The sequence below is a fragment of the Pseudoxanthomonas sp. LjRoot143 genome, assembly GCF_964252945.1.
Taxonomy (GTDB): domain Bacteria; phylum Pseudomonadota; class Gammaproteobacteria; order Xanthomonadales; family Xanthomonadaceae; genus Pseudoxanthomonas_A.
Map to the genome: position 1 here is coordinate 2,808,799 of NZ_CAXUPM020000001.1, position 53,872 is coordinate 2,862,670.

General features: G+C 67.5%; 60 protein-coding genes and 1 pseudogene (2 of these 61 running past the window's edge). 26 read left to right on the forward strand and 35 right to left on the reverse strand.

Features of this window, described 5'->3' with window-relative positions; genetic code table 11:
- The 4 genes in view from ACSQ1W_RS13670 to ACSQ1W_RS13685 are tightly spaced (at most 53 nt apart) and all read right to left on the reverse strand, a layout consistent with a single transcriptional unit that may run on beyond the window.
- On the reverse strand, positions 1–12 hold the 5' end (the start) of the coding sequence (locus ACSQ1W_RS13670) for a glycosyltransferase family 2 protein (RefSeq protein WP_436044198.1). It extends 1,830 nt beyond the left edge of the window; the window shows 12 of its 1,842 coding nt (coding positions 1–12); it begins with the start codon at positions 10–12; the stop codon falls past the left edge of the window.
- A 53-nt stretch (positions 13–65) separates the two neighbouring features.
- Positions 66–1,196 (reverse strand): ABC transporter ATP-binding protein, encoded by a 1,131-nt coding sequence (locus ACSQ1W_RS13675; protein WP_436044200.1) that lies wholly within the window; start codon positions 1,194–1,196, stop codon positions 66–68.
- 11 nt (positions 1,197–1,207) lie between these two features.
- Complete coding sequence (locus ACSQ1W_RS13680; protein WP_436044201.1) at positions 1,208–2,002, reverse strand: ABC transporter permease; 795 nt, start codon at positions 2,000–2,002, stop codon at positions 1,208–1,210.
- An 18-nt stretch (positions 2,003–2,020) separates the two neighbouring features.
- Entirely contained in the window at positions 2,021–4,327 is a 2,307-nt protein-coding gene (locus ACSQ1W_RS13685; RefSeq protein WP_436044203.1) for a glycosyltransferase family 2 protein, read from the reverse strand.
- A 220-nt stretch (positions 4,328–4,547) separates the two neighbouring features.
- On the opposite strand from ACSQ1W_RS13685, the gene ACSQ1W_RS13690 reads away from it, so the two are divergent.
- A complete protein-coding gene (locus ACSQ1W_RS13690; RefSeq protein ID WP_436044205.1) occupies positions 4,548–5,102 on the forward strand; it encodes an NUDIX hydrolase in 555 nt (184 codons plus the stop codon).
- A gap of 4 nt (positions 5,103–5,106) precedes the next feature.
- On the opposite strand, the gene ACSQ1W_RS13695 is transcribed toward ACSQ1W_RS13690, so the two are convergent.
- The 4 genes from ACSQ1W_RS13695 to prmC all read right to left on the reverse strand — a co-directional run bounded on the left by ACSQ1W_RS13695 (position 5,107) and on the right by prmC (position 8,427).
- On the reverse strand, positions 5,107–5,517 hold the full coding sequence (locus tag ACSQ1W_RS13695; RefSeq protein WP_436044207.1) for a DUF4019 domain-containing protein: 411 nt from the start codon (positions 5,515–5,517) through the stop codon (positions 5,107–5,109).
- Positions 5,518–5,646: 129 nt separating this feature from the next.
- On the reverse strand, positions 5,647–6,546 hold the full coding sequence (locus ACSQ1W_RS13700) for a dienelactone hydrolase family protein (protein WP_436044209.1): 900 nt from the start codon (positions 6,544–6,546) through the stop codon (positions 5,647–5,649).
- Positions 6,547–6,582: 36 nt separating this feature from the next.
- Positions 6,583–7,524 (reverse strand): prolyl aminopeptidase, encoded by a 942-nt coding sequence (gene pip / locus ACSQ1W_RS13705; protein WP_436044211.1) that lies wholly within the window; start codon positions 7,522–7,524, stop codon positions 6,583–6,585.
- Between the two features lie 30 nt (positions 7,525–7,554).
- Positions 7,555–8,427 (reverse strand): peptide chain release factor N(5)-glutamine methyltransferase, encoded by an 873-nt coding sequence (gene prmC, locus ACSQ1W_RS13710; RefSeq protein WP_436044213.1) that lies wholly within the window; start codon positions 8,425–8,427, stop codon positions 7,555–7,557.
- A 385-nt stretch (positions 8,428–8,812) separates the two neighbouring features.
- Here prmC and ahpC point away from each other — a divergent pair, with 385 nt between their 5' ends.
- The 6 genes from ahpC (at position 8,813) to ACSQ1W_RS13740 (ending at position 14,513) form a co-directional block, all read left to right on the forward strand.
- Entirely contained in the window at positions 8,813–9,376 is a 564-nt protein-coding gene (gene ahpC, locus ACSQ1W_RS13715; RefSeq protein ID WP_436044215.1) for an alkyl hydroperoxide reductase subunit C, read from the forward strand.
- A gap of 229 nt (positions 9,377–9,605) precedes the next feature.
- A complete protein-coding gene (ahpF, locus tag ACSQ1W_RS13720) occupies positions 9,606–11,192 on the forward strand; it encodes an alkyl hydroperoxide reductase subunit F (protein WP_436044217.1) in 1,587 nt (528 codons plus the stop codon).
- Positions 11,193–11,262: 70 nt separating this feature from the next.
- Positions 11,263–12,222, forward strand: a complete 960-nt coding sequence (gene oxyR / locus ACSQ1W_RS13725) for a DNA-binding transcriptional regulator OxyR (protein WP_436044219.1) — start codon at positions 11,263–11,265, stop codon at positions 12,220–12,222.
- Positions 12,223–12,333: 111 nt separating this feature from the next.
- Complete coding sequence (gene rnk, locus ACSQ1W_RS13730) at positions 12,334–12,774, forward strand: nucleoside diphosphate kinase regulator (protein ID WP_436044221.1); 441 nt, start codon at positions 12,334–12,336, stop codon at positions 12,772–12,774.
- A 110-nt stretch (positions 12,775–12,884) separates the two neighbouring features.
- On the forward strand, positions 12,885–13,850 hold the full coding sequence (locus ACSQ1W_RS13735; protein ID WP_436044223.1) for a transaldolase: 966 nt from the start codon (positions 12,885–12,887) through the stop codon (positions 13,848–13,850).
- A 21-nt stretch (positions 13,851–13,871) separates the two neighbouring features.
- A complete protein-coding gene (locus ACSQ1W_RS13740; protein ID WP_436044224.1) occupies positions 13,872–14,513 on the forward strand; it encodes a hypothetical protein in 642 nt (213 codons plus the stop codon).
- Between the two features lie 94 nt (positions 14,514–14,607).
- Here ACSQ1W_RS13740 and msrA read toward each other — a convergent pair whose 3' ends face one another.
- The 3 genes from msrA to ACSQ1W_RS13755 are packed head-to-tail and all read right to left on the reverse strand — an operon-like array spanning position 14,608 to position 16,264.
- Positions 14,608–15,258 (reverse strand): peptide-methionine (S)-S-oxide reductase MsrA, encoded by a 651-nt coding sequence (gene msrA / locus ACSQ1W_RS13745; protein ID WP_436044226.1) that lies wholly within the window; start codon positions 15,256–15,258, stop codon positions 14,608–14,610.
- A gap of 29 nt (positions 15,259–15,287) precedes the next feature.
- The gene (locus ACSQ1W_RS13750; RefSeq protein WP_436044227.1) at positions 15,288–15,557 is read right to left on the reverse strand and encodes a DUF2007 domain-containing protein; all 270 of its coding nucleotides are present in this window, start codon (positions 15,555–15,557) and stop codon (positions 15,288–15,290) included.
- 38 nt (positions 15,558–15,595) lie between these two features.
- A complete protein-coding gene (locus tag ACSQ1W_RS13755; protein WP_436044228.1) occupies positions 15,596–16,264 on the reverse strand; it encodes a glutathione S-transferase family protein in 669 nt (222 codons plus the stop codon).
- Positions 16,265–16,357: 93 nt separating this feature from the next.
- Between ACSQ1W_RS13755 and ACSQ1W_RS13760 the strand changes: the two genes are divergently transcribed.
- From ACSQ1W_RS13760 to ACSQ1W_RS13785, 6 genes are all read left to right on the forward strand, one after another.
- Positions 16,358–18,100, forward strand: coding sequence for a glutamine--tRNA ligase/YqeY domain fusion protein (locus ACSQ1W_RS13760; protein WP_436044229.1), 1,743 nt, complete (start codon positions 16,358–16,360; stop codon positions 18,098–18,100).
- A 75-nt stretch (positions 18,101–18,175) separates the two neighbouring features.
- Positions 18,176–18,595 carry a hypothetical protein gene (locus tag ACSQ1W_RS13765; protein WP_436044230.1) on the forward strand — a complete coding sequence of 140 codons (420 nt, stop codon included), beginning with the start codon at positions 18,176–18,178 and terminating at the stop codon, positions 18,593–18,595.
- A complete protein-coding gene (locus ACSQ1W_RS13770) occupies positions 18,595–19,155 on the forward strand; it encodes a nucleoside deaminase (protein WP_436044231.1) in 561 nt (186 codons plus the stop codon). The genes ACSQ1W_RS13765 and ACSQ1W_RS13770 overlap by 1 nt, the downstream gene beginning before the upstream one ends.
- 87 nt (positions 19,156–19,242) lie before the next feature.
- Positions 19,243–20,295: a 23S rRNA (cytidine(2498)-2'-O)-methyltransferase RlmM gene (gene rlmM / locus ACSQ1W_RS13775; protein ID WP_436044232.1), complete on the forward strand. Its 1,053-nt coding sequence runs from the start codon at positions 19,243–19,245 to the stop codon at positions 20,293–20,295.
- A 40-nt stretch (positions 20,296–20,335) separates the two neighbouring features.
- Positions 20,336–21,289: an SMP-30/gluconolactonase/LRE family protein gene (locus ACSQ1W_RS13780; RefSeq protein ID WP_436044233.1), complete on the forward strand. Its 954-nt coding sequence runs from the start codon at positions 20,336–20,338 to the stop codon at positions 21,287–21,289.
- A 72-nt stretch (positions 21,290–21,361) separates the two neighbouring features.
- Positions 21,362–22,084 carry a hypothetical protein gene (locus tag ACSQ1W_RS13785; protein WP_436044235.1) on the forward strand — a complete coding sequence of 241 codons (723 nt, stop codon included), beginning with the start codon at positions 21,362–21,364 and terminating at the stop codon, positions 22,082–22,084.
- 6 nt (positions 22,085–22,090) lie between these two features.
- On the opposite strand, the gene ACSQ1W_RS13790 is transcribed toward ACSQ1W_RS13785, so the two are convergent.
- From ACSQ1W_RS13790 to ubiH, 3 genes are read right to left on the reverse strand one after another with little or no spacing between them, the layout of a single operon-like run.
- The gene (locus ACSQ1W_RS13790; protein WP_436044236.1) at positions 22,091–23,215 is read right to left on the reverse strand and encodes a Gfo/Idh/MocA family protein; all 1,125 of its coding nucleotides are present in this window, start codon (positions 23,213–23,215) and stop codon (positions 22,091–22,093) included.
- Positions 23,216–23,269: 54 nt separating this feature from the next.
- Positions 23,270–24,457 carry a UbiH/UbiF family hydroxylase gene (locus ACSQ1W_RS13795; protein WP_436044237.1) on the reverse strand — a complete coding sequence of 396 codons (1,188 nt, stop codon included), beginning with the start codon at positions 24,455–24,457 and terminating at the stop codon, positions 23,270–23,272.
- Positions 24,454–25,662: a 2-octaprenyl-6-methoxyphenyl hydroxylase gene (gene ubiH, locus ACSQ1W_RS13800; RefSeq protein ID WP_436044238.1), complete on the reverse strand. Its 1,209-nt coding sequence runs from the start codon at positions 25,660–25,662 to the stop codon at positions 24,454–24,456. The genes ACSQ1W_RS13795 and ubiH overlap by 4 nt, the downstream gene beginning before the upstream one ends.
- 98 nt (positions 25,663–25,760) lie before the next feature.
- On the opposite strand from ubiH, the gene ACSQ1W_RS13805 reads away from it, so the two are divergent.
- From ACSQ1W_RS13805 to ACSQ1W_RS13850, 10 genes and pseudogenes are all read left to right on the forward strand, one after another.
- The gene (locus ACSQ1W_RS13805; RefSeq protein WP_436044239.1) at positions 25,761–26,363 is read left to right on the forward strand and encodes a hypothetical protein; all 603 of its coding nucleotides are present in this window, start codon (positions 25,761–25,763) and stop codon (positions 26,361–26,363) included.
- An 8-nt stretch (positions 26,364–26,371) separates the two neighbouring features.
- On the forward strand, positions 26,372–26,929 hold the full coding sequence (locus ACSQ1W_RS13810) for a cob(I)yrinic acid a,c-diamide adenosyltransferase (protein ID WP_436044240.1): 558 nt from the start codon (positions 26,372–26,374) through the stop codon (positions 26,927–26,929).
- A gap of 114 nt (positions 26,930–27,043) precedes the next feature.
- A complete protein-coding gene (locus ACSQ1W_RS13815; RefSeq protein WP_436044241.1) occupies positions 27,044–27,952 on the forward strand; it encodes a histone deacetylase family protein in 909 nt (302 codons plus the stop codon).
- 125 nt (positions 27,953–28,077) lie between these two features.
- Positions 28,078–30,543: an LPS assembly protein LptD gene (lptD, locus tag ACSQ1W_RS13820; protein WP_436044242.1), complete on the forward strand. Its 2,466-nt coding sequence runs from the start codon at positions 28,078–28,080 to the stop codon at positions 30,541–30,543.
- Positions 30,540–31,868 carry a peptidylprolyl isomerase gene (locus tag ACSQ1W_RS13825; protein ID WP_436044243.1) on the forward strand — a complete coding sequence of 443 codons (1,329 nt, stop codon included), beginning with the start codon at positions 30,540–30,542 and terminating at the stop codon, positions 31,866–31,868. Before lptD ends, ACSQ1W_RS13825 begins: the two co-directional genes overlap by 4 nt.
- A 1-nt stretch (position 31,869) precedes the next feature.
- The gene (pdxA, locus tag ACSQ1W_RS13830) at positions 31,870–32,844 is read left to right on the forward strand and encodes a 4-hydroxythreonine-4-phosphate dehydrogenase PdxA (RefSeq protein ID WP_436044244.1); all 975 of its coding nucleotides are present in this window, start codon (positions 31,870–31,872) and stop codon (positions 32,842–32,844) included.
- A 45-nt stretch (positions 32,845–32,889) separates the two neighbouring features.
- Positions 32,890–33,678 (forward strand): 16S rRNA (adenine(1518)-N(6)/adenine(1519)-N(6))-dimethyltransferase RsmA, encoded by a 789-nt coding sequence (gene rsmA, locus ACSQ1W_RS13835; protein ID WP_192272623.1) that lies wholly within the window; start codon positions 32,890–32,892, stop codon positions 33,676–33,678.
- Between the two features lie 58 nt (positions 33,679–33,736).
- On the forward strand, positions 33,737–34,117 hold the full coding sequence (gene apaG, locus ACSQ1W_RS13840; RefSeq protein ID WP_436044245.1) for a Co2+/Mg2+ efflux protein ApaG: 381 nt from the start codon (positions 33,737–33,739) through the stop codon (positions 34,115–34,117).
- A 12-nt stretch (positions 34,118–34,129) separates the two neighbouring features.
- Positions 34,130–34,975: pseudogene (locus ACSQ1W_RS13845) on the forward strand (symmetrical bis(5'-nucleosyl)-tetraphosphatase); the annotation flags it as partial.
- A gap of 11 nt (positions 34,976–34,986) precedes the next feature.
- Complete coding sequence (locus ACSQ1W_RS13850; RefSeq protein ID WP_436044247.1) at positions 34,987–35,625, forward strand: DUF1287 domain-containing protein; 639 nt, start codon at positions 34,987–34,989, stop codon at positions 35,623–35,625.
- On the opposite strand, the gene ACSQ1W_RS13855 is transcribed toward ACSQ1W_RS13850, so the two are convergent.
- From ACSQ1W_RS13855 to ACSQ1W_RS13890, 8 genes are all read right to left on the reverse strand, one after another.
- The gene (locus ACSQ1W_RS13855) at positions 35,622–36,119 is read right to left on the reverse strand and encodes a dihydrofolate reductase (protein ID WP_436044248.1); all 498 of its coding nucleotides are present in this window, start codon (positions 36,117–36,119) and stop codon (positions 35,622–35,624) included. The genes ACSQ1W_RS13850 and ACSQ1W_RS13855 overlap by 4 nt on opposite strands.
- Before the next feature lie 6 nt (positions 36,120–36,125).
- Positions 36,126–36,920: a thymidylate synthase gene (locus tag ACSQ1W_RS13860; RefSeq protein WP_192272633.1), complete on the reverse strand. Its 795-nt coding sequence runs from the start codon at positions 36,918–36,920 to the stop codon at positions 36,126–36,128.
- Positions 36,921–36,942: 22 nt separating this feature from the next.
- A complete protein-coding gene (gene lgt / locus ACSQ1W_RS13865) occupies positions 36,943–37,830 on the reverse strand; it encodes a prolipoprotein diacylglyceryl transferase (protein WP_436044249.1) in 888 nt (295 codons plus the stop codon).
- 83 nt (positions 37,831–37,913) lie between these two features.
- Positions 37,914–38,405 (reverse strand): TPM domain-containing protein, encoded by a 492-nt coding sequence (locus ACSQ1W_RS13870; RefSeq protein ID WP_436044251.1) that lies wholly within the window; start codon positions 38,403–38,405, stop codon positions 37,914–37,916.
- On the reverse strand, positions 38,405–39,298 hold the full coding sequence (locus ACSQ1W_RS13875) for a TPM domain-containing protein (RefSeq protein ID WP_436044252.1): 894 nt from the start codon (positions 39,296–39,298) through the stop codon (positions 38,405–38,407). Before ACSQ1W_RS13875 ends, ACSQ1W_RS13870 begins: the two co-directional genes overlap by 1 nt.
- A 19-nt stretch (positions 39,299–39,317) precedes the next feature.
- Positions 39,318–39,965, reverse strand: coding sequence for a LemA family protein (locus tag ACSQ1W_RS13880; protein ID WP_436044253.1), 648 nt, complete (start codon positions 39,963–39,965; stop codon positions 39,318–39,320).
- Between the two features lie 151 nt (positions 39,966–40,116).
- A complete protein-coding gene (locus ACSQ1W_RS13885; protein WP_225589504.1) occupies positions 40,117–40,848 on the reverse strand; it encodes a TerC family protein in 732 nt (243 codons plus the stop codon).
- A 32-nt stretch (positions 40,849–40,880) separates the two neighbouring features.
- Positions 40,881–41,261, reverse strand: coding sequence for a diacylglycerol kinase (locus ACSQ1W_RS13890; protein WP_436044254.1), 381 nt, complete (start codon positions 41,259–41,261; stop codon positions 40,881–40,883).
- 233 nt (positions 41,262–41,494) lie between these two features.
- Here ACSQ1W_RS13890 and ACSQ1W_RS13895 point away from each other — a divergent pair, with 233 nt between their 5' ends.
- On the forward strand, positions 41,495–42,199 hold the full coding sequence (locus ACSQ1W_RS13895) for an SGNH/GDSL hydrolase family protein (protein ID WP_436046190.1): 705 nt from the start codon (positions 41,495–41,497) through the stop codon (positions 42,197–42,199).
- Between the two features lie 21 nt (positions 42,200–42,220).
- Here ACSQ1W_RS13895 and ACSQ1W_RS13900 read toward each other — a convergent pair whose 3' ends face one another.
- From ACSQ1W_RS13900 to ACSQ1W_RS13935, 8 genes are all read right to left on the reverse strand, one after another.
- Complete coding sequence (locus ACSQ1W_RS13900; protein ID WP_436044255.1) at positions 42,221–42,598, reverse strand: VOC family protein; 378 nt, start codon at positions 42,596–42,598, stop codon at positions 42,221–42,223.
- A complete protein-coding gene (locus tag ACSQ1W_RS13905; protein WP_436044256.1) occupies positions 42,577–43,293 on the reverse strand; it encodes an RNA polymerase sigma factor in 717 nt (238 codons plus the stop codon). Before ACSQ1W_RS13905 ends, ACSQ1W_RS13900 begins: the two co-directional genes overlap by 22 nt.
- A complete protein-coding gene (locus ACSQ1W_RS13910; protein WP_436044257.1) occupies positions 43,294–44,250 on the reverse strand; it encodes an isoaspartyl peptidase/L-asparaginase family protein in 957 nt (318 codons plus the stop codon).
- A gap of 77 nt (positions 44,251–44,327) precedes the next feature.
- Positions 44,328–45,569 carry an ABC transporter permease gene (locus ACSQ1W_RS13915; protein ID WP_192272653.1) on the reverse strand — a complete coding sequence of 414 codons (1,242 nt, stop codon included), beginning with the start codon at positions 45,567–45,569 and terminating at the stop codon, positions 44,328–44,330.
- The gene (locus ACSQ1W_RS13920) at positions 45,566–46,297 is read right to left on the reverse strand and encodes an ABC transporter ATP-binding protein (RefSeq protein WP_436044258.1); all 732 of its coding nucleotides are present in this window, start codon (positions 46,295–46,297) and stop codon (positions 45,566–45,568) included. Before ACSQ1W_RS13920 ends, ACSQ1W_RS13915 begins: the two co-directional genes overlap by 4 nt.
- Positions 46,294–47,832: an efflux RND transporter periplasmic adaptor subunit gene (locus ACSQ1W_RS13925; RefSeq protein ID WP_436044259.1), complete on the reverse strand. Its 1,539-nt coding sequence runs from the start codon at positions 47,830–47,832 to the stop codon at positions 46,294–46,296. The genes ACSQ1W_RS13920 and ACSQ1W_RS13925 overlap by 4 nt, the downstream gene beginning before the upstream one ends.
- Before the next feature lie 96 nt (positions 47,833–47,928).
- On the reverse strand, positions 47,929–49,203 hold the full coding sequence (locus ACSQ1W_RS13930; RefSeq protein ID WP_192272659.1) for a sensor histidine kinase: 1,275 nt from the start codon (positions 49,201–49,203) through the stop codon (positions 47,929–47,931).
- A gap of 49 nt (positions 49,204–49,252) precedes the next feature.
- Positions 49,253–49,954: a response regulator transcription factor gene (locus ACSQ1W_RS13935; protein WP_056879702.1), complete on the reverse strand. Its 702-nt coding sequence runs from the start codon at positions 49,952–49,954 to the stop codon at positions 49,253–49,255.
- Between the two features lie 128 nt (positions 49,955–50,082).
- Between ACSQ1W_RS13935 and ACSQ1W_RS13940 the strand changes: the two genes are divergently transcribed.
- On the forward strand, positions 50,083–50,421 hold the full coding sequence (locus ACSQ1W_RS13940) for a DMT family protein (protein ID WP_436044261.1): 339 nt from the start codon (positions 50,083–50,085) through the stop codon (positions 50,419–50,421).
- A 9-nt stretch (positions 50,422–50,430) separates the two neighbouring features.
- On the opposite strand, the gene ACSQ1W_RS13945 is transcribed toward ACSQ1W_RS13940, so the two are convergent.
- From ACSQ1W_RS13945 to nudE, 5 genes are all read right to left on the reverse strand, one after another.
- The gene (locus ACSQ1W_RS13945) at positions 50,431–50,733 is read right to left on the reverse strand and encodes an Mpo1-like protein (RefSeq protein ID WP_436044262.1); all 303 of its coding nucleotides are present in this window, start codon (positions 50,731–50,733) and stop codon (positions 50,431–50,433) included.
- A gap of 16 nt (positions 50,734–50,749) precedes the next feature.
- On the reverse strand, positions 50,750–51,073 hold the full coding sequence (locus tag ACSQ1W_RS13950) for a YnfA family protein (RefSeq protein WP_436044263.1): 324 nt from the start codon (positions 51,071–51,073) through the stop codon (positions 50,750–50,752).
- A gap of 116 nt (positions 51,074–51,189) precedes the next feature.
- The gene (gene mazG, locus ACSQ1W_RS13955) at positions 51,190–52,005 is read right to left on the reverse strand and encodes a nucleoside triphosphate pyrophosphohydrolase (protein ID WP_436044264.1); all 816 of its coding nucleotides are present in this window, start codon (positions 52,003–52,005) and stop codon (positions 51,190–51,192) included.
- A complete protein-coding gene (gene cysQ, locus ACSQ1W_RS13960; RefSeq protein WP_436044265.1) occupies positions 51,989–52,825 on the reverse strand; it encodes a 3'(2'),5'-bisphosphate nucleotidase CysQ in 837 nt (278 codons plus the stop codon). Before cysQ ends, mazG begins: the two co-directional genes overlap by 17 nt.
- Positions 52,822–53,370 (reverse strand): ADP compounds hydrolase NudE, encoded by a 549-nt coding sequence (gene nudE / locus ACSQ1W_RS13965; RefSeq protein ID WP_436044267.1) that lies wholly within the window; start codon positions 53,368–53,370, stop codon positions 52,822–52,824. Before nudE ends, cysQ begins: the two co-directional genes overlap by 4 nt.
- Before the next feature lie 74 nt (positions 53,371–53,444).
- On the opposite strand from nudE, the gene bioA reads away from it, so the two are divergent.
- Positions 53,445–53,872, forward strand: the 5' end (the start) of a protein-coding gene (gene bioA, locus ACSQ1W_RS13970) for an adenosylmethionine--8-amino-7-oxononanoate transaminase (protein ID WP_436044269.1). 973 nt of this gene lie beyond the right edge of the window; the window shows 428 of its 1,401 coding nt (coding positions 1–428); it begins with the start codon at positions 53,445–53,447; the stop codon falls past the right edge of the window.

Sequence of the window (53,872 nt, forward strand, 5' to 3'; positions counted from 1 at the left end):
TGGATTTTTCATGACGATCTGTAGCACTCCGTTGGCTGGCAATGGCGACTGTGGCGCCGCTTGGCTTATTCGGTTTCGACGATACTGGCTCGGACCAGCGATAGCGGTGTGCCCAGGCGGGACACATTACGCCCCACGCTCACGCGAAGCTCTTCGACAAGCTCACGCGCAGCGACTGGCTGCTCCAGTGCCAGGGCGAGCCGGAATCCGTACTTGCCTCCTCGCTTGCCGAGATAGTCGTTGACGTCGTCTCGTTGCACACGCTCGAAGGACTCGAGCAGGTGCTTCTGGCCGGCGAACTCCAGGCACACAACTGCCGCTTCACGCCCTTGATCGTCCATCGCCCACCCGACCACCTCCAGGCTGTCCGAGGTGGCGCGGACGCGCTCCACGACACCCTGCGTGCTTCCGAACAGCACGGGATCGGATTTCATGGCTGCATCGCGCTCCTCCGAGGAGGCCTGCGAGACGATGTCACGGTAAGCCTCAAGGGCATCCGCCGTGGCGCCGAAGAAATGCATACGCCCCTTATCCAACACGAGCGCCTTGTTGCAGGTGTCGCGCAGGAGACTGGTGCTGTGGCTTGCGAGGACCACAATGCGGCTACCCTCGAAGCGATCCTTCATGCGCTTACGTGCACGCGCGACGAACGCAGCATCACCCGTGGACAGCCATTCGTCCATCAGCAGAATATCGGGCTGCACGGCGGTGGTGATGGCAAAGCCCAAGCGCATGCGCTGACCGCTGGACAGCGTATACAGCGGGTACTCGGCGCGATCGGTCAGTCCTGCGAACTCCAGAATGTCAGACGCGATGGCCTTCAACTGACGATAGCGAAGCCCCATCGCGGTGCCACGAAGGAATATGTTCTCGGCTACCGAAGCGTACTCCGCAAAACCGAGCAAAGGGTTGAGCAGCGACTGCCTGGCACCTTCAGTGCGCACTACGCCTGCGGTGGGCGTATAGGCGCCGTTGAGCACTCTGAGCAGCGTCGTCTTGCCGGCGCCATTCAAGCCCATGATGCCGATGCGATCGCCGTCGACAGCTTCGAAATTGATGCCGGATAGGATCGTAGTCCTGTAGCGCACGGAGCCCGACAAGGTGGCGAGAAGGTCGCTGTAGCCTTTGCGTCCGGTCTTATGGACCTCGGTTGGCAACTCGAGCGATACGTTGTAGGCACGCAACATTGCAGTCATGACAGTCTCCCTCACAGCCAGGCCGGCATGCGCTTGGCCAGCCGCCCGTAAACCACCATAGCCGCAACAACTCCAACCAAGGTCATCGCGCCCAGATAGGCATACGTCATGGGCTCAATGGCCTCTCCCAGCACCGGACCACGCACGACCGCGAGCATGTGGTGGAAGGGATTGGCCCGCATCAGCATGCCGTGGGCTGTATCGTCGGGAGCGTCCTTGGCATACCAGACGATCGGCGTGATAAGGAACAACGCCAGCATTACGCTGCTGAAGAACTGGTTGATATCGGGAAACCGTGCGCCGATGAATGCGAGCAGCACTCCGTAAACAAACAAATTGACCAGCACAACGATGAATCCGAGCAGCGCGCCGAGCATGCCGAGCGGCATCACAGGGGCATCACCGACCAGGACGATCACAAGCAACGGAACGGCAAACAAGAAATAGATGACCGCGCGCGCGAGCGGACGGAGGATGTAGTCGGTCAGCCTTAGATGCCCCTCATAGATGTAGGGCAAATAGGCGTTGAAGTTCGAGCCCGCTTCCATGATCACGGTGGACATCAGCCTGAACAAAATGAAGCCGAAACCCATATGCGCCAGAAATCCGGTCTCCTCGGGCGTCGTCCCCCGGATCGCACGAAAGAAGAGACCCAGACCCCAGATGTAAACGATCGGCGGAAAGAAGATCCAGAACAGTCCTAGCGCGTTCTTGCGGTACTTGGTGATCACGTCCAACCAACTGGCGTACAGCCAATGGTCGGGCTTGCGGAAACTCTCGGCGAGATGCCGGAAAAGAAGACTCATCGTGCGGTACCTGGAACTTCAGTGTCGGAGAGATACGCCGGCGACGCGCAGCTTGGGCGAGCGTGGCGGGAAGGCCAGGCCGTAGTCGCCCTGGTCCAGCGTGAGGTTGGGGTTGTAGGCGGCGTCGTCGTGCAGCTGGTCGCCCCAGCGCCATTTCATGGCATGCACTTCCGCGGCAAAGCGTGCCTGCTTCTCGGGCGAGTCCTCGCTGCCGCGGCTCGCCGATTCGTGATGGTAAAGCTCGGCGTACGGGGTCCATACGTTGCGGTAGCCGGCTTGCAGCAGGCGCAAGCAGAAGTCGATGTCGTTGAAGGCGACGGGCAAGGCTTCGTCGAACCCTCCCACTTCCTCGAAGACCTCCTTCCTCACCACCATGCAGGCCGCCGTCACGGCACTCATGTTCTGTGCGACCCATGCACGCGCCATGTATCCCGGTGCGCCGCGCACCATCCTGGTATAGACATGGCCCGCGACGCCCCCCAACCCCAGCACGACGCCTGCATGCTGGATGGTGTCATCCGGGTAATAGAGCATCGCGCCGATCGCACCCGCATCGCGCTGCGCGGCGCGTCCCACCAGCTCATGCAGCCAGGAACGACTGATGACTTCGGTGTCGTTGTTCAACAGACACAGCACGTCGCCTGCGGCGTGCCGGACGCCCTGGTTGACGATCGCCGAGAAATTGAAGGGGATCGGGTAGTCCAGCACACGAACGCAAGGCGTTTCGCGCAGCTCCCGCAGCAACGAGCGCGCGTCGGGCTCCAGGCTGCCGTTGTCCACCACGATGACTTCGAAGTCGGGGTAGTCGGTCTTGTCCAGTACGCTTCGAACACACAGGGAGAGCAGGTCCGCACGGTCTTTCGTGGGGATGATGATGCTGACCTTTGGCGCGGCTGCAGGCAGTGCCAGCAGGGTGCGGTAGCAACCGGGGTTTACTATCTCCACAGCGCCGTCCCGCCGGATGCGCTGCAAATGCTCGCTCACCGCGCGCCGTCCAGCCTCCGAGGCGTAGCTCTTCTGGTCTCCGCCGAGCGCTGTCGATCCTTCGATGGCGCGCCAGTGGTACAGCACCCGGGGGATATGGCAGATCTGTTCGGGAAGAAGCACCTCTGTGCATCTGAGAACCAGGTCGTGGTCCTGGGAACCCTCGAAGCCCGCGCGCAACAGGCCAACCTGCGCGAGCAGACTGGTCTCCACCACCATCAGGTGACAGATGTAGTTCTGGGAGCGGAGCAGTTCCGGATTCCAGCCTGGCTTGAAATGTGGCTCGAAGCGGCGACCCGCCGCATCGATCTTGTCCTCGTCGCTATAAAGCAGCCTGGCGTGCGGGTGCTCGGCGAGTGCCACCACGACCTGGTGAAGCGCATCCGCGCTCAGTTCATCGTCATGATCAAGGAATGCCACATGGCTGCCGGAAGCCAAGGCAAGCGCGCTATTGGTGGCCTCGCTGATATGGCCGTTCTGTTCGCGCACGACCACCTTGATCCGCACATCCTCTCTCGCGTAGGCGGCAAGACACTCGGCAACCCGCGCATCGGGCGAAGCGTCGTCTGCAATGCAGAGTTCCCAGTTCTGGTAGGTCTGCCCACGAACGCTGTCGATGCACCGCTTGAGGAAGTTCAACGGCGTGTTGTAGACGGGAAGCACCACCGAAATCAGGGGGCCACTCGTAAACTGGCGCGCATTGACACGCGCCTGCTCCAGTCCGCTTCCTTTGAGAGGGTCGAAATGGTCCAGCCACTGCAGGTAGCCGCCTGACGCATGGCGCGATGCGCCGTAGTAGCGGTGCACCAGTTGATCGACAGCAGGGCTCAAGCCCTGTCGCCTGACATCCTTGAGAAACAACCCGAGGCGGGTCAGGAACGCCATCGACGGACGAACCTGATCTTCACGGGACTCGCCAGCGTCTTGAGCGCCCTGCAAGAGCATCCAGAGCGCACGCGGGCGGGTAATGCGGCGGAACTTCATAGCGCCGATCAGGAAGCGGGCGGGCCTGATGCTCGGATCAAACCTGAGTGCACGCAGAGGTCGGCTGATCAGGACCAGTCCCCTGATGTCACCCTGTGCATCCGGCTGCGGCAAAGGAATGCGTGTCGCTTCACTGCAGCCGCCACCGTAGTCGGGATACAGGCAGGGGCGCTGTATGTCGCCCCCCTTTATCTGCAGGCGAATGTCCATCACGTACCAGCCCGGCGCCAGCGCATGGATGCCGCGGTCGGGATCCACCCTGAACTGTGGGTCGTCCCCTTCGGCCACGTACTCTGTCGCCTCGGATGACACCGCGTGGGCCGCAAGTTGCAGCAGAGGAGTCAGACGGGCACTCACAGGTGCTATCCAGGAAGATCGCCAAAAACGCAAAGACATGATTCTTGCGGGCCGACCGTCAATGGCGCCCCGTGCTCCCCGGAAGTGCGGGGCATCCTCCCCGACGGTGAAGTGTAACAATGTTTACCGAAGGTTCGTCATACAACGACCCTGTAGGACAGATCCGTGCTTCGACCTGTGACCTTTCCATATAATTAACAAATGTGAAGGAGCCTTGCGCATGACTGAGCTGGACCAGCAACCCGCCCGTATCGTCTGGCAAGGCAAGTACCAGCGGATGATGGTCCGCGGCACATGGGAGTACGTCGAGCGCGCGCACGCGGGCGGCCTGGCGGCGATCATCATCGCGGTGACACCGGACGACAACGTACTGTTCGTCGAACAGTTCCGCGTGCCGCTGCAGGCGCGCACCATCGAGATGCCGGCCGGCCTGGTGGGCGATATCCACGCTGGCGAGTCGATCGAGGTGTCCGCGATCCGCGAACTGGAGGAGGAAACCGGCTGGACCGCCGACCATGCGGAAGTGCTGATGATCGGCCCCACGTCGTCCGGCAGCAGCAGCGAGAAGATCGCCTTTGTCCGTGCTACCGGTCTGCGCAAGGTCGGTGATGGCGGCGGCGATAGCGATGAAGACATCACCGTGCACACGATTCCCCGAATGCGTGCCGCCGCGTGGCTGGCGCAGAAGATGGGCGAAGGCTACGAACTGGATGCCAAACTATGGGCCGGGCTGTGGATGATCGACCACACCCTCGACGGCACGCCTCGCGACTGAACCCTCAAGCCGCCTTGACGCCATAACCCGCCAGGCGCCATACGCCCTGCTCTTCGTGCCGCAGCGTCACCACTTCGCGATGCGGCGCATCGGTCGCGCCGAACGACACCATGAACTCGAGCCGTGCGTACGTGCCCGGCAGCCAGCGCACCTGCATCTCCGGCTGATCGACCCTGATGGCCGTCCAGCGCCGGCCCGTGCCGCGGCCCAGCACGCCGTGGCGATGGGTGAGCGAGTCGATGAAGGCGTCGCGCGGCATGGATTGCCGCACCGCCTTCGATGCCGCGTCCCACAGCACATCGTGCTGCCCCTGCTCGATGGCCTTGATGAAGCGCATCGCCGCCATGCCCAGCCGCGTGATGTCGACGTCTTCCAGCCCCACCGTGCCCGCACCCGCCTGCATTGCATCCGTCATCGCCGCACTCGCCTCATCGTCTGGTCGCCGCCACGCACCCAGGGCGTGGCATCCACCCGACTTGTTCGCATGCATGCGCATCGACCGGACAGCTCGGCCCGGGCACCGATGTCGCGCTGTGACGTGCCGCTAGTTTCCGGTCAGGTGCTGGCGGAAGAAGGCGAGCGTGCGCTGCCACGACAGTTCCGCCGCTGCCTGGTCGTAGCGCGGGGTGGTGTCGTTGTGGAAGCCATGGTTCACGCCCGGGTAGACATACGCCGTGTAGGCGACGCCCGCCGCCTTCAAGTGCTGCTCATAGGCCGGCCAGCCGGCGTTGACGCGCGTGTCCAGTTCGGCGAACTGCAGCAGCAGCGGCGCCCTGATGCGTGCCGCCTCTTCCGCGGTCGGCTGGCCACCGTAATACGGCACGCCGGCGTCGACGGACTCGGGCAACCGTGAGGCGAGCAGGTTGGTTACCAGCCCGCCAAAGCAGAAGCCCACCACCCCAAGCTTGCCGTTGTTGCGCGGCAATGCGTGCGCAAAGCGCGCGGCGGCTTCCAGATCGGCCAACACCTTGTCGCGATCCAGTTTCGCCTGCATCGCGCGACCGGCGTCGTCGTTGCCCGGATAGCCACCCAGCGGATACAGCGCATCGGGCGCGAACGCGATGAAGCCCGCCACCGCCAGCCGGCGCGCCACGTCTTCGATGTAGGGATTGAGCCCGCGGTTCTCGTGCACGACCAGCACCACCGGATACCGGCCTTCCGCGCGCGGCATCGCCAGCAGCCCGCGACCTTCGCCATGGCCCTGGGGCGCGGGGAACGTGCGGTAGACCGTGGCAATGCGCGGATCGTCCGCGGCGACCTGCGCGGCGAATGCGTACTGCGGCGTCAATGCCGCGAGCAGCGCGGCCGCCGTGGTGCCGCCCACCGCGAACTGCGCGGCACCGGACAGGAAGCCGCGCCGGTCGACGCGCCCGTGCACGTAATCGTCGTACAGGTCCAGCACGCGCTGGTCGAAGGCGGAAGCTCGCTTGCGTTGTGCGTCCATGTCCTGCGTCCTCTGTGCTGTCCTGGAAACGGGCCCTCAGGCAAAGCTGTCGGTGGCGCGCACCAGCGCGTCGACGTTTTCGGCTTCGAATGCGGAGTGGCCCGAGGCCGGCGTGATCTCGAGCTTGCCCTTCGGCCACGCCTTGTGCAGTTCCCACGCGTTGGCGATCGGACAGACCACGTCGTAACGACCGTGCACGATCACGCCCGGGATGTCGGCGATGCGCGCCGCGTCGCGCAGCAGCTGGTCTTCGACCTCGAAGAAACCACCGTTGACGAAGTAGTGGTTCTCGATTCGCGCGAAGGCCAGCGCGAATTCCGGCTCCTCGTGCCCGCTGACGAAATCGGCATCCACGTGCAGGAAGCTGGTCGCGCCTTCCCACACGCTCCAGGCCTTCGCGGCGGCCAGGCGGGTCGCCTTGTCCTCCGAGGTCAGGCGACGATGGAAGGCCGAGATCAGGTCATGGCGCTCGACCGGCGGAATCGCGGTGATGTAGTGCTCCCACGCATCCGGGAACAGGCGGCTGGCGCCCTCCTGGTAGAACCATTCCAGTTCCCAGCGACGCAGCATGAAGATGCCGCGCAGCACCAGTTCGGTCACGCGCTGCGGGTGGGTTTCGGCATACGCCAGCGCCAGCGTGGAACCCCAGCTGCCGCCGAAGACCTGCCAGCGCTCGATGCCGAGCGTCTCGCGCAGCTTTTCGATGTCGGCCACCAGGTCCCACGTCGTATTGTCGACCAGATCGGCATGCGGCGTGGAGCGGCCGGAGCCACGCTGGTCGAACAGCACGATGCGGTACTTCGCCGGGTCGTGGAAACGGCGCATCTTCGGGCTGCAGCCCGCGCCGGGTCCGCCGTGCAGCAGGACCACCGGCTTGCCGTCCGGGTTGCCGCACTGTTCGTAGTGCAGCGTGTGGCGGTCGTCGACCTTCAGCGTGCCGGTGTCGAACGGCTCGATCTCGGGGTACAGCGTGCGCATGGGCGGCATGTCCTGGACGAAAGCGACAGTCTAGCGGCTGCGGCCTTGCCCTTCCGTTACGCGGCCCAGGGTGACGCGGTCGCGCTGCTCGAGATCGACTTCCGTCGCGACATCGATGAAACCCGCGGCCTGCAACAGACCCCGGATCGCCTCACCCTGCTCCCAGCCGTGCTCGAGCAGCAACCAGCCGCCGGGAAGCAGATGCGACGGCGCCGTCGCCACGATCTCGCGGATCGCGTCCAGCCCGTCGGCACCCGATGACAGCGCGGAGGGTGGCTCGAAGCGCAGATCGCCTTGCCCAAGGTGGGGATCGCCGTCGGCGATATAGGGCGGATTGCTGGCGATCAGGTCGAAACTTTCGCGCGCGAGCGGCGCCAGCCAGCTGCCGTAACGGAACACGACGTTCGCAACCTCGTTGCTGCGCGCGTTCTGTTGCGCGACCTGCAAGGCCGCCTCGCTGACATCCGTCGCCACCACTTCGGCCTGCGGACGCTCGCTGGCGATGGCCAGGGCGATCGCGCCGGTGCCGGTGCCGAGATCGGCAACGCGCAAGCGATGGTCGGCCGGCAACCGCTCCAGTGCCAGTTCGACCAGGCGTTCGGTCTCGGGACGGGGGATCAGTGTGGCGGGCGACACCTGCAGGTCGAGGGTCCAGAACCCGCGCCGGCCGAGCAGGTAGGCCAACGGCTCGCCTGCCTCCCGCCGTGCCAGCAACGCCCCGAAGGCCGACGCCTCCGGTTCGGACAACGGGTCGTCGCCATGTGCGAACAGCCACGCCCGGTCGCGCCCCAGCACATGCAGCAGCAGGTGCTCGGCCTCGTGGCGGGCATCGGGACCGGACAGGCGGGCCGACGCGGCGCGCAGGGTCAGGTCGAGGCGGGGGGTGGGCAGGTCAGCAGGCATCGCCGCGCATGGTACCGGGCTGCGCCCCTCCGGACGCAGCCGTCTCGCCGCGACGCACCATCATGGTGCTCTATGGCGTATGGACACCTGATGGCGCAGCTGTCCATGCAATTGGCGGCACAAGGATCTGGATCTGGGCACCCGGCTTAAATCCATAGAGCAATCGGATCGCCGACCGCCACATCCGAAATCCATCAAGCCATTGAAAAATAACAACTTCACCCACATCTAAACCTGGCTTACTTGCCCTCGATGCGGATGGATTACCTTTTTGATAGGGAAAAACTATCTATCCAATTCCATCAATCGATTTGAGATATCAATAGTCGCTGCCTACCATGGCCCCATCGCTTCACCACACCCACTCCACTCACGAGGATCTTCCATGTCCCTGATCAACACCGCGGTCCAGCCGTTCAAGACCACCGCCTTCCACAACGGCGAATTCGTCGAAGTCACCGACGGCACCCTGAAGGGCAAGTGGTCGGTCCTGATCTTCATGCCCGCCGCCTTCACCTTCAATTGCCCGACCGAAGTGGAAGACGCCGCCGCCAACTACGCCGAGTTCCAGAAGGCCGGCGCCGAGGTCTACATCGTCACCACCGACACGCACTTCTCGCACAAGGTGTGGCACGAAACCTCCCCGGCGGTGGGCAAGGCCCAGTTCCCGCTGGTCGGCGACCCGACCCACCAGCTGACCCGCGCTTTCGGCGTGCACATCGAAGAAGAAGGCCTGGCCCTGCGCGGCACCTTCGTCATCAACCCGGAGGGCGTCATCAAGACCGCCGAAATCCACAGCAACGAGATCGCCCGTGACGTGTCGGAGACCCTGCGCAAGCTGAAGGCCGCGCAGTTCACCGCCGCCAACCCCGGCCAGGTCTGCCCGGCCAAGTGGAAGGAAGGCGCGCAGGCGATCGCCCCGTCGCTGGACCTGGTCGGCAAGATCTAAGCCGCATCGCATCACCGGCGCATCCGCCTTCCGGATGCGCCCGTTCGACCCGCATCACGTCACCTCCGGGCCCGCTGGCCCGGGGGCTGATCCGGACGCTTGCAGCAGCGGCATGCGCCGCCAGCCGGTTCCCTCCTCCCTGACCGGCGCCTCTCTCCCCCAGGCGCATGCCGCTCCTGCAAACGCCCGACCTTTCCTTCCCCCGATTTCCTCCACGGAGACGTTCGCCATGCTGGACGCCAATCTGAAGACGCAGCTCAAGGCCTACCTCGAAAAGGCCGTGCGCCCCATCCACATCACTGCGCAGCTGGACGACAGCGCCGCTTCGTCCGAGCTGCAGGCATTGCTGCGCGACCTGCAGGACGCCTCCGACAAGATCAGCGTCACCGAACAGCGCGGTGGCGAGCGCACGCCATCGTTCGCGCTGACGTCGCCGGGCCACGACATCCACCTGACCTTCGCCGGCCTGCCGATGGGTCACGAGTTCACCTCGCTGGTGCTGGCGTTGCTGCAGGTCGGTGGCCACCCGTCGAAACTCGCACAGGACGTGATCGAACAGATCCGTGGCCTGGACGGCGACTACCGCTTCGAGACCTATTTCTCGCTGACCTGCCAGAGCTGCCCGGATGTCGTGCAGGCGCTGAACCTGATGAGCGTGCTCAACCCCCGCATCCAGCATGTCGCCATCGACGGAGCCCTGTTCCAGCAGGAAGTCGAGGCGCGCGAAGTGCTGTCGGTGCCCTTCATCTTCCTCAACGGCGCCGTGTTCGGTGCGGGTCGCATGGGCGTGCCCGAGATCCTCGCCAAGCTCGATACCAACTCGGCGGCACGTGCGGCGGCGAAGATCGCGGCCAAGGACGCGTTCGACGTGCTCGTCGTCGGCGGCGGTCCCGCCGGCGCATCCGCGGCGATCTACGCTGCCCGCAAGGGCATCCGCACCGGCATCGCCGCCGAGCGCTTCGGCGGCCAGGTGCTGGACACGATGGCCATCGAGAATTTCATCTCCGTGCCGTACACCGAAGGTCCCAAGCTGGCTGCCGCGCTGGAACAGCACGTCAAGGACTACCAGGTCGACGTGATGGACCTGCAGCGTGCGGAAAAGCTGCTACCCGCGGGCAAGGACGGGCTGGTCGAAGTGCAGCTCGCCAATGGCGCGTCGCTGAAATCGAAGACCGTCGTCCTCTCCACCGGTGCGCGCTGGCGGCAGATGAACGTGCCCGGCGAGAACGAGTACCGCAACAAGGGCGTCGCCTACTGCCCGCACTGCGATGGTCCGCTGTTCAAGGGCAAGCGTGTGGCGGTGATCGGCGGCGGCAACTCCGGCGTCGAGGCCGCGATCGACCTGGCCGGCATCGTGGCGCACGTGACGCTGATCGAGTTCGACAGCCAGCTGCGCGCCGACGACGTGCTGCAGCGCAAGCTGCGCAGCCTGCCGAACGTGCGCATCGTCACCAGCGCGCAGACCACCGAAGTGCTCGGCGACGGCACCAAGGTCAACGGCCTGGTCTACAAGGACCGCGCGGGCGGCGACACGCACCGCGTGGAACTGGAGGGCGTCTTCGTGCAGATCGGTCTGCTGCCGAACACCGAATGGCTGAAGGGCGTGGTGGACCTGAGTCCGCGCGGCGAGATCATCGTCGATGATCGCGGTCAGACCAGTGTGCCGGGCGTGTTCGCCGCCGGCGACGCGACGACGGTGCCGTACAAGCAGATCGTCATCGCCATGGGCGAAGGCTCGAAGGCCGCGCTGAGCGCGTTCGACCACTTGATCCGCACGTCGGCACCGGTGGAAACCCCGGACGCGGTCGCGGCATGATGCAGGGGTGCGGGCCGTACGCCGGTCCGCGCCAGTCGCACGCAAGGCGGTTCCCTGAGGGAGGAGTCCGATGAACCTGCGCGATCTCAAGTACCTGGTGGCCCTGGCCGACCACAAGCATTTCGGCCGCGCCGCGGCGGCGTGCTACGTCAGCCAGCCCACGCTGTCGACCCAGATCAAGAAGCTGGAAGACGAACTGGGCGTGCCGCTGGTGGAGCGCGCGCCGCGCAAGGTCATGCTGACGCCCGCCGGACGAGACGCCGCCGACCGCGCGCGCCGCATCGTCGCCGAAGTCGAACAGATGAAGGAAGCCGCACGCCGCAGCCAGGACCCCGAAGCCGGCACGGTACGGCTGGGCATCTTTCCCACCCTCGGCCCGTACCTGCTGCCGCATGTCGTGCCGCGCATCCGCGCACGCTTTCCGCAGCTGGAACTGCTGCTGGTCGAAGAGAAGAGCGATGTGCTGCTGTCGCGCCTGCGCGAGGGCCGGCTCGATGCGGGCCTGCTGGCGCTGCCGGTGACGGACGATCAACTGCACACCGAGTTCCTGTTCGAAGAACCGTTCGTGCTGGCGGTGCCGGAATCGCATCCGCTGGCGCGGCGCGACTCGCTGAGCCTGGCCGAGCTGTCGCAACAGCAGTTGCTGCTGCTTGAAGATGGCCATTGCCTGCGCGAGCAGGCGCTGGACGTGTGCCGCCTGTCCGGCGCCAACGAGAAGTCCGAGTTCCGCGCGACCAGCCTGGAGACGCTGCGGCAGATGGTCGCCGCCGATGTCGGCATCACGCTGCTGCCGACGCTGGCGGTGAAGCCGCCGGTCGCACGCTCCGAGAACATCCATCTGCTCGGCTTCAGCGACTCGCATCCGAGCCGCCAGATCGCGATGGTGTGGCGCAAGAGCTCGGCGATGGCCGACTTCCTGCAGCAACTGGCGCAGGTGTTCCGCGAGCTTCCGCCCGGCCTGTTCGAGCCGGACGCCCCCCTGCCCCATGTATCCGCGACGACGGAACGCTCCAGCACGCACGCAGCTTGAAGCCATCGCGCTTCCGGGCTACGGTAGGCGCGCAAAAAATGAAACCGATGGGCGGCGCGGCAACGCGTCGCCCGTTTCCTTTTGCGCGACCCCAAAACCAGAGAGCACACGATGAACAACACCCGCACCAGCGGCCTGCCGCCTTCGCTCCCGCCGCTTGTGGTCTCCAGCCGCGACCTGTCCCGCCTGGAGGCCCTGCTCGATACACCCGTGCTGCGCCGGCATCCGGCCGCGCTCGCGCTGATGGACGAACTGAACCGCGCCGACGTGCGCGCACCGGCCGACATGCCGGACAACGTAGTGACGATGCACTCGCGGGTGGAATGCGAGGACGAGCTCACCGGCGAACACCATCGCCTGACCCTGGTGTACCCCCACGAAGCGAACGTCGAGACCGGCCTGGTCTCCGTGCTCGCCCCCGTCGGCAGCGCGCTGCTCGGACTCTCGATCGGCCAGACGATCGACTGGCAGGCGTCCGGCAACCGGCCACTGCGGCTGCGCGTCACCGCGATCGGCTACCAGCCCGAAGCCAGCGGCGCCCTGCATCGCTGACCCGCGTCCGCGCTATCGCCTCAATCCACGAAAACCATCGTCCCGTGCCGGGTCCGCCCGCGCGGGACAGGGCATACTTGTCGCCCCGTTGCCCCCCTGCCCCGAATCCCATGTCCGATACGTCCTCCTCCAAGCTGCAGCAGCTCCGCGAACTCTCCGTCGTCGTGGCCGACACCGGCGACTACGACGCCATCAAGCGCCTCAAGCCGGTGGACTGCACCACCAATCCCACGCTGGTGAAGAAGGCGCTGGACCTGCCGGTGTACGCCGACCTGATCGAAGAGCAACTGGCCTGGGCAAGCGCGCAGGGCGGTGGCGAAGCACTGGTGGATGAGGTCGTGGACCGCCTGACGATCGGCGTCGGCGCGAAGCTCGCCGGCCTGATCCCCGGCCGCGTCTCGACCGAGGTCGATGCCGACCAGGCCTATGACACCGCCGCCACCGTGGCCAAGGCGCGCAAGTTCGTGCAGATGTACGCCGACCAGGGGATAGGCCGCGACCGCATCCTGATCAAGGTCGCCTCCACCTGGGAAGGCGTGGAAGCCGCGCGCCAGCTGCAGGCCGAAGGCATCGACTGCAACCTCACCCTGATCTTCAACCCGACCCAGGCCATCGCCTGCGCCGAAGCCGGCGCGTTCCTGATCTCGCCGTTCGTGGGCCGCATCCTCGACTGGTACGTCGCCAACGGCCAGGCGCCGGCGACCATCGACGAAGACCCGGGCGTGGTGTTCGTGCGCGGCGTCTATGCCGAATTCAAGCGCCGCGGCTCGCCGACGGTGGTGATGGGCGCGTCGTTCCGCTCCACCGCGCAGATCGAGGCGCTGGCCGGCTGCGACCGTCTGACCATTTCGCCCGACCTGCTGGAAAAGCTCGACCAGGACCATGGCGACCTGCCGCGCAAGCTGACCGCCGGCACCAGGGAATCGGTGGATGCCGCACCGGTGACGGCGGAAAGTTTCGCCGCCGCGATCGAGGCCGATCCGATGGCGAAGGAAAAGCTGGCCACCGGCATCGAGATCTTCGCCAAGGACCTGGCCGCACTGCGCGCGACCATCCGCGAGAAGCTGGCCGCCTGACGCCTCGCCCGCACTTCGCGGATGAGCCTGCGTACGTTGCTGGTGATCGCACTGCTGGCCGGCATCGCCGGCTGGTGGTTCTCCGATCATCGTCGCGGCCCGCGTGCTCCCGCGACGGCGGGCGCCACGCCAACCGCCTGCCCGCTGCCACCTCGCGTGTCCGCGGGCGAGCCGCCCCTGCAAACCGACGTCCCCGATGACGTGACGCCATTCGCCTTGCAGGCGGCCACGCTCACGCCGCTGGCGGGCTTCAGCATCGAGGCGCGCGTGCTGTCGCGCGAGGACTATCGCAGCGGGCGCGAGGCGGATCTGTCGCCGGTCGACTTCGCGCTCGGCTGGCAACGCATGGAAGAGGACGCGGTGATCGCTGCGCTCGATATCCGCCAGTCCTCGCGCTGGTACCACTACCGTTGGCGCGACCGGCCGCCACTGCCGCAGGACGAGATCGCCCGCAGCAGCGCCAACATGCACATGATCCCCGGCAACGACGCCATCGCGCAGGCGCTGGCCGACGTGCGCAAGGATGAGCGCATCCGCATCGAGGGCTGGCTGGTGGAAGCGAAAGCCGACGACGGCTGGCGCTGGCGCAGCTCGACGCGCCGCACCGATACCGGCGGCGGCGCCTGCGAAGTCGTTTACGTCTGCGGCGTCACGCGTTTGTAGAAAGAAGCACGCCGTGGGAGCGACGTGAGTCGCGACACTGCCACGGTCGGTTCAAACAGCCTCGCGACTCACGTCGCTCCCACAACCAGCCTCCTCACGCGTCGAGGCCGATCGGGCAGCTCACGCCGGTGCCACCGAGCCCGCAATAGCCGTTCGGATTCTTCGCCAGGTACTGCTGGTGGTAATCCTCGGCGTAGTAGAACGGCGGCGCCGGATACACGACTTCGGTGGTGATGGCACCGTAGCCGGCAGCCTGCAGCTGCTGCTGGTAAGCCTGCAGGCTGGCGTCCGCAGCCGCCTGCTGTTCCGGCGTATGGGCATGGATACCGGACCGGTACTGCGTCCCGACGTCGTTGCCCTGTCGCATGCCCTGGGTCGGATCGTGGCTTTCCCAGAACACCTGCAGCAGCCGCTCGAACGACACCTGCGCCGGGTCGTAGACGACACGCACGACTTCGTTGTGTCCGGTCTGGCCGGAGCAGACTTCCTCGTAAGTCGCGTTCGGCGTGCCGCCGCCGGCATAGCCGACCGACGTGCTGTACACGCCGGGCACATTCCAGAACTTGCGCTCGGCACCCCAGAAGCAGCCCAGGCCGAACTCGACCTGCTCCAGCCCGTTGAACGCGTCGCGCAGCGGGTGTCCGTTGACGAAATGCACGTTATGCAGCGGCAGCGGTGCGCTGCGTCCCGACAGCATGTCTTCCGCGCGCGGCATGCGCTGCTTGTAGGCTCCGATACCCAGCATGGCGAACCTCGTGGTGATGGAACGACGGATCAGGCGGGCAGGATGCCCATGCCTTCGTCGTCGCCTTCCAAGATGGGGTCGTCGTCGCGCGATTCCAGTCCCAGCGCCTGCACGATGCCCTGCGCTTCGGGGAACGCTGTGTCCGGGACGCAGACCCGCAGCACGCCGAACAGCGGCAGTTCGCCCATGCCGCCCAGCAGCGACTCGCCGAACACGAAGGCCGGGATCTCCACCTCTTCCAGCGCGTGCTTCACCAGATGGGCGTCGAACAGGTTGTCGGCCAGGTAGATCACGCGCATGGATTCGTCCTCCATGGCCAGACTACACCGCTGCCCGCCTAAAGCGGCTTGCGCAGCCTGTCCGTGTCCGCCACCGATTCAGTTTCCGCCACTGCCGCGGAGCGCCATTCCCGCATCGCAGGCAGCGCGAACAGGGCCTGCATATAGGCGCGTGCCGTGTCATCGACGTCGACGCCGTAGCCATCGAAGCGAATAGCCACGGGTGCATACATGGCGTCGACGATGCCGAACCCGCCGAACAGGAAGTCCCCGCCCGCCCCATGCGCAGCGCGCAGCTGACGCCAGAGTGCCTGTACGCGGTCGATATCGCACTGGGCGGCCTCGTCCCAGGTGTAGGCGTCCGGCGTGCGCCGACTGTTCATCGGCAGCTGCGTGCGCAGCGCGACGAAGCCCGAATGCATTTCCGCGGCGGCGGCACGAGCCAGGGCGCGGACTGCCAGGTCTGCAGGCCAGCCACGGCCATCGAGCCAGCGCTCGTTGGCGTACTCGCAGATTGCCAGCGAATCCCACACATGGACCCCGCCATCGTGCAGTGCCGGCACCTTGCCGGTGGGGGAATGCCGCCGTGCCTGCGCGGTGAAGTCGGGCGCGTCCAGCAGCAGCCGGACCTCCTCGAAGGCGACGCCGAAATGGCGCAGCAGCAGCCAGGGACGCAGCGACCAGGACGAGTAGTTCTTGTTGCCGATGACCAGGACCGGGAGGCTCATGCCGGGTTCCACGCGCGCCTAGGCTGTTCAGGATAGACCAGCCGGCCCCCGGGACCGGCTAAACTTGCCGTTTTCCACGTCCCAACGCCTCCGATGTCCGACGCCGCCCCCGCCCCCGACGCCCTTCCCGAAAAGAAGGACTTCATCCGCCAGATCGTGCGCGAGGACCTGGCCGCCGGCCGCCACACGTCGGTGAAGACCCGCTTCCCGCCCGAACCGAACGGCTACCTGCACATCGGCCACGCCAAGGCGATCTGCCTGGACTTCGGCATCGCCGGCGAGTTCGGCGGCGTCTGCAACCTGCGCCTGGACGACACCAATCCGGCCAAGGAAGACCCGGAGTACGTGCGCGCCATCCAGGATGACGTGCGCTGGCTGGGCTTCGACTGGCACGACCTGCGCCACGCGTCGGACTATTTCGAGGTGCTGTACCTGGCCGGCGAGAAGCTGATCCGCCAGGGCGATGCCTTCGTCTGCGACCTGAGCGCGGAGGAAGTGCGCGAGTACCGCGGCACGCTGACCGAACCGGGCCGCAATTCGCCGTACCGCGACCGCAGCGTCGAGGAGAACCTGGACCTGTTCCGCCGCATGCGCGCGGGCGAGTTCCCGGACGGCGCGCGCACGCTGCGCGCCAAGATCGACATGGCCAGCGGCAACATCAACCTGCGCGATCCGGCGCTGTACCGCATCAAGCACGTCGAGCACCAGAACACCGGCAACGAGTGGCCGATCTACCCGATGTACGACTACGCGCACTCGCTGAGCGATGCGGTGGAAGGCATCACCCATTCGCTGTGCACGCTGGAATTCGAGGACCATCGTCCGCTGTACGACTGGTGCGTCGACAGGGTGGACCTTGCCGGTTCGCCCGAGTTGATCGCACCGCTGCTGGCCAAGGGCCTGCCGAAGGAAGCCAGCAAGCCGCGCCAGATCGAATTCTCGCGACTGAACTTCAACTACCTGGTGATGAGCAAGCGCAAGCTGCTGGCCATGGTCAACGACAAGCTGGTCGATGGCTGGGACGACCCGCGCATGCCGACGCTGCAGGGCATCCGCCGCCGCGGCTACACGCCGGCCGCGCTGCGCCTGATGGTGGACCGCGTGGGCATCAGCAAGCAGAACTCGCTGCTCGACATCTCGATCCTGGAAGGTGCGCTGCGCGAGGACCTGGATGCCGCCGCGCCACGCCGGATGGGCGTGGTCGACCCGGTGAAGCTGGTGCTGGTCAACCTGCCGGAAGGCCACGAGGAGTCGCTGACGTTCTCCAACCATCCGAAGGACGAAGCCTTCGGCCAGCGCAGCGTGCCGTTCTCGCGCGAGCTGTGGATCGAGCGAGAGGATTTCGAGGAGGTCCCGCCGAAGGGCTTCAAGCGCCTGACCACGGGCGGCGAAGTGCGCCTGCGCGGCGCCGGCATCGTGCGCTGCGATGAGGTGATCAAGAACGACGCCGGCGAGATCGTCGAGCTGCGCGGCTGGCTGGATCCCGAATCGCGTCCCGGCATGGCCGGCGCCGAACGCAAGATCAAGGGCACCATCCACTGGGTCAGCGCGCGACACGCGGTGGCGGCGGAAATCCGCCTGTACGACCGCCTGTTCACCGTGGCGAACCCGGACGACGAATCCGAAGGCAAGACCTACCGCGACTACATGAACCCGGAATCGCGCCGCACGGTCACCGGCTACGTGGAGCCTGCCGCAGCGAGCGCCACGCCGGAACAGTCGTTCCAGTTCGAACGTACCGGCTATTTCGTCGCCGACCGCTACGACCACACGCCGGAGCGTCCGGTGTTCAACCGTAGCGTGACCCTGCGCGACACCTGGGCCACCAAGGCCTGACACCGGCGGCTTTCACCGCCTGTTGAGGCGGTGGCCGGCAGGCTGGCGCACCACCACCGAAGGAAGGAGTCCGCCATGTCCCGCACCGTGCTGCGTCTGTCGTTCGCCCTGTTGTCCTGCCTTCTTGTAGTCGCGCTGGCAGGTTGCGCAGCGCCCGCCTCCTCCGATGGCACTGCAGGCGATCCGCCCCCGGCCTCGACGCCCTCGCCCAAGCCGACCGGAGGAAACCAGCCGCCGCGCGAGGCCGGTGCGGTCACCGTCGACTACGCCTGCAAGACCAGCGCCGACTGCGCGGTGAAGAACGTCGGCAACTGTTGCGGCGCCATGCCGGCCTGCGTCAACAAGAACAGCCCCACCGATCCGCAGGGCGTGCAGGCGCAATGCGCCGCCAGCGGCCGCATGGGCATCTGCGGCTTCGCCGACGTGACGGCCTGCCAATGCGTCAGCGGCCGCTGCGAATCCGATTCCTCCGTCGCCAAGTTGCCAGCCCAGTAATGCTCTATCAACAGATCCACCTGACCCTGCCCGCCTGGACCCACGATCTGGTCGATCCCGCCGCGACGTACGCGAGCGACGAAGACAAGGTCGCGCTGGCGATCGACCTGTCGCGCCGCAACGTGGACGCCAACAGCGGCGGGCCGTTCGGTGCCGTCGTATTCGGCCCCGACCACCGCGTGATCTCCCTCGGCGTGAACCGCGTGATGCCGCATACCTGCTCGCTGGCGCATGCCGAGACCATGGCCTACATGCTGGCGCAGCAACGCCTGCAGACGCCGCGCCTCAACGACGTGCTGGCGCCGGTGGTGCTGGCTACTTCATCGCAGCCCTGCTGCCAGTGCTACGGCGCCACCATCTGGGCCGGTATCGATCGCCTGTTGATCGGTGCGCGCGCCGAGGACGTGATGCAACTGACCGAGTTCGACGAAGGCCCGTTGCCGGCCGACTGGATCGGCGAACTCAACCGGCGCGGCATCGAGGTCGTGCGCGACGTGCGCCGCGAAGATGCACGTGCGGTTCTGAAGCGCTACGGCGAGCAGGGCGGCGACAAGTACTGATCCTGCGCAGGAGAAGCCATCGCCCCCGGCTTCTCCTGTACCCTGTCGGTGCGGCAGGAGCCGCAGCCACCCGCCATGCCCATCGCCATGTCATCGACGACCGGCCTGCTGGCTTATTGCCGCCAGGGATTCGAACCCGAACTTGCCGCCGAACTGAGCGAGCGCGCCGCGCTGGCCGGATTCGCCGGCTATGCCCGCGCGCAACGCAACGACGGTCACGTCGTCTTTGCCTGCGACCAGGCCGAGGCACTGGACCGTGCGCTGCCGTGGCGCGACCTGATCTTCGCCCGGCAGAAGCTGCGCCTGCTCGCCGAACTGCGCGGCATCGATCCGAAGGACCGCATCACGCCGATCCTCGCCGCACTGTCCGGTGCCGGGCGCTACGGCGACCTGTGGGTCGAGCATCCGGATTCCGACAGCGCCAAGCCACTGGCCGGCCTGGCGCGAAGTTTCGGCAATGCGCTGCGTCCCGCGCTGCGCAAGGCGGGCTTTCTGACCGAGAAGGACGATGCGCGTCTGCCGCGCCTGCATGTCGTCTTCGTGCAGGGCGACCACCTGTTCCTGTGCGTGGCCGACGGCCGTGACAGCGCGCCCTGGCCGCTCGGCATCCCGCGCCTGAAGCTGCTGCCGGACGCGCCGTCGCGCTCGGCGCTGAAGCTGGAGGAAGCCTTTCTCTCGCTGCTCGACGACCACCAGCGCGAGACGCTGCTGAAGCCCGGCATGACCGCCGCCGACCTTGGCGCTGCGCCCGGCGGCTGGACCTGGGTGCTGACCCGCCATCACCTGCGCGTGACCAGCGTGGACAACGGGCCACTGCGCGAACACGTGCTGGCGACTGGACTGGTCGAACATCTGCGTGCGGACGGTTTCCACTGGAAGCCGACGCAGTCGCTGGACTGGATGGTCTGCGACATGGTCGAGCAGCCGCGCCGCGTGGCCGAGCGGATGGCGCAGTGGTTCCGCGAAGGCTGGTGCCGGCATGCGGTGTTCAACCTCAAGCTGCCGATGAAGAAGCGCTGGGACGAGACGAAGCTGTGCCTGGACCTGTTCGCGGACCAGGCAGAACGGCCGTTGCGGGTCAGCGCGCGCCAGCTCTACCACGACCGCGAAGAGATCACGGTATTCGCCACGCCGGGTTGATCCCCGGCGATCGACACCCACGCCACCCGAGGGGAAACGGATGACGTCGCACCGCACCAGCTTGTCGGCCCTCCTCGCGTTCGCGTTCGCGTTCGCGCTCGCACTCGCACTCGCAGGGTGTTCGCACGCCGCGACGGAGCCTGCGGACACGGCGACGGACGCGTTGTACTTCGTGCACGACGTCATCGGCGATGGCGTCTTCAGCGCCGGCATCGAGGGGCCTGCGGTCGGCCCCGACGGCGCGCTGTACGCGGTCAGCTTCGGTCGCGACGGCACCATCGGCCGGGTGACGTTCGATGCACAGGGCAACGGCAAGGCGGCGCTGTTCGTCACCTTGCCGGAAGGCAGCACCGGTAACGGCATCCGCTTCGACGTCGACGGCACCATGTACATCGCCGACTACAGCGGCCACCACATCCTGCGTATCCCGCACGGCACGCAGCGGGTGGAGGTGCATGCCTCGATGCCGCAGGCGAACCAGCCGAACGACATCGCCATCTCCCCGGACGGGACGCTTTACGCCAGCGACCCCCAATGGGCCGACAACACCGGCCAGCTGTGGCGGATCGACCGCAGCGGCACGCCGCATCTGCTGGAAAGCGGCATGGGCACGACCAATGGTGTGGAAGTCAGCCCGGACGGGAAGCGCCTGTACGTCAACGAAAGCGTGCAGCGCAACGTGTGGGTCTACGACATCCGCGCAGACGGCAGCGTCGGCAACAAGCGCCTGCTGATCGCCTTCGACGATCACGGCATGGACGGGATGCGTACCGACATCAAGGGCAATCTGTACATCGCCCGCTACGGCGCCGGCGTGGTCGCGGTGATATCCCCCGATGGCAGGCTGCTGCGCGAAGTGAAGCTGAAGGGACAGAAGCCCACCAACGTCGCCTTCGGCGGCCAGGACGGCCGCACGGTCTTCGTCACCCTGCAGGACCGGGGCGCCATCGAGGCCTTCCGCACCGAGCATCCCGGTCGCGAAGCCGGCCTGTGACCGCAGGCACCCGGCGTCTCAGGCCGTGACACCCCGGCGTGGCAAGATGCCTCCCTGATACGGAGACCGACGATGCTGCCCATCGAACTCAAGGACCCTGCCGCGTTCGGCACCGAGTTCCTGCGCCTGACCCTGCTGCAGGGCTTCCAGTCGCTGACCAAGCGCGACCTGGAACTGCTGATCTTCGTGTTGCTGGAGCGCGATGGCGCCATCGGCCGCGACGAGTCCAACTTCACCGTCGCCGGCAAGCTGCGGGTGACGCCGGCGAAGATCAAGGCGCTGCGTCGCGACGGCTATGCCCGCTGGCGCGCGCTGGTGCCGGAGGAGCGCGACGCCGCCCTGCAACGCATCGTCGCCAGCGCGCTGACCGAGGCGAACCTGAAGTCGGGCGCGAAGCATGTCAGCGAACGCAGCCGCAAGGACGGCTTCCTCGCCATCCGCGTCGAACACCCGGACGACCACCAGCAGTTCGAGCAGGCCATCCTCGACGTCGGGGCGCTGCCGGTCTACGAGCGCAACCGTGAAGTGGTGGCGGTCCGCTTCGATACGCTGCTGGCGATCGCCGAGCGCTGGGGTTACCTGCAGCCCGATCCCGCGGCGGTCACCGAGGCACTGAAGCAGCTGACGCCGACGTCCGAAGAAGTCGCCGACCTGCTGAAGAAGGACGTCACCAAGCTGCGCTGGCAGGACGCGCGCAACGCGCTCAACAGTCTCGGCGCCAAGGCGGTGGCCAGCACCGCCGAAGGTGGACTGAAGGGACTGCTGAAGATCGTGTTTCCCTTCATCCCGGGCTGACCGGGATCAAGCCGCGGCGATCTCAACGCGCGTCCCGCCGGCGCGCGCGGAGGCAAAGATCGCGTCCAGGGCCAGCATGTCGCGCCAACCCTCCTCGCCGGGCACGCGTGGCGGACGGCGCTCCAGGATGGCCAACGCATCGGCATCCATCTGCCGCGCCTGCTGCGCGGGCGTCGCGCCGATCACCGCATCGAAGCGGCGGCCGTCGCTGGCTTCGCCTCGTACGCCTTCGTAGGCCTGGAACGGCGACAGTTCGTACCAGCCGTCCGTGCAGTCCGCGCGCAGCCGGTTCATGTTTTCGCCGAAACTGGTGGCGCAATCCGCCGTCGCGCCATGGGGAAATTCGAGACGGAAGCGCATCGTTTCGTCGACACCCTGGAAGATGTCAGGCCGCTGCACGGACGGCGTCGCCGTCACCGCGATGGGTTCGGCACCTGCGGTGTAGCGCGCCGCATTCAGTGCGTACACGCCCATGTCGTACATCGCACCGCCGCCCCGCGCAGCATCCAGCCGCCAGTTGTCGCCGCTGCCGCCGTCGAACCCATGGAACCCGGCCTCGGCGCGGATGCGTTGCAGGCGACCGAACGGCCGCGACGCCGCCAGCTCCATCACCGCCTGCGTATTCGGTTCGTGCTGCATGCGGTAGCCGATCGCCAGTTGCACGCGGTGCGTCCGGCAGGCGTCGATCATCGCGCGCGCCTCGGCCGCATCCATCGCCATCGGCTTCTCGCACCACACGTGCTTGCCGGCCGCGGCGGCGCGCAGGGTGAACGGCTTGTGCAGGTGGTTGGGCAGCACGACGTAGACCACGTCGATGTCAGGGTTGTCGGCGATGCGGTCGAAGCTTGCGTAGTCGTAGATATTTCGGTCAGGAATGCCGTAGCGACGCTGCCATGTCTCCGCCTTGGTCGGCGTACCGGTGACGATGCCCGCCAGCCGGCAGTGCTGCGTCATCTGCAGGGCGGGCGCGAGCAGATCGCGACTGTAGTAGCCCAATCCCACCAGCGCGACGCCGATGGGGCGCCGTCCCCGGGCGCGTGCGTTCGGCAGCATGCCAGCCACGCCCGCGGCACCCAGGGCAGCGAGCAGGCGTCGGCGTAAACGATCGGGGGATGCGTGTTCGACGGCCATCGCGGATGCCTCGGGCGGGAACCACGAGGCTACCGCATCAGCGAGCGCGGCGTTTCAGCGCGCGCGCTGACCCGCAGCGTGCCGCCAGAAGAAATCCATCAGCGGCGGCAGCTTGCCGGCCAGGCCCAGCAGCGGACCGCGCAACAGGGTCAGGTGCATCTCGTCGTTGGAGAACACGCGGTTGATACCCTCGAAAGCGTAGGCGGCGGTCGCGTTCTCGCTGCGGCGCTGGCGTGCCCAGCGCTCGATCCGGTGCATCGCGGCCCAGTCGACACGACGGCCCTGCGCGGCACGGATGCCATCGCGCAATGCGGCCACGTCACGCAGGCCGAGGTTGACGCCCTGCCCCGCCAGCGGATGCACGACATGCGCCGCATCGCCGGCGACGACGATGCGGCCGGCCACGTAGTCCTTCGCCAGCTGCCGCTTCAGCGGGAAAGCGGCGCGCGGCGATGCCGCTTCCACCTGGCCGAGCTTGCCGCCCATTGCCAGCGTCAGTTCCCGGCCGAACGCGGCATCGTCCAGCGTCAGCACGCGCTGCGCCTCATCGTCCGGCAGTGTCCAGACGATCGAGCTGAGCCCGTCCGCGAACGGCAGGAAGGCCAGTGGCCCGGTCGGCAAGAAGCGCTGCCAGGCGGTGTCTTCGTGCGGCATGCCGGTGCGCACGAATGCCACCACGCCGCGCTGCACGTAGTCATGCGCGGCGACCTCCAGGCCGGCGAGACGGCGCAAGGTGGAATCAGCGCCATCGGCCGCCACCGCCAGCCGCGCATCGAGGCGCGATCCGTCGTCCAACCGGAGCGTCACGCCGGTGTCGTCCTGCTCCATCGCCTCCACGCGTGCCGGGCAGCGGACCTGCACGCCGGCCGCCGGCAACGCGGCCCACAGCCGGTCGACCAGCAGTGCGTTCTCGACGATCCAGCCCAGCTGCGTGCGGCCCAGCGCATCGGCATCGAAGCGCAGTTCGTCGCCACCGCCGGCATCCCATACCCGCATGCGCCGATAGGGCTGCGCACGCGCGTCGCGCACGGCGCTCCACGCACCTGCTTCGTCGAGCAGCGCCGCGTTGTCCGGCGCGAACGCATAGACACGCAGGTCCGATTGCGCCGGTGACCAGGACAGAGGCTCGCGCCCCTCGACCAGCACGACGTCCAGTCCCTCGCGCGCCAGCACCAGCGCGCAGGCGGCACCCACCACGCCGCCACCGACGACGGCGACATCGATCTGTCCACGCCGCTTCATGCGGCCTCCCCGCGGCACAGCGCCGGCACATCGCCACGGAAGCCCATCGCACCGCCCACCAGGAACGACTGCAACGACGGCTGCGCATCCACCGCCACCAGGCCCAAGCTGCGCAGCGGCTTCAGCAACGGCGACGGGTTGGCGGTCAGTCGCGCCAGGCCGTCGGAAAAGGCCAGCGTGCGCTCGCGGTCTTCCTGCCGGCGCGTGGCGTAGGCAGCCAGGCTGGCCGCATCACCCGGATCGTCGCGGCGGGCGATCTCCTCGGCCAAGGTCAGCGCATCGCGCAGGCCGAGGTTGAAACCCTGTGCACCGATCGGGTGGATCGTCTGCGCCGCGTTGCCCAGCACGACCGCACGGTCGGCGACCAGTCGCTGCGCGACGACACGGACGATCGGATACGCACTGCGGTCGCCGCTGCCGGTCAGGCGGCCGATGCGCCAGCCCACGGCATGCTGCAGCCGTGCCAGCCAGGCCGCTTCGTCCAGTGCGGCGACGGCATCGGCTTCATCACGGGCTACGCCGTGGATAACGCCCCAATGGCGGTCCCCGCGCGGCAACAGTGCAGTCGGGCCGGTATCGCAGAAGCGTTCGTAGGCGGTGCCGTCGGGCGCCTGCGTGGCGCGCACGCGCGCCACGAACAGGGTTTGGCCGTAGTCGTGTTCCTCCACGCCGATGCCGAGCGCCTCGCGCACGGCACTGCGGGTGCCGTCGGCCGCAACGACAAGGCGGGCGTGCAGCGTGCGTTCGCCATCGGCATCGGCGATCCGCAACGCACGGTGCCCCGCTTCGTCCTTTCCGAACCCGACAAAGCGCGCCGGCCGATACCGTGTCAGCCGGATCAGCCCGTCGAGCCGGGCCTCCAGCGCCTCGCCGAAGTCGCGCGCCACCACCACCTGGCCGAACATCGCGCGACCGTAGTCGTCGGCATCAAGGCGCACCCGACCGAAGTCGCCCTGACGGCTGATGTGGATGCGGCGGATCGGCCCGGTCGGCGTGCGCAACTGCTGCATCACGCCCAGCGCCGTCAGTGCATTGACCGTCGCGGCGGCGAAGCTGAGGTTGCGCTGGTCGAACACGGCGGGCATCTGCCCGGCAGGACTGGCTTCCACCAGCCCCACGTCCAGTCCCTGCCGGTCCAGGGCGATGGCCAGGCTGGCGCCGACCAGTCCCCCGCCCACGATCACCACGTCATGCCGTTCTTTCATGCGTCCATGATAGCGCCCCGCCTCCGACCCTCCCGTCCGTCGGCATGCGGCACGCAGGCTCCGGTAGAATGCGGGGCTGAGTCTCCGGAAACGTGCCGATGAACACCACTTCCCAACGCGTCCTCGTGCTGACGCTGGTCGCCGCCCTGCTGGTCCTGACCCGTCTGCACCTGCCCACCACGTTCGGCCACATCGGCCCGTTGCCCGATGCCAGCTGGGCCGCATTCTTCATCGGCGGCTACTACCTGCGCACGTGGTCGCGCTGGGCGTTCCCGCTGTTCATGGCCACCGCGGTCGTCGTGGACTACATCGTCATCAGTGGCCAGGGCATCAATTTCTGGACCCACTACTGCGTGTCGCCGGCGTACTGGTTCCTTCTGCCGGCCTACGGCGCGATGTGGGCCGGCGGCGCGCTGCTGCGTCGCTACCAGTCCGCCAACCACGGCCGCACGCTGGCCCTGCTGGTCGGCAGCCTGCTGGCCTCGGTCACCGTATGCCACCTGCTGAGCCAGGGCAGCTTCTACTGGCTGAGCCCGGTGGTCAGCGAGCCCACCGTCGCCGGCTGGTGGAAGAACTTCAGCGACTGGTACGTGCCCTACCTGCGCGTGGCCGCGATCTACGTGGGCCTGGCGGTCATCGTGCACGTGGTGGTCGAGCAGGTCGTGCGCCTCGCCAAGCCGCACGGCCGCACCGCCGACTGATCCGGCCGATGGGCAACCGCCTTTCGAAGATCTACACCCGTACCGGCGACGACGGCAGCACCGGGCTGGGCGACGGCACGCGCGTGGGCAAGGATTCCGCGCGCGTCACCGCCTACGGCACGGTGGACGAAGCCAATTCGGCCATCGGCGTGCTGCTGGCGGTGCCCAACGTGCAGGACGACATCCGCGCGCTGCTGACCACCGTGCAGCACCAGCTGTTCGACCTGGGGGGCGAGCTGTGCATCCCCGGCCATGCCGCGATCACCGGCGATGACGTCGACGCGCTGGAACGGCAGCTGGACCACTACAACGACGACCTGCCGCCGCTGAAGGATTTCATCCTGCCGGCCGGCGGTGAGGCGGCTTCGCGCTGCCACCTGGCCCGCACCATCGTGCGCCGCGCCGAACGCGAGACTGTCACCCTGGCCCGCCACGATGCGGTGCGGCCGGAGGCGATCCGCTACCTCAACCGGTTGTCCGACCTTCTGTTCGTGCTGGCCCGCGTGCTGGCCCGCGCCGACGGCCAGGGCGAAGTGCTGTGGAAGCACGAGCGGCGGCATTCCTGACCGCGGGGCCTTCCCCCAAGGTCGAGTGACGGCGCGGCCGGCACCGCGCATAGAATGGTCCCCGACATCCATCGGGAGAGGCGGTTCCCGCCCTGACGGGGCAACGCCGGCACCTTGATCATCTACACCCACCCTGCCTGCCTGTTGCACGATCCGGGTCCCGAGCACCCGGAGCGTCCTGCACGACTGGAAGTCGTGCTCGAGGCCCTGCGCGAACATCACGCCGACGCCGACTGGCGCGAAGCGCCGATCGTGAAACTGGGCGACCTGCGGCGCGTACACGACGAGACCCTGGTGCGCGACGTGCTGGAGGCCGACATCGCCGGCTACCGCATGCTAGATCCGGACACGGTCATCTGCCCGGCCTCGCGCGCGGCAGCGCTGCGGGCGGCCGGCGCGGGCGTGGCGGCGGTGGATGCCGTGATGAACGGCGACGACCGGACGGTGTTCTGCGCCGTTCGCCCGCCGGGCCATCATGCGACCGGCACGGCGGCGATGGGCTTCTGCCTGTTCAACAACATCGCGGTGGCGGCTGCCTATGCCTGCGACAAGCACGGGCTGGAGCGGGTGGCGGTGATCGACTTCGACGTCCACCACGGCAACGGCACCCAGGCCATCTTCTACAACGACCCGCGCGTGGCCTATTTCAGCAGCCACGAATCCGGTATCTACCCGCATAGCGGCACCCCGTACGAGCGCGGCGTCGGCAACATGTTCAATGCCCTGCTGCCGCCGGGCAGCGGCGGCTTCCGCTTCCAGAACACGTGGGCCGACGAACTGCTGCCCGCCCTGGAGGACTTCAAGCCGCAACTGCTGCTGATCTCCGCCGGCTTCGATGCCCACATGCGCGACCCGCTGGCCGACCTGATGCTGGAGACCGAGGACTTCGGCTGGCTGACACGCAAGCTGCGTGACGTGGCGCGACGCCATGCCGGTGGCCGGGTCGTTTCGATGCTCGAAGGGGGGTACGACCTGGAGGCTCTGCGCGACTGCGCGAAGGTCCACGTGGACGAGCTTCGCTGACCCGGAAGGCCCACGGGCCGGTCGCTGAACCCTGCCCGTCATCGCCCGGAGGCCTTCATTGCCCGCATGCATGGGATGCGGCAAGCTAACGACCGTTTTTCGTCCGACAGCGAGCCCAGCACCGCGTGCGCACCGCCCTCCGCCTGCTCCCGTTGCCCTTCAGCATCGCCCTGTGCCTGCCCGCACTGGCGGACGATGAGAAGCCTGAAAGCTGGGCGCTCTGCCCGATCCAGGATGTGATCCCGGCCTTTGGCGGCGCGCCACAGCCTTCCGCTGCGGGCAGCCCGCAGGCAACCCGCGACCAGCGTGCCGAACAGGCCACCTCCATCGAGGGCGACAGCCTCGGGGGAACCGAGACCAATCTGGAGTACCAGGGGAACGTGGCCCTGAGCCGTGGCGACCAGTTCCTGGGTGCCGACAACCTGAAGTACGACCAGGAGAAGGACACCTACGTCGCCGACGGTCACATCCGTTACCAGGACACCGGCATCCGCCTGATCGCCGACACGGCGCGCGGCAACCAGGAGGCCGATACCCACCAGATCGACAACGTCCGCTACCAGCTCGTCTCCCGCCGGGGCAATGGCGGCGCCGATCGCATCGACATGAAGGGGCCGGAAGGCAGCCTGCTGCATTCGACCTATTCCACGTGCGATCCCGAAGACCGCCGTTGGGAACTCCGCTCGCGGCGCATCGACATCAACACCGATGATGGCTGGGGCGTGGCGCGCGGCGCGACGATCCGCCTCGGCAAGGTGCCGGTGCTGTACGTGCCCTACCTGAAGTTCCCGATCGACGACCAGCGCCACACCGGCCTGTTGTACCCGGCGATCGGCCTGTCGGGGCGCAACGGCTTCGACTGGAAGCAGCCCATCTACCTGAACCTGGCGCCGAACTACGACGCCACGCTCGAGCCCCGCATCATGACCGAGCGCGGCTTCCAGCTCGGCGCCGAGTTCCGCTACCTCTACGAGAAGGGCCGCGGCGAAATCCAGGGCAGCTGGATGAACAAGGACGACCTGGTCCGGGACCGGATGAGCGAGTCCACCTATGACCCGGACAACCAGAACAATCCCGATCCGGACGATGGGCGTGGATTCCTGTCGTACGTCGGCTCCCACCGCTTCAACCGGAACTGGCAGGCACGCGCCAACCTGATCTGGCTCAGCGATGCGCGTTATCAGGAAGATTTCGGCAACTCGCTCTATGGCCAGGCATTCTCCTCAGTCACGAGCACGGCGGGCGTCTACGGCGCAGGCGAATACTGGACCGCGGGCCTGATGGCCGACCACTGGCAGCTGTCGGACTACCTCAGCAGCGAAGGTTCGCTCCCGTACAACCGCCTGCCGCGCACGTACCTCAACTGGAACCAGCCGTTGAGCCGCTGGATCAGTGTGGGCGGGCATGTGGAGGCCGTCAGGTTCCAGCACGATGAAAAGGCCGGCGGCAGCCGCCTCGACATCAAACCGACGATTTCCTTTCCGATCCAGGGCGCGGCCTGGTATGTCACGCCTACGCTGGCATACCGGCACACCGAGTACCGGCTTGAAGCCGATCTCGCACAGGAGACCGCCGTTCGTCAGGCACGTGCGGCGTATGGCGTACCTGCCAACCAGGTGACGCCGGCGATGATCGCCGAGTTCTATGACCGCTCCCCCAGCCGCAGCCTGCCGATCGGCTCGCTGGATGCCGGCGTGTATTTCGACCGCGAAACCGAGATCAAGGGCGACCGCTTCCTGCAGACGCTGGAGCCGCGACTGTTCTACCTCAATGCGCCTTATCGCGATCAGGGCGGCCTGCCGATCTTCGATACGCGCCCGTTCAACTTCAGCTACGGCCAGCTGTTCCGCGACAACCGCTATACCGGCCCGGACCGCCAGACCGATGCCAACCAGCTGACGCTGGCGCTGACCACCCGGCTCCTGCGCCAGAAGGACGGCTTCGAGCGCCTGTCGGCGAGCATCGGCCAGATCCGCTATTTCGATGACGTGCGGGTAACGGCGCCGAACGAAGTCCCGCTGGAAAAAGGCAAGTCGGCCTGGGTGGTGGACGCCAACTATGCCCCCACCGATCGCTGGACCATCGGCGCCTCCTACCAGTGGGACCCGAAGTTCCGCCGGGAAGATCTGGCGAGCGTGCGTGCGCGCTACCTGCTGCCGGATGACGGCGTGGTCAACATCAGCTACCGCCGTCGCCGCGATGTGCTGGAACAGGCCGATTTCTCGTTCCTCTATCCGGTGACGCCGTCCTGGAGCGTCGTCGGCCGCTACTACCATTCGTTCTACCGCGACGAGCAGCGCGGCATCGAGCCCGGCCTGCTGGAAGGCGTCGCCGGCGTCCAGTGGGACAGTTGCTGCCTCGCCGTGCGCGCACTGGTGCGCCGCTACGTGCGCAACCGCGAGGGCGACATGAACACCGGCTTCCAGCTCGAGTTCGTCCTGAAGGGCCTGGGCTCGGCGGGCCAGGACACGGACCGTACGCTGCGCCGTGCTATCCTCGGTTACTACCGAGACGACCTCTATCTCGTCCCACCGAGCAATATCGCGCCGCGTCCGGACGACACCTCCTACGCTCCGGATCCGATGCCATGACCAAGCCGTTTTCCCGCCTCTTTATCGCCGGCCTGCTGACCCTGTCGACGGCTGCCGTGCCCGTCCTGGCGCAGACCCTCCAGCCGCTGGACCGTATCGCGGCGGTCGTCAACGAAGACGTGGTGCTGCAGAGCGAGCTCGACCGCGCCGTGCAGAACGTGCTGACCCAGTACGCCAACCAGCCGGGCCAGCTGCCGCCGCGCGCGGTGCTGGAACGCCAGGTACTCGAGCGCCTGGTGCTGGTCAAGCTGCAGGTCGCGCGTGCAGCGGAGACCGGCGTACGCGTCAATGACGCCGACCTCAACAACGCGGTCAACGCCGTTGCCCAGCAGAACGGCACCACCCCGGACGGTCTGCGTCAGCGGCTGGAAGCCGATGGCATGTCGTTCCCGGAGTTCCGCAATTCGCTGCGCGACGAAATCACCATCCAGCGCCTCAAGCAGGGCTTCGCGCAGACCCGCGTGAACGTCAGCGAGGGCGAAGTCGATGCCGCGCTGGCCGCCCAGGCCGCCAGCGGTACGCAGTACCGCTTGGCCCACATCCTGGTTGCGCTGCCCGACGGCGCCAGCGCCGAACAGATCAGTACGGGCCAGGGCAAGATCGACGGCGTCAAGGCGCTGGTCGACAAGGGCGAAATCGAATTCGCCGCCGCCGCGGTGCGCTATTCCGACAGCCCCAACGCGCTGGAAGGCGGCGACCTGGGCTGGCGCAGCGTGGATGAAATCCCGACCGCCTTCGTCGAGATGCTGAAGGGCATGAGCCCGGGCCAGGTCGTCGGTCCCCTGCGCGGCCCCAGCGGCTTCCAGCTGCTGAAGCTGGTGGAGACGCGCGACGCCGCGCAGGCCGAGAAGCGTTCCGTCGAGGAGTACAACGCACGCCACATCCTGGTTCGCATCACCCCGACCCAGGATGCCGCGGCCGCAAAGGCCAAGATCGACACGCTGCGCGCCCGCATCGCCGGCGGTGCCGATTTCGTCGCCGTGGCCAAGGAATCCACCGAGGATGCGAACAGCCGCGATGACGGTGGCGACCTGGGCTGGTTCCCGGCCGATGCGTTCGGTCCGGCATTCGGCAGGGAAGTGACCGGCCTGCAGGATGGCCAGGTGAGCGCACCATTCCGCACGGACGCTGGCTGGCACATCGTCCAGCGCGTTGGTGCCCGCCAGACCGACGTGACCGACCAGAACCGCCGTGCCCAGGTCCGCGACACCATCGGCCGCCGCAAGGCGGAAGACGAGTACAACCGCTACCTGCAGGAACTGCGTGGCGAAGCCTACGTGAACTTCCGTAGCGGCGACCGCGCCGAGACCACGCCGGGCGGCTGACATGACGCCCCGGCTGGCGCTGGTCCCGGGCGAGCCTGGCGGCATTGGACCGGAGCTCTGCGTGCGGTTGGCGCAGGTGCTCCGCCAGGACTGCACCCTGCTCGCTTTCGGTGACGCCGCCACCCTGGGCGCCGCGGCGGACGTGCTGGGCCTCCCGCTCCGCCTGCTTGCAGAACACGATGTCGCCACCCAGCCTGGCGACCTCCGCCTGCGGCCTGTTCCGAACGCGGTGGCCACTACGTTCGGCAAGACCGAACCCGGGAATGCACGGGCCGTCATCGATGCGCTGACGCACGCGGCGGATGCCTGCCTTCAGGGTCGGCTGGACGGCGTTGTGACGGGCCCGGTGCACAAGGCCGCCATCAATGCGGGCGGCATCGCCTACAGCGGCACCACCGAACTGCTCGCCGACCATGCCGGCCGGCCGGTGGTGATGATGCTGGCGAACGACATCGTGCGCGTCGCGCTGGCGACGACCCACCTGCCCTTGCGCGCTGTCCCCGATGCGATCACATCCGCGGCGCTGGAGCAGGTCCTGCGCATCACGCACACCGCGCTGCGCAGCGACTTCGGCATCGCCGATCCCGTCATCGCCGTACTCGGCCTCAATCCGCATGCGGGCGAAGCCGGGCATCTGGGGCACGAGGAGATCGAGGTCATCGAACCGCTGCTGCACGCGTTGCGCGCGGACGGCATGCGCCTGGAAGGTCCGCTGCCCGCCGATACCGCCTTCCTGCCGCAGAAGCTGCAGGGCTTCGATGCCGTGGTCGCGATGTACCACGACCAGGGCCTGCCGGTACTCAAGTACAGCGGTTTCGAGCAGGCGGTGAACCTGACGCTGGGCCTGCCGTATCCGCGGGTGGCGGTCGATCATGGCACCGCGCTCGACCTGGCGGGCAAGGGCATCGCCGACCCGTCCAGCCTGTTCGCGGCGGTCGCCACGTGCGCGCGGATGGCGGCCCGTCGCGCACGCTGAGGATCGCCACGGGCGTGCGATGCGGCCTTCCCGCATAATTCCCGCATGTCGCATTTCAAGGCTCCCCCCAAGAAGTCCCTCGGCCAGCACTTCCTGACCGACCGCAGCTACATCGACAAGATCGTGATGGCAGTGAACCCGCAGCCCGGCGACCGGCTGGTGGAGATCGGACCTGGCCAGGGCGCGATCACCTTTCCGCTGCTGCGGAAACATGGCGAGCTGACCGCCATCGAGTTCGACCGCGACCTGATCACGCCGCTGATGGAGGCGTCCGAAGGCGTCGGCCGGCTGACGATCATCCACAAGAACGTGCTGGACGTGGACTTCGGCAAGCTCGCCGGCGACGACAAGCTGCGCCTGGTGGGCAACCTGCCGTACAACCTGTCGTCGCCGATCCTGTTCCATGCGATCGAACACGCCGCGTCGATCCACGACATGGTCTTCATGCTGCAGAAGGAAGTCGTGGACCGCATGGCCGCCGAACCCGGCAGCAAGGTCTATGGCCGCCTCAGCGTGATGTTGCAAGCCTACTGTCGCGTGGATTCGCTGTTCGTCGTGCCGCCGGGCGCCTTCCGTCCGCCGCCGAAAGTCGACTCGGCGGTGGCGCGACTGGTACCGCGCGATGCGTCCGCCGTCGGCATCGCGGACCACCGGCGCTTCGGCGACGTGGTGCGTGCGGCGTTCGGCCAGCGCCGCAAGACCCTGCGCAATGCGCTGGGCGGCACGTGCTCGACCGACCAGATCGAAGCCGCCGGCCTGCGTCCCGATGCGCGCGCCGAACAGATCGAGGTCGAGGGCTTCGTCCGTCTTGCCAACCTGCCGGCGGAAGGCTGACCCACGCTCCACCACGGCGTCGTTTCCGCTTTTACACGCCTTTGCATACACTTCCCGCATGGATTCCCCCGACTACGCCATCGACGTCGATGTCGCGACGCGCTTCCTGGACGATCAGTCCACGCCCGAGGACGGGCGTTACGTGTTCGCGTACACCATCCGCATCCACAACCGCGGCCGTGTGCCCGCGCAGTTGCTGCGCCGTCACTGGGTCATCACCGATGCGAACGGCAAGGTGGAAACCGTGGATGGCGAGGGCGTGGTAGGCGAGCAACCCTGGCTGAGGCCGGGCGAGGATTTCCACTATACGTCCGGCGCCATCCTCGAGACCTCGCTGGGCACCATGCAGGGCCGCTACGACATGCTCGCCGACGACGGCACCCGTTTCGACGCTCCCATCGCCACCTTCACCCTGTCCGTCCCGCGGACGCTGCACTGAGGCCGCGGCGCGATGAGTGTCTGGGCCATCGGCGACCTGCAGGGCTGCTACGACGCCACGCAGCGGCTGCTCGAGAAGATCCGCTTCGATCCCGCGCAGGACCGTCTCTGGTTCTGCGGCGACCTGGTCAACCGCGGCGGCCAGTCGCTGGAAACGCTGCGGCTGGTGTATTCGCTGCGCGAACACAGCACCACGGTGCTGGGCAACCACGACCTGTCGCTGCTGGCCATCGGCGAACGCTCGCCGGACGAACAGCGCAAGGTCAATCCCGACCTGCAACGCGTGGTGCTCGCGGACGACGCACGCGTGCTGCTGGACTGGCTGCGCATGCAGAAGCTGGTGCACGTGGACCGTGAGCTGGGCTGGATGATGGTGCATGCCGGCCTGGCGCCGAAATGGACCACCGCACTGGCCGAAAAGCATGCGCGCGAAGTCGAGCAGCAACTGCACGGCAACGCCTATCGCAAGCTGTTCCGCAACATGTACGGCGACAAGCCCAACTGGGCGCCGCACCTGTCGGGCCACGACCGTTCGCGCGCCATCATCAACGTGCTTACCCGCATGCGTTACTGCACGCCGCGTGGCCGTATGGCGATCGAGGAAAAGGGCGCACCCGGCCGCCAGGCGCAGGGCCTGTATCCCTGGTACGAAGTGCCAGGCCGTGCCGAGCGCGATCTGAAGATCGTCTGCGGCCACTGGTCCACGCTGGGCCTGATGATCGGGCATGGTGTGCATGCGATCGATACCGGCGCCGTGTGGGGCGGCAAGCTCACCGCATTGCAGCTGGATACGGACGATGTCCGCCTCGTGCAGGTGCCCGGTCGCGACGTCCCGCCACCGCCCAAGGGCGAACTGCCGAAGGACTGAGCATGCGACGGGCGCGGCTATCGACGCTGTGCCTGATCCTGCTGGCGCTCACGGCCTGCCGCGATGAGACGCCGGTCGCCGTCGACACCGCTCCGGATGCGCCTCCCGCCACCTCGCCCCCGCTGGTCGCCGCGGCACGTGCGCAGATCGGCGTGGTCCGCGTGTACGACCCGGCCTACTTCAGCCTGTCGTACCCCGGCGGCGATGTGCCGTCCGATCGCGGCGTCTGTACGGACGTGGTCATACGCGCGCTACGCACACGGGGACTGGACCTGCAGCAGGCGATCCACGACGACATGCGTATTCACTTCGATGGATACCCGAATCTGTGGGGGCTGGTCCGTCCAGATCGCAACATCGATCATCGACGCGTTCCCAACCAGATGCTCTGGTTCGAACGACAGGGATGGCAGCAGGCCATTGGCGGTTCGGCGGACGATTTCTCGCCCGGCGACATCGTCGTCTGGAAGCTCACGGGCAGCGGCCTGCTGCATATCGGCATCGTGTCGGACCGGCGCAGTCGTGATGGCACACCGCTGATCCTGCACAACATCAACGCCGGCACGCAGGAAGACGACCTGCTGTTCCAGCACGCGATCATCGGCCACTATCGTCCACCGGCGGCGCTGTCGCGCGGCTAGCGCGCGCGGTGGTACTCCACGAAGTCGAACGCCAGTGCGTGCTTCGCATCGACGCCGTGGGGTTCTCGGGCGACCTCGCGCCAATCCGCAGGATCGAACATGGGGAAGAACGCGTGGGCATCGTCGACGATCGTGTCGACCTCGGTCACATGCAACACGTCGGCGCGGTCCAGCGTCAGCGCATAGACCTCGCCACCGCCGATCACGCACAGCTCTTCCGCCTCCTGTCCGGCTGCGATACCGATCGCCTCATCGACCGACATCACCGCCTGCATGCCGTCGAACGGCACGCGACCGCTGCGGGTCAGCACCAGGTTGAGTCGTCCGGGAAGCGCACGGCCGAGCGACTCGGCCGTTTTGCGCCCCATGAGCACCGGCTTGCCGAGCGTCAGCGCCTTGAAGCGCTTCAGGTCGTCGGGCAGGCGCCAGGGAAGATCATTGTCGCGACCGATGGCGCGGTGACGGTCCAGCGCGACGACCAGCGAGATCCGCATCGCGGCTCAGACCGCCACCGGCGCCTTGATCGCCGGAAGCGGGTCGTAACCATGGATCTCGATGTCGTCGAAGGTGAAGCCGAACAGGTCGGTGACGTCAGGATTGAGGTGCAGCTTCGGTAGCGCACGCGGCGTGCGCGACAGCTGCTCGCGCGCCTGCTCGTAGTGGTTGGAATACAGGTGCGCATCACCGAGCGTGTGCACGAAGTCGCCCACGCCCAGGCCCGTCGCCTGCGCCACCATGTGCGTCAGCAGCGCGTAGCTGGCGATGTTGAACGGCACGCCCAGGAAGATGTCGCCGCTGCGCTGGTACAGCTGGCAGCTGAGCTTGCCGTCCACCACGTAGAACTGGAACAGCGAATGGCACGGCATCAACGCCATCTTCGGCAGCTCGGCCACGTTCCACGCACTGATCACCAGACGGCGCGAGTCGGGGTTGCGCTTGATCTCGTCCACCAGCCACTGCATCTGGTCGATGGTCTTTCCATCCGCGCCTTCCCAGCTGCGCCACTGTTTGCCGTACACCGGCCCCAGTTCGCCATGCTCGTCGGCCCACTCGTCCCAGATGCTGACCTTGTTGTCCTTGAGGTAGGCGATGTTGGTCTCGCCCTTCAGGAACCACAGCAGTTCATGGATGATCGAGCGCAGGTGCAGCTTCTTGGTGGTGACCAACGGGAAGCCTTCGTTGAGGTCGAAGCGCATCTGCCAGCCGAACACGCTGCGCGTGCCGGTGCCGGTGCGGTCGGACTTCTCGGCGCCCTGCTCAAGCACGTGGCGCAACAGGTCGAGATACTGCTTCATGGCTTGGCTCCGGTGAAGGGCGTCATGCGGTTTCCTTGCCGGCGGCCGGCGCAGGCACGACAGGCTGCAGCGTCGGTGCGCGACGCGACAGCCACAGCAGGTACAGGCCCAGCAGCACCAGCGGCAGGCTGAGGATCTGGCCCTTGGTCAACCAGCCCCACGCGACATAGTGGCCTTCGTCCGGCACGCGCACGAACTCCACCAGGAAGCGGAACACGCCGTACATCAATGCGAACAGGCCGGAGACGAGATAGCGCGGACGCGGCTTGCGCGATACCAGCCACAGCACGGCGAACATCACCAGTCCTTCGAGAAAGGCCTGGTAGAGCTGCGAGGGATGGCGGGCGAACGGGTCGAGCGCGCCGGCGGCGTACTGCGCCTGCAACTGGGCGGCATCCAGCGAACGCAGCGCCGGATCGGTCGGGAAAATCACGCCCCAGCCCGCGTCTGTCGGCTTGCCCCACAGCTCCGCACCGATGAAATTGCCGAGGCGGCCGAAGCCCAGCCCCGGCGGCACCAGCGGCGCCACGAAATCCATCGTGTCGAAGAAATGCAGCCGGTGCTTGCGCGACCACCACAGCGCTGCGGCCATCACGCCGAGCAGACCGCCGTGGAAACTCATGCCGCCTTCCCACACCTTGAAGATCGACAGTGGATTGTCGAGGAAGGTGCCGAAGCCGTAGAACAAGACGTAGCCGATGCGTCCGCCCAGCACCACGCCGAGCATGGCGTAGAACAACAGATCGGAGAACGCGTCCGCGTTGACGCCAGGCAGCCGGCCCTGCGACGCCCGCAGGCGCCCCAGCCACCAGGCCGTGATGAACGCGAGCAGGTACATCAGGCCGTACCAGTGCAGCTTGACCGGACCCAGCGAGAAGATGATCGGATCGATCTGGTGGAGGTAGATCATGCGCCTCGGCGTGGCCGGTGGAGATGGGCTATTTTGCCCCAGCCGGTCCGCGCGTGGATGACCACGGACCGCACCGACGCCCCTCAATCCAGCAGATGGGGCCGATTGGGCAATTCATCCTCATCCTGCTGTCCGTCGGGCTGCGGGAAATGCCGCGCCAAGTGATCCGACACGGCGCGGATGCCTTCCAGGATCGCCTGCTCGGGATGGTCTGCCCGCATCTCCGCCTCGATCAGGCGGCACACCGCAGCCCATTCCGCGTCGCTCACGCGCCCGGTCAGTCCGCGGTCGGCCACGATCTCGATCCGGTGATCGGCCAGCAGCAGGTAGATCAGCACGCCATTGTTGGCGTCGGTGTCCCAGGTGCGCAGGCGGACGAACGCTTCGTGCGCGCGCTCCCGCGCCTGCGTGCCGGCCAGCAACGCGCCGGGCGGCAGACTGGACTCCACCGCGAACATGACCTCGCCGCGATGCCTGCGTTCACCGTCGGCGATCGCCTGGGTGATGCGCTGCAGGCTGTGCTCCGGGAACAGCCTGCGCGACGACGGCGCGAACAGATGGCGCAGCAGCCTCATCACCAGCTCCCCGAGGCGCCACCGCCTCCCGACATGCCGCCACCGCCGCCCCAGCCGCCGCCTCCTCCGAAGCCGCCACCGCCGCCGCCGAATCCGCCACCTCCCCACCCGCCTCCGCCGAATCCGCCCCAGCCGCCATGGCGCGCGTAGCGCCCGGACGAGACCAAGAACAGGCCGTAGAACAGCCCCATGATGCCCGCGAAGGCCGCCAGGGGAATGACCGACGACAGCAGCATCGTCACGCCTCCGGCCGCGCCGCCGGTGAATGCACTGCGCAACAGGCGCGGCGCCTTGCCGAACACGCCACGGACCAGCGTGGCGACAACGAACGCCGCGAACAGGGCGAACAATCCGCCACTGCCCGCGGGCGCTTCGCCATCGCCGCCCCGGTGGGTGCTGACCGGTGCCGGCAGCGCTTCGCCATCGACGAGCTTCACCAGCACGGCGGTCGCGTCGCCGATCCCGCCGGCGAAGTCGCCCGCGCGGAACTTCGGCACCAGGTACTCCTGGATGATGCGATTGGCGACGGCATCGGGGATGGCGCCTTCGAGACCGTAACCGGGATGGATGCGCACGCGCCGGTCGTCCTTGGCGACCACCAGGATCACGCCGTCGTCCACGCCCTTGCGCCCCAGCTTCCACTGGTCGAACACGCGCTGGGTGTAGTCGAAGATGTCTTCCGGCTGCGTGCTGGGCACGATCAGTACCTGCAGCTGGCTGCCCTTGCGCTGCTGCAAGGCCAGCGCCTGCGCTTCCAGCTGCTGCTTCTGTGCGGCATCCAGCGTGCCGGTGGTGTCGACCACCGGCGAATCGAGTGCGGGGATGGGCGCGAGCGACTGCGCCCCGGCGGGCACGACGATCAGCAGCAGGCAGAACGCCAGCGCGCGGAGCATGGGAAGGCTACGTCGCCGCTCAGTTGTCCGGCGACGGCGCGGGCGGCGGTGTCGGTTGCTGCGGCGCGGCCGGTGCAGGCGGCGGCGAGCCGAAATCCACCGCCGGCGCTTCCGAGATCGCCGCCTCGTTCTGGACGGAGAAGTTCGGCTTTTCCTTCGCGCCGGTGATCTTGGCGGTGATCAGTTGCGGGAACTGGCGGATGTAGGTGTTGTAGTCCTGCACCAGCTGGATGTAGCGGCCGCGCGCGACGGTGATGCGGTTCTCGGTGCCCTCCAGCTGCGCCTGCAGGTCGCGGAAAGACTGGTCGGATTTCAGGTTCGGGTAGTTCTCGGTGACCATCAACAGCCGGTTCAACGCGCCGGACAACTCGCCCTGCGCCTGCTGGAACTGCTGCAGCGACGCGGCATCGTCGGCGTTGACCTGGATCTGGCCGACGCGCGCACGTGCGTTGGTCACGTCGGTCAGCACCTGGCGCTCCTGCTGGGCGTAGCCCTGCACGGTCTTGACCAGGTTCGGAATCAGGTCCGCACGGCGCTTGTACTGGTTGAGCACCTCGGACCAGCCGGCCTTCACCGCTTCGTCCTTCTGCTGGATGGCGTTGTAGCCGCAGCCGGACAGCAACGCGACGAGCACGACGAGCAACCACAGACGCGACACCTGGCGCATGGCACGGCACTCCATTGAAGGACGCGCCGATTGCAGCACCTCGCCCGGAACCGTGCAAGCACCGTCATGGCCGCGCAGGGTTGTTACCGGATCGTGAAAAGCGAAGGGCTCCCGTCGGGAGCCCTTCGTGCACGATCTCCGCCGCGTGCGCTTACTCGCGCAGCATGCGCTGGTTGGCGCGCTTCTTCGCCCACAGGTTGAGGCACTCCACCACGGCGGAGAAGCCCATCGCGCCGTACAGGTAGCCCTTCTCGATGTGCAGCTCGAAGCCATCCAGCAGCAGGTAAGCACCGACGGCCACGATGAAGGCCAGCGCCAGCATCTTGATGGTCGGGTTGTTGTCGATGAACTGGCCCAGCGGCTTGGCCGCCAGCAGCATGACCATCACCGCCAGCAGGATCGCGGCCACCATCACCGGCGTGTGATTGGCCATGCCGACCGCCGCGATCACCGAGTCCAGCGAGAACACGATGTCGATGACGGCGATCTGCGCGATCACGCCGGCGAACGACACGGCCGGACGCGTGTGCACGTCTTCCGAATCCGGCTCGCCCTTCACCAGTTCCAGGATTTCCTTGGTGCCCTTCACCAGCAGGAACAGGCCGCCGATGATCAGCACCAGGTCGCGCACCGAGATGCCCTGGCCGAACACGGTGAACAGGTCGGCGGTCAGGCCCGCCAGCCAGGCCAGCGTCAGCAGCAGCAGGATGCGGGTGATGCACGCCACCGCGATGCCGAACTTGCGCGCGACCTCGCGCTGGTGAGGCGGCAGCTTGCTGACCGCGATGGAAATGAAGACCAGGTTGTCGATGCCCAGCACGATCTCGATCGCGCTCAGCGTGACCAGCGTGATCCACACCTGGGGATCGGAAAGCAGTTCCATCATCGGGGAGTACCTTGGTTCAGATCAGAAAGTCAGAGATAGCGGGGTGCGAGGATCAGACCCCAGCACAGCAGTACGTTCATCATCAGCACGAAGACGGCGGCGGAGCCCATGTCCTTCGCGCGACCGGCGAGTTCGTGGTGCTCGGGGCCGTAGCGCTCGATCACCGCTTCCACCGCGGAATTCAACAGTTCGGCCGCCAGCACCAGCAGGCAGCTGCCGATCATCACGGCGCGTTCCAGCCCGCTCCCCCCGAGCCACAGCGCCAGCGGCGCCAGGACGACCAGCAGGTACACCTCCAGGCGGAACGAGGATTCGTGCACCCACGCCGCACGCAGTCCCTGCAGCGACCAGACGGCGGCCTTGAGGATGCGGCCCGGGCCGCGGGGGAGATGTCCGATTTCGTCAGCCATGGGCAGGTCGATGCGAAGGAGGCCCCGCATCGTCCCCGGCCGGCCAGGTGGTGCCTGGGCCAGCAGGGGTCGGATCGGGTGGAACCGGCGCAGGTGGCGCGCCAAGGTGGCGATTTTGCCACAAGGTGCCCCCGCGCCGGTTTGCATCACCCGTCCCCGGCTGGTCCACTAGGTGCGACCTGCCCCCGAGGAGCCCTTCCCCCGTGACGTTCCTGAACTCCCTTCGCCTGCCCCTGTCCGCGCTCGCCCTGGTCGCCGTGCTGGCCGCCTGCGCGGGCAGCCCGCTCGCGACCTCCGACGCGCCGTCCGCCCCCCCCGCGAAGACCGCCCCCCGCATTCCGGACCAGGTCTCCAACGCGGCCTGGGAGACCGACATGCAGCGCTTCGCAGCCGAAGATGCGCAGTCGCCGCCGCCGCGGGGCGGTGTGGTGTTCACCGGCAGTTCGTCGATCCGCCTGTGGGACACGCTGGCGCAGGACTTCCCGGGTGTGCCGGTGATCAACCGCGGCTTCGGCGGATCCGAACTGCGCGACAGCACCTGGTACGCGGACCGCACCATCGTGCGATACGCGCCCCGGCAGATCCTGATCTACGCCGGCGACAACGATCTGAATTCGGGCCGCTCGCCGCAGCAGCTGCGCGCGGACTTCATCGCCTTCGTCGAACGCGTGCGCCGCGACCTGCCGAAGGCGGAGATCGCCTATATCAGCACCAAGCCCAGCCCGTCGCGCGCGCAGCTGCTGCCCGCGCAACGTGAAGCGAACGCGCTGGTAGCCGCGGAAGCGAAACGTCTGGGCGTGGATTACATCGACGTCTTCACGCCGATGCTGGACACCGCCGGCCAGCCGAACGAGGCGCTCTTCATCGACGACCGCCTGCACATGAATGCCGCCGGCTACGACATCTGGCAGCGGGTGATCACCCCCTACGTGAAGTGACCACCCGCCCGCGCCGGCGGATCACCGTCGGCGCGGCGCGCCTTCGTTCTGGTGCAGGCTCAGCACGTTGCCGTCCGGATCGAGGAAGTCCAGCGACAGCCCGCCATCGGGCGATTCGCTGACCGGCACCACGATCTCCACGCCCTTCGCGGCCAGCGCCTCGGCATGGTCGTCGATGCCGCCGTCGAGGCTGAAGACGACGACCGGCGATTCGCCTGGTCGCGCCGGGCGCGCGATGAACACCAGCGCCAGTTCGCCGACTTCGCCCATCGCGAACGGACCGTCGTGCCCGTCCATGGCGTCGATGGGCAGACCCAGGGTGTCGCGGTAGAACGCCACCGACCGGGCCAGGTCGGAGACGAAGAACACGATGGCGCCTACCTTGCAGTGCGTGAGCATGGGATGTCCTCCTGTGTGATTCCCTTCTGTCCGTTGCCGCGGGAAGGCGATGTGTGAGCACCGGCATCGATCAGGATCAGATGCCCGTCCGGGTCGTGCGTTCCCAGGCCCTCGCCCGCCTGCATCGCGGCCTTCAGCGCGCGCCGGGCCAGGCCGAAGGCGAGGTCGACGCGGCGGGCGGGATCGCGCATATGCGCCAGCGCGATGCTGTCGGCGCGCACCGTCGGGGACTGCGCGGCGAGCGTCTTGCGGATGCGGGTCAGGCGCTGCCGGAACGCCGTCGGCTCGATCCGCAGGATCCAGCGGATTTCGTCCGCCGACAGCCCGTGTAGCGCCAGCACGACCAGCCGGCGCGCGGAAGGCGGCAGCGTCCTGAGCCAGAGCAGCTGCGTCACCGGATGTGCAGCTTCTCCGAGCGTCGCGGGATCGGCGGCATCCTCCACGTCGAGGTCCGCTTGTGCTTCGCGCCGGCGCCGACGGACCGCCGTGCGTGCGGCCATCGCCGCTTGGCGACGGAGTACGCCGGACAGCCAGGGCAGGTCATGCCGTCCGGCGACCACGCCGGCGAGCAGCGTGTCCTGCACCAGGTCCTCCGCCTCGTCCGCACGACGGCACAGCCGCAACGCCTGCGCGCGCAGGGTGCGATAGACCGCCAGCGTCAGTGCTTCTCCTCGGCCTTCCGACGATGCCGTCACTCAGACGTCCTGGTAGATGGCGGTGCCGCGCGTGCCGTCCGGCCGCACCCAGCCGCGGTACATGCCGCGCGTATTGAGCACGAGCGCGAGATTGCCGTCGCGGTCCACCGCGATCGCACCACCGTCGCCGCCATGTTGCGGCACCTCGCCGAGAATGACGTCTTCCACCGCATCGCGCAGACGATCGCCGCGGTAGGCGACGCGTGCGGCGATGTCGTGGGCCGCCGCGTTGCGGATGTAGAACTCGCCCCAGCCACTGCACGATACCGCGCAGCGTGCATCGGCCCAGGTGCCGGCGCCGATCACCGGCGAGTCGCCGACACGCCCCCAGCGCTTGTTGGTCATGCCGCCGGTGGAGGTCGCGGCCGCCAGGTGTCCGCGGCTGTCCAGGGCCACCGCACCGACCGTGCCGAAGTACTTGCCGCGCAGGTCGTCGTTGGCGTGCCAGGCCTGTTGCTCGCGTTGCTGCGCATCGCGCAGTTGCACGCGCCGCGCCTCGGTCGAGAACCAGCCGTTCGGCACGCGCTCGATGGCCGGCTGGGTGTCGGCGAACTGCTCGGCGCCGTCGCCGATCAGGAACACGTGCGGCGAATCCTCCAGCACACGCCGTGCCAGCCGCACGGGATGGCGCACGGTCATCACGCCCGCGACCGAGCCGGCGCGACGGTGTCGTCCGTCCATGATCGAGGCATCGAGTTCGTGCCGGCCTTCGGCGGTGAACACCGACCCGCGCCCGGCGTTGAAATGCGGCGAATCCTCGAGCACGGCCACCGCGGCTTCCACAGCGTCGAGCGCGGCACCGCCCGTGGCGAGGATGGCATGGCCGGCATCGAGCGCACGCGCGAGTTCGGCGTGGATCGCGTTTTCCAGGTCGGCGCCCAGGCTGCCCGGTTCGATCACGCCGGCACCCCCATGGATGGCGAGTGCAAGCGGCCGGCGGGACGAATGCGGGCTCATGGCGCAGGCACCACCGGAAGGCGCGACGGGACTTCAGCATACTCCCGCCGTCGCGCCGCACCAGCCCCGCGGATGGCCTATTGCGAGCGCAGCGCCTCGATGGGATCGAGCTGCGACGCCTTGCGTGCAGGGTAGTAGCCGAAGAACAGGCCGGTGGCGATCGAGAAGCCCGCGGCAAGCCCGATGACCTGCCCGTTCAACGCGACCGGCAGTTCGCTGAACTGCCCCACCAGCAGCGCACCGACGACGCCGATGACGATGCCCAGCACGCCGCCGCCGAGCGACAGCAGCATGGCCTCGGCAAGGAACTGCCGGCGCACGTCGCCCGGCCCGGCGCCCACCGCCATGCGCAGGCCGATCTCGCGGATGCGCTCGGTCACCGACACCAGCATGATGTTCATGATGCCGATGCCGCCGACGATCAGCGAGATGGTCGCCACCGCGCCCAGCAGCAGCGACATCAGCTTGGTGGTGGCGGTGCGCGTGGCGACGATCTCGGAGATGTTGCGGACGTTGAAGTCGTCCTCTTCGCCCGGACTGATCTTGTGGCGCTGGCGCAGCAGCGCTTCCACTTCGCCCTGCACGTAGCCGAGGTCCTTGGCGTCGGCCACGGTCAACGCGACCTGCTGCACGGCACCCGGCGGCAGGCCCATCGAGCCCATCAGGCGGCGGCGCGCGGTCTCCAGCGGCACCATCATCACGTCGTCCTGGTCCTGGCCGAAGCCGCCCTGCCCTTTCGGTGCCAGCGTGCCGACGACGGTGAACGGCACGCGCCCCAGGCGCACGGTCTGGCCGATGCCGCTGTCCTCGCCGAACAGGGTGCGCCGGACCGTCTCGCCCAGGATCACCACCTTGTCGGCGCTGGAATAGTCCTGCGCATCGAAGCCTTCGCCGTTGGCGATGACCCAGCTGTTGATGTCGAAGAAGTCGGCCTGCACACCCTGCCAGCTGGTCGAGGCATTGTTCTCGGCGAACACGATCTGGGTGTTGCCCCGCAACGCGCCGGCCACGTACTGCACTTCCGGGATCTCGTTGCGGATGGCATCCACATCGCCTTCCTTCAGCGTGTAGAAGCTGCTGGAGCTCATGCGCACGCCACCGCCGCCGGGACCGCGGCCGGCGCCCGGGCTGATATCCAGGCGCTGCGAGCCCAGTCCGGAGACCAGCTTGTCGATCTCGGCCTGCGTGCCCTGGCCCACCGACACCATGACGATGACGGCGGCGATGCCGATGATCACGCCCAGCGACGTCAGCGCGCTGCGCATCCAGTTGCCACGCAGCGCGTGCAGCGCGGTGCGAAGGATGTCGGAGAACTTCATGACCGGCCTCCCGCGTGGTCCGTGTCTTCGTGCAGTTCGCCGTCGCGCATCACCAGGATGCGGTCGGCGTGCGCGGCGACTTCCGCGTCGTGTGTGATCAGGATGACGGTATGGCCGTCGTCGCGCAGGCGCTTGAACAGCGCCAGGATCTCCTCGCCGGTCTTGCTGTCCAGTGCGCCGGTCGGTTCGTCGGCCAGCAGGATCGGCGGCTGGTTGATCAGCGCGCGCGCGATGGCGACCCGCTGCTGCTGGCCACCGGACAGTTCATTGGGACGATGACCGGCCCGCTCGGCCAGCCCGACCGCGGCCAGCGCCTGGCGCGCGCGTTCGGCGCGCTCGCCGGGCGGCACCTGCGCATAGCCCAGCGGCATCGCCACGTTGTCCAGCGCCGTCATCCGCGGCAGCAGGTGGAAGCCCTGGAACACGAAGCCGATCTTCTCGCGGCGAAGGATCGCCAACTGCTCGGCGTCCAGCGTGGCCACGTCGATACCGTCGCACAGGTAACGGCCGTCGCTGGGCGTGTCCAGGCAGCCGATCAGGTTCATCAGCGTGGACTTGCCCGACCCGGACGGTCCCATGATGGCGACGAAGTCGCCGCGGTCCACGCGCATGTCCACGCCACGCAGCGCGATCACTTCCGCCTCCGTGCCGGCGGAGTAGACCTTGCCCAGCGCGTGCGTCTGGATGACCGGGATGCGGTCGTCGATGGTCGCGGACGGCGTGCTCATTCCTTCGCGCGCTCGCCCACGACCATCACGTCGCCTTCCTTCACCGCGCCGGACACCTCGGTGCTGGTGCCATCGCTGGCACCCACGCGCACCTGCACCTGCTCGGGCTTGCCGTTGACCAGCTTGTACAGCGGCGCACGCTTGGCGCCGAGCAGCGTGCGCAGTTCGCCATCCCAGCGCTGCTTCTGCGTTTCGTCCAGCGTCGCGCGGAACGGCGCGAAATCCTGCTGCATGCGCTCGGCCATGCGCTGGCGGATCTGTGCCTGCATCGCGCCGCCACCACCGCTGCTGTTGCCGCCGGGGCGCGGGCCACCGCCCGGTCCACCGAACATGCTCGCGCCACCGCGCTGCTGCGCCTGCGCCGCGCGCGCGGCCTGGCGTTCGCGCAATGCCGCCAGCGCCGTATCGAACGCAGCCTGCTGGTCCGGCTTCAGTTGCAGGCTGCCGGCCACTCGCACCAGATCGTCGCTGACGCCGCTGCCGCCTCGGTTCTGGCCGCCCTGCGGGGCCTGCGCGCCGGCGGCGGCGTTGGCTTCCTCGCCCGTCGGCTTGTAGCGCAGCGCCGCGTTGGAGATCTTGAGGATATCGTCGCGCTTGCTGACCTCGATCTCGGCGTTGACGGTCAGGCCGGGCAACAGCGTGCCGTCGCTGTTGTCCACGCTGACCACCACCGGGTAGGTCACCACGTTGCTGGTGGTGGTGGCGGACAGGCGCACCTGCTGCACCTCGCCACGGAACTGGCGGTCGGCAAACGCATCGACGGTGAACGAGACCGATTGGCCGACCTTGACCTGGCCGATGTCGGCCTCGTCGACGGCCAGTTCGATCTTCATCTTCGACAGGTCTTCGGCGATGGTGAACAGTTCCGGCGCCTGCAGGCTGGCCGCCACGGTCTGGCCCGGCTCGATGCTGCGGGTCAGCACCACGCCGTCCACCGGCGAGCGGATGACAGTGCGGTCCAGGTTGACGCGGGTGGTCTGGGTCGATGCGGTCTGCTGGCGGATCGACGCCTGCGCGGCGTTGACCTGCGCGCGCGCCTGGTCGCGCGCGGCGCGGGCCAGGTCGACGTCGCTCTGCGCGACCAGCTTCTGCGTGCCGAGATCGGCCTTGCGGGTGTAGTCCAGCTCGGCGTTCGCCAGCGTGGCCTGGGCCTGCTTCAGGCTGGCCTGCGCATTGGCGATCTGCGCGTTGCCCTGTTCGATCTGGGCCTCGTAGGTGCTCGGGTCGATGCGGGCCAGCACCTCACCCTTCTTCACTTCACTATTGTAGTCGACCAGTACGTCGGTGACCTGGCCGGAGATCTGGCTGCCGACGGTGACCGTGGAAATGGCGCTGAGCGTGCCGGTGGCCGAGATGGCGACGCGGATGTCGCCGCGTTCGACGGTCGCGGTGCGGTAGGCGCTCTCGGCGCCGTCGGCCTGGCGCGCGGTCCAGTACCAGGCCCCCGCGCCGAGGATCGCGACGACAGCGACTCCGAGCAGGATCTTGGGAAGCGGGGATGTCTTGCGGGGAGCGGTGCGTGCTGGCTGGCTCATGCAGTGAGTCGGCTTGGAGAGTGGGAAGTCGGGAACGGGAACGCGCCCGAGGCCGCGGCGTTGACAGCCTGCGGCGCCGGTCAGTTCCCGTATAGATTAAGGAACGAAGCGGATGGTCGCGGTAGTACCGCGACCCAGCTCGCTGTCCAGCTCGATCTTCCAGCCGAAGCGGTCGCACAACCGGCTGACGATCGACAGGCCCAGGCCGCTGCCGTGCGGGCGCGTGGGATCGGCGCGGTAGAAGGGCTCGAACACCCGCACCATCGACTCGGCCGACATGCCGATGCCGGTGTCCCGCACGACCACGCGGTCCGGTTCCAGCAGCACGTCGATGCGGCCACGGTCGGTATAGGCGCAGGCGTTGCGCAGCAAGTTGCTGACGACCACCTGGAACACCCGCGGCGGCGCATGCAGGCGCGGACGCGCGTGCAGCGTGACTTCCAGATCGACCGGCTTGTTGAGCAGCAGCGTGCGCGCGTTCTCGGCCTCGTCCATGACGATGTCGGCCACGTCGAAGTCCTCGCTCTGCGGCTCGACCTCGGCCTCGCGGGCGAGGATCAGGAACGCATCGATCACCGCTTCCATGTCGCGGCCGGCACGCTGGATGCGCTGCAGTGCACGCGCCACGCGCGGCGGCGAATCCTCGGCCATGCCCATGTCGGTGGCCACGCGGATCACCGTCAACGGCGTGCGCAGTTCATGGCTGGCATCGCGGGTGAAGTCGCGCTCACGGGCCACGTGCGCGCTGACGCGCTGGGCCAGCCCATGCAGCGCGGCGGCCAGCTGGCGCGCCTCGCCCTGCACGTCGCTCGGCAGCCGGTCGGGGGCCAGCGCACTGACGTCCGGACGTCGCGGATCCCACTCCGCGACCTGCCGCGCCAGCCAGCTGACCGGCGACACCAGCCGCTTGGAAGCGCGATACGTCAGCCACGACACGAGATAGATCGCGACCAGCGTCATGATGATCGGCACCGTGCCGAAATAGAACGCCAATCGCTCGGCCTGCGAGCGCAGGAACACCAGGTACAGGCGACCCTCGGGCTGCTCGTCGACCAGCACGAGCAGATCGTCGTCCTTCAGTTCGTGGAAGCCGGGCCGCAGCTCGCGCAGGTTTTCCGGCAACACCAGGTTCGAATGCCCCTTCACCACCAGGTAGCCGCGCAGGTTGTGCGTGTTCGGCGGCGGTTGCGCGGTGCTGGCGCTGTAGAGCTGCCAGAAGTGGGTGGCTTCTTCCTGCAGCGCGGTGTTCATCAGGCTGTGCTTGATGACCGCGGAAATCAGGTACACACCCAGCACGATGGCCAGGCTGACCATCACGGCCTGCAGGATGAAGGCGATCCTGAGTTTGCGGGGCAGGCCGTGGTGGCGCATGGGGATTCGTCGGGCGAAGGCGGGAGTATGCCTTGCGCCGACGGCCGGGTCAGCCGATATCGGCGATACGGTAGCCCGCGCTCTGCACCGTGTGCAGCAGCGGCTTGTCGAAGGGTTTGTCGATCACCTTGCGCAGGTTGTACAGGTGGCTGCGCAGCGTGTCCGAGTCCGGCAGTCCGTTGCCCCAGATCTCGCGCTCGATCTCCTGGCGGGTCACCACGCGCGGCGATTCGCGCATCAGGATGGTCAGCAGCCGCAGGCCGATGGGCGACAGCATCAGCTCGGTGCCGCCGCGGGTGGCGCGCATGCTGACCGGGTCCAGCACCAGGTCCGCGACCTTCAGCACCTCGGCGCCCACCTGGCGCCGTTCCCGGCGGATCAGGGCGCGCAACCGGGCTTCCAGTTCCTGGATGGCGAACGGCTTGGTCAGGTAGTCGTCGGCACCGGAACTCAGACCAGTCAGCTTGTCGTCCAGCGTGTCGCGTGCGGTCAGCATCAGGACGGGCGTGGACTTGCGGGCCTCGTTCCTCAGGCGCTTGCACACTTCCATGCCGTCCAGCCGCGGCAGCATCAGGTCCAGGACCAGCACGTCGTAGCTGTTCTCCACCGCCAGGCGGTAGCCGTCCAGGCCGTCGGTGGCGTAGTCGACTTCGAACCCCCGCCCTTCGAGATACTCGCCGATCATCTCGGAAATGTTGCGGTTGTCTTCCACCACCAGCACCAGACCCGCGGTTTCCTGACTGTGTCGCATACCGACTCCTTGAGAGGCTTCAGGTTTGTGAAACTACCGGTCGACCGGTAGACACCGCGTGAAGATGCCCTCTCCATTCAGCCGGCAGTTGGGATTACGCTTCGCCCTCCTCCTCCGACGGCCCTGCCATGATCGACCGCGTCCTGCCCCTCTTCCTGCTGCTGGCGTCCAACGTCTTCATGACGTTCGCCTGGTACGGACACCTCAAGTACAAGTCAGCGCCCCTGTTCGTCGTGATCCTGGCGAGCTGGGGCATCGCCTTCTTCGAGTACATGCTGATGGTGCCGGCCAACCGCATGGGCAGTGCGGTCTACTCGGTGGTGCAGCTGAAGACGATCCAGGAAATCCTGACCCTGCTGGTCTTTGCCGGCTTCAGCACCTGGTACCTGGGCCAGCCGCTGAAGTGGAACCACTACGCCGCCTTCGCCCTGATCGTGGGCGCGGCGTTCCTGATGTTCTACGAGTGAGCAGCCAACTCAGAACCGGATCTTGCCGATGAGGATGTCCTTGAACATCACCCAGTCGCCCGCGAAGGAGTAGAACGGGTGCTTGAAGGTGGCGGGCCGGTTCTTTTCGAAGAAGAAGTGGCCCACCCAGGCGAAGCCGTAGCCGCAGAACAGCGCGGCGAGCAGCCACCACGGGTTGCGTTCGACGATGGCCAGCACCAGCAGCGCGAGCACGCCGCAGCTGCCGATGAAGTGCAGCCGCCGCGAGGTGCGGTTGCTGTGTTCGTTGAGATAGAACGGATAGAACTCGCGGAAGCTGGCGAAGCGGCTCATGTCCTCTCCCACAGGGTCAGGCGGCGCGTGGCGCGAACATGATCACCGCCATGCCGGCCAGGCACAAGCCGGCGCCCAGCAGGTCCCAGCGCGTCGGCTTCACCGCATCCACCGCCCACAGCCACGCGATCGCCATGGTGACGTAGACGCCGCCGTAGGCCGCGTACACGCGGCCGGACGCCGTCGGATGCAGGGTCAGCAGCCACGCGAACAACGCGAGGCTGGCCGCCGCGGGCACCAGCAGCCAGGCGCTTCCTTCCTTGCGTAGCCACAGGTAGGGGAGATAGCAGCCGACGATCTCGGCCAGCGCAGTGACGAGGAACAGCAGCAGGGTCTTCATGTCGCCAGTAGAGCGGAGCTTGCTCCGCTGGACAACCCGCGCACCCATGAACCGTAGAGCGGAGCTTGCTCCGGTGCTTTTCCCGGGAGAGTCGGCGCAGCCGAGCAAGCTCGGCTCTACGGAACTTCGCCCTGCTTCACCCGCGCCCACAACGCTTCCTGCTGCGCCAGCGACAGCGCGGCCATCGTCGTGCCCTCGGCGGCAGCGATCGCCTCCATCGCGCGGAAACGACGCTCGAACTTCAGGTTGGCGCGGCGCAGCGCGCCGCCCACGTCCACCTTGGCGTGGCGCGCCAGGTTCGCCGCGACGAACAGCAGGTCGCCGATCTCGTCCTCCAGCCGCGCATCGCGCTCGGGCGACGGGGATGCGGCGAGTTCGACGCGCACTTCGTCGATCTCTTCGTGCAGCTTGTCGATCACCGGCGCGGTATCCGGCCAGTCGAAGCCGACCCGCGCCGCGCGCGACTGCAACTTGATCGCACGCTGCCATTCGGGCAGCCCGCGCGAGACGCCGGCCAGCGCGGACGAATCTTCCTCGCCCGCCGCCTTGCGCTCGGCGGCCTTGATCGCTTCCCAGTTGACCGTCTGCGCTTCCGCATCGGCGAACGAGGCGTCACCGAACACATGCGGATGGCGACGCACCATCTTGTCGCAGATCGCGTCGACGACGTCGCCGAACGCGAAGGCGCCCTGCTCCTGCGCCATCTGTGCATGGAAGACGACCTGCAGCAGCAGGTCGCCCAGCTCGTCCTTCAGCGCCGGCAGGTCGCCCCGATCGATCGCATCGGCGACCTCGTAGGCCTCTTCCACCGTATACGGCGCGATGGTGGAGAAGTCCTGCTCCAGATCCCACGGGCAACCACCGTCCGGATCGCGCAGGCGGGCCATGATGGCCAGCAGTCGCCCGATGTCGCCGTCAGGCGCTGCGGGCATGTCCATTCGCATCGTCCTGCGTCTGCGCCAGCCACACACGCCACGGCAGCGTCATGTCGCCCAGCGCGACGAAATCGCCATTGAGCAGCGTTTCGCGGCGGTTGTAGCGGAAGGCGCGGCCGTCCGGCGCCAGCAGCGCGCCACCGGCGGCTTCCAGCACGCACTGCGCGGCGGCGGTGTCCCACTCGCTGGTCGGGCCGAAGCGTGGATAGACATCCAATGTGCCTTCGGCGATGCGGCAGAACTTCAGCGACGAACCGAGCGCGACCGTTTCGATGTCGCCCATGCCGTCGAGGAAGGCCTGCGTGCGGGCGTCGCGGTGCGACCGGCTGGCGGCGACCTTCAGCGCACCGGTAGCCGGTGCGCGCGTGCGGATCTGCGCATCCACGTCGCCGACGCGGCGGTAGGCATTGCGGCCCTGCCGCGCGTGCCACGTCTCGCCGGTCACCGGCGCATGCACCACGCCGAAGATCGGCTCGTTCTGTTCGATCAAGGCGATGTTGACGGTGAACTCGCCGTTGCGCTTGATGAACTCGCGCGTGCCGTCCAGCGGATCCACCAGCCAGTAGGTCGGCCACTGGCTGCGCTCGGACCACGGGATGTCCGCGGCTTCCTCCGACAGCACCGGCCATTGCGGGGTCAACCGGCGCAGGCCGTCGGTGATCACCTGGTGGGCGGCCATGTCGGCGGCGGTCAGCGGGCTGTCGTCGTTCTTGCGCTGCACGTCGAAGGCACCCTCGTACACGGCCATGATGGCCTGGCCCGCTTCGCGGGCGATGACGATGACGGCTTCGTGCAGGTCGGCGGTCATCCGGCTCATGTACGCGTGTTCAACCATTCGCGGGCGATGAACAGCGCTGCCAGCGAACGGCCTTCCGAAAAATCCTCGCGCAGCATCAGCTGGTCGAGGTCTTGCAACTTCCAGGGCACTACTTCCAACTCCTCGGGTTCATCCCCCGGCAGGCGCTCGGGGTACAGGTCTCTTGCCACCACCAGCCAGGACTGGTGGCTCATGTAGGTGGGCGCCAGGGTCAGGGCACGCAGCACGTCGAGGCGGCGCGCGCCGAAGCCGGCTTCTTCCTTCAGTTCGCGGTCGGCAGCCTGTTCGGGCGTCTCGCCGGCGTCGATGCGGCCTTTCACCAGACCCAGTTCGTAGCGGTGCATGCCGGCGGCGTACTCGCGCACCAGCAACACGGTTTCCTCGTCCTGCATCGGCACCACGACCACCGCACCATGCCCATGCGACTGCAGACGGTGGTAACGACGGCGCTCGCCGTTGCTGAATTCCAGGTCCAGCTCTTCGACGTGGCGGTCCGGCCCGTCGGTGCGCTGGGTGATCCCGTGGATGGTGGGCAGGCGGCTCATGCGACGGAGCGTTGTCCGCCCACGCCACGCGATGCGCGGCGACGGCAGGGGGCGGTGCCCGATATCATGGGGGGATGCGACAACAGGATCATCAGAAGGGAATGCTAGCAGAGGCGGACGAGTGGCGTGCCCGTGACTTGTCCGTGCTGTGGCATCCCTGCACGCAGATGCGTGAACACCCGCACACCTTGCCGCTGGTGCCGATCGCCCGCGGCGAAGGCGCGTGGCTGATAGGCCACGACGGCACGCGCTACCTGGATGCGGTAAGCAGCTGGTGGACCAATCTGTTCGGTCATGCCGAACCGCGCATCGGCGCCGCCATCGCCGCACAGGCGGGGTCGCTCGAGCAGGTGATGCTGGCCGGCTTCACCCACGCACCGGCGGTCGAACTGGCCGAGCGGCTGCTGGCGGTAGCGCCGCGGCAGGCGGGGCGTGCGCCGCTGTCCAAGGTGTTCTACGCCGACAATGGCTCGGCGGGCGTGGAAGTGGCGCTGAAGATGGC

Bases quoted from the DNA above. Each gene is read 5' to 3' on its own strand.
- ACSQ1W_RS13675 (WP_436044200.1), bottom strand. From the start codon at position 1,196: ATGACTGCAATGTTGCGTGCCTACAACGTATCGCTCGAGTTGCCAACC.
- ACSQ1W_RS13680 (WP_436044201.1), bottom strand. From the start codon at position 2,002: ATGAGTCTTCTTTTCCGGCATCTCGCCGAGAGTTTCCGCAAGCCCGAC.
- ACSQ1W_RS13690 (WP_436044205.1), top strand. From the start codon at position 4,548: ATGACTGAGCTGGACCAGCAACCCGCCCGTATCGTCTGGCAAGGCAAG.
- ACSQ1W_RS13695 (WP_436044207.1), bottom strand. From the start codon at position 5,517: ATGACGGATGCAATGCAGGCGGGTGCGGGCACGGTGGGGCTGGAAGAC.
- ACSQ1W_RS13700 (WP_436044209.1), bottom strand. From the start codon at position 6,546: ATGGACGCACAACGCAAGCGAGCTTCCGCCTTCGACCAGCGCGTGCTG.
- pip (WP_436044211.1), bottom strand. From the start codon at position 7,524: ATGCGCACGCTGTACCCCGAGATCGAGCCGTTCGACACCGGCACGCTG.
- prmC (WP_436044213.1), bottom strand. From the start codon at position 8,427: ATGCCTGCTGACCTGCCCACCCCCCGCCTCGACCTGACCCTGCGCGCC.
- ahpC (WP_436044215.1), top strand. From the start codon at position 8,813: ATGTCCCTGATCAACACCGCGGTCCAGCCGTTCAAGACCACCGCCTTC.
- ahpF (WP_436044217.1), top strand. From the start codon at position 9,606: ATGCTGGACGCCAATCTGAAGACGCAGCTCAAGGCCTACCTCGAAAAG.
- oxyR (WP_436044219.1), top strand. From the start codon at position 11,263: ATGAACCTGCGCGATCTCAAGTACCTGGTGGCCCTGGCCGACCACAAG.
- rnk (WP_436044221.1), top strand. From the start codon at position 12,334: ATGAACAACACCCGCACCAGCGGCCTGCCGCCTTCGCTCCCGCCGCTT.
- ACSQ1W_RS13735 (WP_436044223.1), top strand. From the start codon at position 12,885: ATGTCCGATACGTCCTCCTCCAAGCTGCAGCAGCTCCGCGAACTCTCC.
- ACSQ1W_RS13740 (WP_436044224.1), top strand. From the start codon at position 13,872: ATGAGCCTGCGTACGTTGCTGGTGATCGCACTGCTGGCCGGCATCGCC.
- msrA (WP_436044226.1), bottom strand. From the start codon at position 15,258: ATGCTGGGTATCGGAGCCTACAAGCAGCGCATGCCGCGCGCGGAAGAC.
- ACSQ1W_RS13750 (WP_436044227.1), bottom strand. From the start codon at position 15,557: ATGCGCGTGATCTACCTGGCCGACAACCTGTTCGACGCCCATCTGGTG.
- ACSQ1W_RS13755 (WP_436044228.1), bottom strand. From the start codon at position 16,264: ATGAGCCTCCCGGTCCTGGTCATCGGCAACAAGAACTACTCGTCCTGG.
- ACSQ1W_RS13760 (WP_436044229.1), top strand. From the start codon at position 16,358: ATGTCCGACGCCGCCCCCGCCCCCGACGCCCTTCCCGAAAAGAAGGAC.
- ACSQ1W_RS13765 (WP_436044230.1), top strand. From the start codon at position 18,176: ATGTCCCGCACCGTGCTGCGTCTGTCGTTCGCCCTGTTGTCCTGCCTT.
- ACSQ1W_RS13770 (WP_436044231.1), top strand. From the start codon at position 18,595: ATGCTCTATCAACAGATCCACCTGACCCTGCCCGCCTGGACCCACGAT.
- rlmM (WP_436044232.1), top strand. From the start codon at position 19,243: ATGTCATCGACGACCGGCCTGCTGGCTTATTGCCGCCAGGGATTCGAA.
- ACSQ1W_RS13780 (WP_436044233.1), top strand. From the start codon at position 20,336: ATGACGTCGCACCGCACCAGCTTGTCGGCCCTCCTCGCGTTCGCGTTC.
- ACSQ1W_RS13785 (WP_436044235.1), top strand. From the start codon at position 21,362: ATGCTGCCCATCGAACTCAAGGACCCTGCCGCGTTCGGCACCGAGTTC.
- ACSQ1W_RS13790 (WP_436044236.1), bottom strand. From the start codon at position 23,215: ATGGCCGTCGAACACGCATCCCCCGATCGTTTACGCCGACGCCTGCTC.
- ACSQ1W_RS13795 (WP_436044237.1), bottom strand. From the start codon at position 24,457: ATGAAGCGGCGTGGACAGATCGATGTCGCCGTCGTCGGTGGCGGCGTG.
- ubiH (WP_436044238.1), bottom strand. From the start codon at position 25,662: ATGAAAGAACGGCATGACGTGGTGATCGTGGGCGGGGGACTGGTCGGC.
- ACSQ1W_RS13805 (WP_436044239.1), top strand. From the start codon at position 25,761: ATGAACACCACTTCCCAACGCGTCCTCGTGCTGACGCTGGTCGCCGCC.
- ACSQ1W_RS13810 (WP_436044240.1), top strand. From the start codon at position 26,372: ATGGGCAACCGCCTTTCGAAGATCTACACCCGTACCGGCGACGACGGC.
- ACSQ1W_RS13825 (WP_436044243.1), top strand. From the start codon at position 30,540: ATGACCAAGCCGTTTTCCCGCCTCTTTATCGCCGGCCTGCTGACCCTG.
- pdxA (WP_436044244.1), top strand. From the start codon at position 31,870: ATGACGCCCCGGCTGGCGCTGGTCCCGGGCGAGCCTGGCGGCATTGGA.
- rsmA (WP_192272623.1), top strand. From the start codon at position 32,890: ATGTCGCATTTCAAGGCTCCCCCCAAGAAGTCCCTCGGCCAGCACTTC.
- apaG (WP_436044245.1), top strand. From the start codon at position 33,737: ATGGATTCCCCCGACTACGCCATCGACGTCGATGTCGCGACGCGCTTC.
- ACSQ1W_RS13850 (WP_436044247.1), top strand. From the start codon at position 34,987: ATGCGACGGGCGCGGCTATCGACGCTGTGCCTGATCCTGCTGGCGCTC.
- ACSQ1W_RS13855 (WP_436044248.1), bottom strand. From the start codon at position 36,119: ATGCGGATCTCGCTGGTCGTCGCGCTGGACCGTCACCGCGCCATCGGT.
- ACSQ1W_RS13860 (WP_192272633.1), bottom strand. From the start codon at position 36,920: ATGAAGCAGTATCTCGACCTGTTGCGCCACGTGCTTGAGCAGGGCGCC.
- lgt (WP_436044249.1), bottom strand. From the start codon at position 37,830: ATGATCTACCTCCACCAGATCGATCCGATCATCTTCTCGCTGGGTCCG.
- ACSQ1W_RS13870 (WP_436044251.1), bottom strand. From the start codon at position 38,405: ATGAGGCTGCTGCGCCATCTGTTCGCGCCGTCGTCGCGCAGGCTGTTC.
- ACSQ1W_RS13875 (WP_436044252.1), bottom strand. From the start codon at position 39,298: ATGCTCCGCGCGCTGGCGTTCTGCCTGCTGCTGATCGTCGTGCCCGCC.
- ACSQ1W_RS13880 (WP_436044253.1), bottom strand. From the start codon at position 39,965: ATGCGCCAGGTGTCGCGTCTGTGGTTGCTCGTCGTGCTCGTCGCGTTG.
- ACSQ1W_RS13885 (WP_225589504.1), bottom strand. From the start codon at position 40,848: ATGGAACTGCTTTCCGATCCCCAGGTGTGGATCACGCTGGTCACGCTG.
- ACSQ1W_RS13890 (WP_436044254.1), bottom strand. From the start codon at position 41,261: ATGGCTGACGAAATCGGACATCTCCCCCGCGGCCCGGGCCGCATCCTC.
- ACSQ1W_RS13900 (WP_436044255.1), bottom strand. From the start codon at position 42,598: ATGCTCACGCACTGCAAGGTAGGCGCCATCGTGTTCTTCGTCTCCGAC.
- ACSQ1W_RS13910 (WP_436044257.1), bottom strand. From the start codon at position 44,250: ATGAGCCCGCATTCGTCCCGCCGGCCGCTTGCACTCGCCATCCATGGG.
- ACSQ1W_RS13915 (WP_192272653.1), bottom strand. From the start codon at position 45,569: ATGAAGTTCTCCGACATCCTTCGCACCGCGCTGCACGCGCTGCGTGGC.
- ACSQ1W_RS13920 (WP_436044258.1), bottom strand. From the start codon at position 46,297: ATGAGCACGCCGTCCGCGACCATCGACGACCGCATCCCGGTCATCCAG.
- ACSQ1W_RS13925 (WP_436044259.1), bottom strand. From the start codon at position 47,832: ATGAGCCAGCCAGCACGCACCGCTCCCCGCAAGACATCCCCGCTTCCC.
- ACSQ1W_RS13930 (WP_192272659.1), bottom strand. From the start codon at position 49,203: ATGCGCCACCACGGCCTGCCCCGCAAACTCAGGATCGCCTTCATCCTG.
- ACSQ1W_RS13935 (WP_056879702.1), bottom strand. From the start codon at position 49,954: ATGCGACACAGTCAGGAAACCGCGGGTCTGGTGCTGGTGGTGGAAGAC.
- ACSQ1W_RS13940 (WP_436044261.1), top strand. From the start codon at position 50,083: ATGATCGACCGCGTCCTGCCCCTCTTCCTGCTGCTGGCGTCCAACGTC.
- ACSQ1W_RS13945 (WP_436044262.1), bottom strand. From the start codon at position 50,733: ATGAGCCGCTTCGCCAGCTTCCGCGAGTTCTATCCGTTCTATCTCAAC.
- ACSQ1W_RS13950 (WP_436044263.1), bottom strand. From the start codon at position 51,073: ATGAAGACCCTGCTGCTGTTCCTCGTCACTGCGCTGGCCGAGATCGTC.
- mazG (WP_436044264.1), bottom strand. From the start codon at position 52,005: ATGCCCGCAGCGCCTGACGGCGACATCGGGCGACTGCTGGCCATCATG.
- cysQ (WP_436044265.1), bottom strand. From the start codon at position 52,825: ATGAGCCGGATGACCGCCGACCTGCACGAAGCCGTCATCGTCATCGCC.
- nudE (WP_436044267.1), bottom strand. From the start codon at position 53,370: ATGAGCCGCCTGCCCACCATCCACGGGATCACCCAGCGCACCGACGGG.